The organism is Micromonospora sp. SD12 (assembly GCF_052068495.1).
Taxonomy (GTDB): domain Bacteria; phylum Actinomycetota; class Actinomycetes; order Mycobacteriales; family Micromonosporaceae; genus Micromonospora; species Micromonospora echinofusca.
This window is the reverse complement of the sequence record NZ_JBQHDF010000002.1, coordinates 622151-677800: the sequence shown is the minus strand read 5'-3', so window position 1 is coordinate 677800 and position 55650 is coordinate 622151. Positions and strand designations below refer to the sequence as shown.

The window sequence follows — 55650 nt, the reverse complement described above, 5'->3', positions numbered from 1 at the left end:
GGCGCTGCTGGCTCGCGACGGCGCGGGGGCGGAGGGCCTGCGGTGGGCGGTGCCGGCCGCGCTGGTGGTGCTGCTGGCCGCCGGTCTCGGCGCCGGCGCGGCGCACAACGGGCCGCTGGACTGGCTGGTGCCGGCCGCGCTGCGGGCGGGCGAGTACCTGTTCGCCATCGCGGTCGGGGTGGTCGGCGGCGTGCCACCGTGGTTGATCTTCGGGTACGTCTTCGTGCTGACCCTGCACCACTACGACCTGACCGCGCGGCTGGAGAAGCGGCAGTCGGCCCCGCCGCTGCATGGCGTCACGCTGGGCTGGGAGGGCCGTTCGGTGCTGCTGGCCCTGGCGGCGATCGTCGGTTTTGCGGGTATCGGGATGGCTACACTCGGTACGTACCTTCTCGTGGTTTTTGTGGGGAGTGTCGCCCTCGCCTGGGTGGTCCTGCCCGCCCGCGCCGCGCGGGCGTCGGTGGGCCTGGTCGGCGCGGGAGGTCGCTCGCCGGGCTGACGGAGGGGGCCGGCCGATGACACTGATCAGCTTCGTCGTGCCGGCCTACCGGGTGCAGGGCTACCTGCGCGAGTGCCTGGACTCCATCCTCGACCAGCCGGTCGCCGACATCGAGGTGATCGGCGTCGACGACTGCTCACCGGACGACAGCGGCGAACTCCTCGCCGAGTACGCGGCCCGCGACCCGCGGGTGCACGCCGTCCGGCTGACGGAGAACGTCGGGCTCGGTCCGGCCCGCAACGTCGGGCTGGACCGGGCCACCGGCGAGTACGTCTGGTTCGTCGACGGCGACGACTGGCTCGCGCCGGACTGCCTGACCGAGGTGGCCGGGCGCCTGCGCGCGACCCGCCCGGACGTGCTCCTGGTCGACCACGTCCGGACCCACTGGAACAACGCCACCAGCCGCAGCGCGATGGCGGAGGTCTTCCCGGAGCCGCCCGGCGAGCAGACCTTCCGGCTGCGGGACCGGCCCGAGACGCTGCGGCTGCTGCACACCGCCTGGAACCGGCTGGTCCGCCGGCGGTTCCTGCTGGAGCAGGGCCTGCGCTTCGCCCCCGGCTGGTACGAGGACGTCTCGTTCAGCTACCCGGTGCTGCTGGCCGCCGAGCGGATCGGCGTGCTGGACCGGGTCTGCGTGAACTACCGGCAGCGCCGCACCGGGGCGATCACCCGGACCAGGGGCGAGCGGCACTTCGAGGTCTTCGACCAGTGGCACCGGGTGTTCCGGCTGTTGGACGCCGGCGGAGCGGACGTCGACGACCTGCGCCCCGCGCTGTTCGAGCGGATGATCTGGCACTACCTGACCGTGCTCGGCAACGGGGAGCGGATCGCCCCCGCGCTGCGCCCGGCCTTCTTCGCCCAGATCACCGCCGACCACGCGCGCTGGCTGCCGCCGGGCGGCTACCCGACGCCGGCCGGTGCCGAGGGGCTCAAGCACCGGCTGGTGGCCGCCGGCCGCTGGCGTACGTTCAGCGCGCTGCGCGCCGCCTACCGGGCGCGCGACGCCGCCCGGCGTACCGCGCGGGGCACGAAGCGGCGGGTGGCGCCTCCGGCCCGGCGCGCGGCCCGGGTGGCCCGGGACACCCTGCTGCGCGAGTACTACCGGGCCGAGCTGCGTCGGCCGGTCGACCCGACGCTGGCCGTCTACGCGGCCTACTGGTACCGGGGGTACGCGGACAACCCGGCCGCGATCTTCGAGGCGGCCCGCCGGCTGGCGCCGCAGGTGCGCGGGGTGTGGATCGTCCGGCGCGACCGCGTACACACCGTGCCGGAGGGCGTCGCGTACGTGGTCGCCGGGACGCGCGCGTACTACCGGGCGCTGGCGCGGGCGCGCTGGCTCGTCAACAACGTCAACTTCCCGGACTTCGTCCGCAAGCGGCCGGGCACCGTGCACGTGCAGACCCACCACGGCACGCCGGTGAAGGTGATGGGGCTCGACCAGCAGCGGTACCCCGTCGGCGCGGTCGGGATGGACTTCGCCGGGCTGCTGCGCCGGGTGGACCGCTGGGACTACAGCATCAGCGCGAACAGCTTCTCCAGCCAGATGTGGGAGCGCGCGTACCCGGCCGCGTACACCACGCTGGAGGTCGGCTATCCGCGCAACGACCGGCTGGTCACCGCGACCGCCGAGGAGGTGCTGCGGCTGCGGGCCGGGTTCGGCCTCGGGCCCGGCGAGCAGGTCGTCCTGTACGCCCCGACGCACCGGGAGCACCTGCCCGGCTACCGGCCGCCGTTCGACCCCGAGCGGCTGCTCGACGTGCTCGGCCCGGCCGGCCGGCTGCTGATGCGCAGCCACTACTTCCACGACCGGGACCGCCCCACCCGCCGCCCGGCGGAGCGCGACCGGGTACGCGACGTCAGCGGCCATCCGCACGTGGAGGACCTCTACCTCGTGGCGGACGTGCTGATCACGGACTACTCCTCGGCGATGTTCGACTACGCCGTGCTGGACCGGCCGATCGTGGTCTACGCCCCCGACTGGGAGGCGTACCGGCTGGCCCGGGGCGTCTACTTCGACGTGACCGCGGAGCCACCGGGCGCGGTGGTCGCCAGCTTCGACGACCTGCTCGACCTGTTCCGCGCCGGCGGGGTCGACGCGGAGGCGGCGCGCAAGGCCCGGCAGCGGTTCCGGGCCCGGTTCTGCGCGCTCGACGACGGCCACGCCGCCGAGCGGGTCGTCCGCCGGGTCTTCCTCGGCGAGCGGTGAGCGCGGGGCGTCGTCCCGGCGGGTGGGCGTCACGGGGCCGTCACAAGCCGAACATGGCACGTTTACCCGATGGGCGAAACGGATGATCCTCGTCACAGTCAATCGGGGTTCGCCCGACGAGCTGGGGGGAGGGAACGGTGACAACCGTCGCGCTCAAGGACGTCACGAAGGTGTTCAGGGACGGCACGCTGGCTGTCGACAAGGTCAATCTCGACGTCGAGGACGGCGAGTTCATGGTGCTGCTCGGTCCGTCGGGCTGCGGCAAGTCCACCGTGCTGAGGATGGTGGCCGGGCTGGAGGACCCGACGTCGGGCGCGGTCATGCTCGACGGCGAGCTGGCCAACGACCTGCCGCCGCGCGACCGGAAGATCGCGATGGTCTTCCAGGACTTCGCGCTCTACCCGCACATGACCGTCGGCGACAACATCGCCTTCCCGCTCAAGCTGGCCGGGTTGGAGCCCGAGCCGCGCGACGAGCGGGTCACCGACGTGGCCAGCGCGCTCGGCATCGGCGACGTGCTCGGCCGCAAGCCCAGCCAGCTCTCCGGCGGGCAGCGCCAGCGGGTCGCGATGGGCCGGGCGATCGTGCGCCGCCCGGGCCTGTTCCTGATGGACGAGCCGCTGTCCAACCTCGACAGCGGGCTGCGCGCCGAGCTGCGGGCGGAGATCTCGGGCCTGACCCGGGAGCTGGGCGTCACCACCATCTACGTCACCCACGACCAGGCCGAGGCGCTGACCATGGCCGACCGGGTCGCCATCATGCGCAAGGGCGTCCTGCAGGACGTCGGCACCCCCACCCAGGTGTACGGGCGCCCGGCCACCCTCTACGTGGCCGCGTTCCTGGGCAGCCCGCGGATGAACCTGCTGGAGGCCTCGGTCTACGTCCATCTCGACCGTTACGTCACCCTCACCCTCGGCGAGCAGGCGCTGCACCTGCCGTGGGACGACATCCGCAGCCGGGCCGTCGCGCACTACCACGGGGAACGGATCGTCGTCGGGATGCGGGCCGAGGCGCTCACCCCGGTGGCGCCGGACGCCCAGGGCGCCGTGCTGCACGGCCGGATCCGCTACCTGGAGCACCACGGGCACGAGTCGCTCGCCTTCCTCGACGTCGGGGCCACCGCCATCGTGGTGGACGAGATGGGCGCCAGGGCCGACGCGCCCGCCACCCAGCGCGGCCGGCGCCGCTTCGGGCAGGCCTTGCAGCGGCTGGCCGGGCGCGCGGCGGAGGAGGCGGCCGCGCCGACCGGTGTGACCCGCACCAGCGTGCTCAACGATCCGGGCCGGCACCACCGGCGCCCGGCCGAGCTGGCGGTCCGGCTCGCGCCGTACCCGGGGGTCTCCGCCGGCCACCCGCTGGCCGTCTCCGTACGCATGGACGCGCTGCACTTCTTCGACGAGCGCGGCGACCGGATCGACGTGGGCTGGCGCTGACGGGGGCGGTCCTTGCCGGGAAAAGTTACCGACTAGTAACGTCGGTTCATGACCATCGACTCGCGCCAGGTGGCCGCCGGCTTGCTCGACGCGGTGCCCTTCGCCCGTACGCTCGGTTTCGAATTCGTCGAGGTGGCCCCCGAGGCCGACGGTGGGGTTCGGGCCGTTGTCCGGCTCCCCGATTCGCCGGCCACCCACAACCACGTCGGCGGGCCGCACGCCGGGGCCATGTTCACCCTGGGTGAGACGGCCTCCGGCGCGGTGGTGCTCGTCGCGTTCGGGCACCTGCTCGACCGGGCCACGCCCCTGGCGGTGCGCGCCGACATCGCGTACCGCAAGCTCGCCAAGGGTCCGGTCCGCGCGACCGCCCGGCTGGGGCGCGCGGTGGCCGAGGTGGTTGCGGAGCTGGAGGCCGGGCGGCGGCCGGAATTTCCGGTACGCGTCGAGATCGCCACCGAGGAGGGCAAGCCGACCGGCGAGATGACCGTGGTCTGGACGCTGCGCCCCACCTGAGCCGGGCGGCAAAGGGGAGCGAAAGCGGTTTGCGGGCCCGGAGGTCTGGATAGATTCGTACCGTGTTGGGCCTGCCTGCTCACGTGACCGCCTGTCTCTTCGATCTGGACGGTGTGCTGACGCAGACCGCCCGGGTGCACAACGCCGCCTGGACCGAGACGTTCGACGGCTTCCTGCGCCGCCGCGCCGCCGTCACCGGCGAGGAGTTCCGCCCCTTCGATCCGGGGCCGGACTACAACCGCTACGTCGACGGCCGGCCGCGCGCCGACGGGGTGCGCACCTTCCTCGCCTCCCGGGGCATCGTGCTGCCGGAGGGTTCGCCCGACGACCCGCCGGACGCCGACACCGTCAACGGCGTCGGCAACAGCAAGAACGTGCTGCTGCTGGAGCGGCTGCGTACGCACGGCGTGGACGTCTACCCCGGCTCCGTGACCTACCTGGAGGCGGCGGTCGCCGCCGGCCTGCGCCGGGCGGTCGTCACGGCCAGCGCCAACGGCCGGGAGGTGGTGGCCGCCGCCGGGCTGGAACCGCTGCTGGAGGCCCGGGTCGACGGGCTCGTCGCCCGCGCCGAGGGGCTACGCGGCAAACCGGCCCCGGACACCTTCCTGGCCGGCGCGCGGCTGCTCGGGGTCGACCCGCGTGACGCCGCCGTCTTCGAGGACGCCCTCGCCGGGGTGGCCGCCGGGCGGGCCGGCGGATTCGGGTACGTGGTGGGCGTCGACCGGGTCGGCCAGGCCGCCGAACTGCTGGCCCACGGCGCCGACGTGGTGGTCACCGACCTGGCCGACCTGCTCGACATCGGGCGGCCCGCGTGATCCGGGAACGCGCCTATCCGGTCGAGCCGTGGCACGTCCGGGAGACGCGGCTGGACATGGACGTCCTGGCCCAGTCGGAGTCGGTCTTCGCCCTCTCCAACGGGCACGTCGGGCTGCGCGGCAACCTGGACGAGGGGGAGCCGCACGGCCTGCCCGGCACCTACCTCAACTCCTTCTACGAGCTGCGCCCGCTGCCGTACGCGGAGGCCGGCTTCGGGTTCCCCGAGTCCGGCCAGACGATCGTCAACGTGACCAACGGCAAGCTGATCCGGCTGCTGGTCGACGACGAGCCGCTCGACGTCCGCTACGGCGAACTCCTCGCCCACGAACGGGTCCTCGACCTGCGCGCCGGCACCCTGCACCGGGAACTGCACTGGCGCTCCCCGGCCGGCCGCGAGGTCAAGGTCCGCAGCACCCGGCTGGTCTCGTTCACCCAGCGCGCCGTCGCCGCGATCAACTACGAGGTGGAGGCGGTGGACGGCCCGCTGCGGCTGATCCTCCAGTCGGAACTCGTGGCGAACGAGACGCTGCCCCCGCAGAGCAAGGACCCGCGGGTCGCGGCCGTGCTGGAGTCGCCGTTGCAGGCCGAGGAGGAGCTCACCACCGCCGACGGTGGGCTGCTGATCCACCGGACCAAGGTCTCCGGGCTGCGGGTGGCCGCCGCGATGGAACACGAGGTGTACGCCCCGGCGCGCAAGACCATCCAGTCCGAGGGGTACGAGGACTGGGTGCGTACCACCATCGGGTGCGTGCTCCAGCCCGGCGAGACGCTGCGCGTGGTCAAGTACCTCGCGTACGGCTGGTCGAGCCGGCGGTCGCTGCCGGCGATGCGCGACCAGGTCGAGGCCGCCCTGACCGGGGCGCGGCTCGACGGCTGGGACGGGCTGCGCCGCGAGCAGCGCGAATACCTCGAGGAGTTCTGGGACGCCGCCGACGTGGTGGTGGAGGGCGACCCGGAGATCCAGCAGGCCGTCCGCTTCGGCATGTTCCACGTCCTCCAGGCGGGCTCCCGGGCGGAGCGGCGGCCCATCGCCGCGAAGGGCCTGACCGGCCCGGGGTACGACGGGCACGCGTTCTGGGACACGGAGATGTTCGTCCTGCCGGTGCTCACGTACACCCACCCGGCCGCCGTGCGGGACGCGCTGCACTGGCGGCACGCCACCCTGGCCGCCGCCCACGAGCGGGCCCGGACGCTCAACCTGGAGGGGGCGGCGTTCCCCTGGCGCACCATCGAGGGGCCGGAGTCGTCGGGGTACTGGCCGGCGGGCACCGCCGCCTTCCACATCGCGGCCGGCATCGCCGACGCGCTGCGCCGCTACGTGCAGGTCACCCAGGACACCGAGCTGGAACGCGAGATCGGGCTCGAACTGCTGGTGGAGACCGCCCGGTTGTGGCGCTCCCTGGGCCACCACGACCGGCACGGCCAGTTCCACATCGACGGGGTCACCGGCCCCGACGAGTACACGGCCGTCAAGAACGACAACATCTACACCAACCTGATGGCGCAGCGGAACCTGATCGCCGCCGCCGACGCCGTGACGCGCTACCGGGACGAGGCGTTCCACCTCGGCGTCACCGACGAGGAGGCGGCGGCCTGGCGGGACGCGGCGGCCGCCATGCACATCCCGTACGACGAGGAGATCGACGTCCACGAGCAGGTGGAGGGCTTCACCCGGCTCCAGGAGTGGGACTTCGGGCACACCCCGCCGGAGAAGTACCCGCTGCTGCTGCACTACCCGTACTTCGACCTGTACCGCAAGCAGGTCGTCAAGCAGGCGGACCTGGTCCTGGCCATGCACTGGCGGGGCGACGCGTTCACGCCCGAGCAGAAGCTGCGCAACTTCCTCTACTACGAGCGGCGTACGGTGCGCGACTCCTCGCTGTCGGCGTGCACCCAGGCGGTGCTGGCGGCCGAGGTGGGCCATCCGGAGCTGGCGCACATCTACCTGCGCGAGGCCGCGCTGATGGACCTGCACGACCTCAACGAGAACACCCGCGACGGCGTGCACATGGCCTCGCTCGCCGGCGCCTGGATCGCCCTGGTGGCCGGGTTCGGCGGGCTGCGCGACCACGACGGCAACCTCTCCTTCGCGCCCCGGCTGTCCAGCCGGCTGGAGCGGCTGGAGTTCTCACTCCAGTGGCGCGGGATGCGGCTGCGGGTCGACGTCCGGCCGCACGAGACCACGTACGCGCTGCGGCGCGGCGACCCGGGGGACGTGCTGGAGCTGCGGCACCACGGCGAGCCGGTGCGGGTCACCTGCGGGGAGCCGGTGACGATGCCGATTCCCGCGGCGGAGGTGTCCGGCCCGGTCCCGGAGCAGGCCCCGGGGCGTGCGCCCCTGCTCCGCCTGCCCGAGAACGAGCCGTGACCGGCCGCCGCCGGCCCGCGTACGTCACGGCGGGCCGGCGGCGCCGGTCTGCGTGCCCTCCGACGGCGGCGGGGGTCAGACGGGCCTGCCCTGTGACGGGCGGCCGGCGGCGTCTCGGGGCGCCGTCGCCCGCGGGTCGTCGGCCGTGCGCGCCTGGGCCGCGTCGTCCGCCCAGTCCCGGCCGCGTTCGGTGTCCTGTTCCCGCCGGTCCCGGTCCGTGTCCTGCTGCCGGGTCTCCCGCTGCTGCGCCATGGCGATCCTCGCGATCCGTCGGGGCGCGGTTGCGCCGGTACGGCCTGCGGTCATCCGCCGCCTACCCGGGCCCCCGGGCGACAAACGCGGGCCGCGCCGGGCGGCTTGCCGGCCCGGGGGACGGGTATGCGACCGGAGACCGAGGACGTACGGAGGCGAGATGGACGTGCGCAGCAGTGCGGTGACGATCCCGGCGGGGAACGCCGAACTCCCGGCCGATCTGCTGATCCCGGCGGAGCCGGCCGGCGCGGTGCTCTTCGCGCACGGCAGCGGCAGCTCCCGGCACAGCCCGCGCAACACCGCCGTGGCGCACGTGCTCAACCGCGCCGCCCTCGGCACCGTGCTGGTCGACCTGCTGACCCCGGCCGAGGACCAGGTGGACGCCCGGACCGCCGAGCTGCGCTTCGACATCACCCTGCTCGCGGACCGGCTCGCCGCGATCGTGGACTGGCTGGCGGCCGAGCGACCCCTCGGCGCGGTGCCGATCGGCCTCTTCGGGGCCAGCACCGGGGCGGCCGCCGCCCTGGTTGCGGCGGCCGCCCGACCGGACCTCGTCGGCGCGGTGGTCTCCCGGGGCGGCCGCCCCGACCTGGCCGGCCCGGCCCTCGGCCAGGTACGCGCGCCCACGCTGCTGCTGGTCGGCGGCCTCGACGAGCAGGTGATCACGCTCAACGAGCAGGCGCAGGACGCGCTGCCGGAGACGGCCGAGCTGACGGTGATCCCGGGGGCCACCCACCTCTTCGAGGAGCCCGGCGCCCTGGAGCAGGTCGCCCACTGCGCCGCCGACTGGTTCACCACCCACCTGCCCGCCTCCCGCTGAGCGCCGTCCCGGGTCAGGCGGAGGTCGGGGGTACCGGGTGTCGGCGGTGCTGCTGGACGGTGTCGACGATCCGCCAGACGACGGCGGTGATCGGCACCGAGACGAAGGCCCCGGCGATGCCGGCGATCAGGGTGCCGGCGGTCACCGCCACCAGGATCACCGCCGGGTGCAGGCGTACCTGGCGCTTCATGATCAGCGGTTCGAGCAGGTTGCCCTCGATCTGCTGCACGGCGATCACGGCGGCCAGGACGAGCAGCGCGGTCACCGGCCCCTTCGCCGCGAGGGCGACCAGCACCGCCACCGCGCCGGCCACGGTCGCCCCGATGATCGGGATGAAGCCGCCGAAGAAGGTGATGAGCGCGAGCGGAAAGGCCAGCGGTACCCGGAGCACCACCAGCGCCAGACCGATGCCGATGGCGTCGATCGCGGCGATCATCATCGTGCCCCGGCTGTACGCGCCGAGCGTCCGCCAACCCACCCGGCCCGCCTCGGCGGTCACCGTCCGGTTCGGCCCGGTCGCCCGGGACAGCGTCCAGTGCCACATGGAGCGGCCGTCCTTGAGCAGGAAGAACAGCAGGACGAGCGCGAGCAGCGCCGAGCCGAGCACCTCCGCGGCCGTCCTGGCGCTGGAGACCGGATCGACCGAGTCCTGCCCCAGGCCCTCGCGGGCCTGGCCGAGCAGCCGGTCGATCTGCTGGTCGGTGACCGGCAGCGTCGAGGTCACGAAGTCCCGGGTGCGTTGCAGGCCCTGCCCCAACTCCTGGCTCAACTCGCTGAACTGGCCCGCGGTGAGGCTCCACACCAGCGCGCCGACGCCGAACAGCAGGCTGAGCAGCAGCAGCACGGTGAGCAGGGCGGCGAGGGCGGCGGGCAGCCGGAGCCGGCGCAGGGCGAGCTGCACCGGGTCGAGCAGGGCGGTGAGGAAGATGGTGGCGGCCAGCGCGATGGCCAGCGGCGCGAGCAGCACCGCGATCTTTCCGAGCAGGTACAGCCCGGCGACGACCACCACCAGGCAGGCGCTCCACACCACGGCCGAGCGGACCAGCCAGGGAAGCGCGGCCCAGGTCTGTCGGGGGCCCGCGCCCCGGTCCGTCGTCCCCTCGGGCGTACGCCCGGCATCGTCTGCGACCACGTCGGCCCTCCTCGATCTCCGGCGAGTCGGTACCCGGCCGGCGTCCTTCCGACACCCGCGTCCCCTTTCACGCTAGATGGGCGGCCGGGGCGTCGGGGACGACCGGCCGTTTCCCGATCGCCCTCCGGCCGCTTCTCCGTCGCGTTTGCGCCCCTGGGCCCAGGGAAGGCAGAGATCGGACCCGCATTCGAGGAGGACCCCGATGAGCGACTTCATGGACAAGGCCAAGGACTTCGCCGACAAGCACGACAAGCAGGTCGACCAGGGCCTGGAGAAGGGCGGCGACATGGCCGACAAGCGCACGGGCGGCAAGTACGACGAGCAGATCGACAAGGGCGTCGACCAGGCCCAGGCGCGCACCGGCGAGGGCGACGAGGTCCGCTGAACCCTTCGTGGCGTCCCGGGTCGCCCCGCACGGCTGGCCCGGGACTGTCGCTTCCTGACGGATCGACGCGTACCGCTAGCCAAGGATCGACCACTCTCGCTACTATCCGCAGTCGGAACATGACTCAACGTGGAGTCGTCCCCGACCGGACCGGTGCCCACCCCTTGGGGCGCCGTGACGAGAGGAAGTCATCCGGTGACCGAGGCCCCCGAGACGACCGTCCCCCACCGCTATCCGTTCAGCGATCCCGACCGGCTCGACCTCGACCCGCGCTACGCCCGGCTGCGCCGGTGACGAACCGCTCACCCGCATCCGCATGCCGTACGGCGAGCCGGCCTGGCTCGCCACCCGTCACGCCGACGTCCGCACCGTGCTCGGCGACGCCCGGTTCAGCCGGGCCGCCTCGGTGGGCCGGGACGAGCCCCGCAACTCGCCGGGGCAGCAGGAGGGCGGGATCCTGTCGATGGATCCGCCGGAGCACACCCGGCTGCGCCGACTGGTGGCGAAGGCGTTCACCGCCCGGCGGGTGGAGGAGCTGCGGCCGCGTACCCGGCAGGTGGCCCACGAACTGGTCGACGGCATGCTCACCGCCGGTCCGCCGGCCGATCTCGTGGCGCACCTGGCCACCCCGCTGCCGATCCGGGTCATCTGCGACCTGCTCGGCGTCCCGGTGGCCGACCAGGACCGCTTCCACACCTGGTCGGAGGCGATCGTGTCGACCACCTCGCTGAGCCCGGAGCGGGCCCAGGAGTACATCGACAGCCTCTTCGCGTACATGGGCGAGCTGATCGCCCTGCGGCGCGAGCAGCCCACCGACGACCTGCTCGGCGCGATGGTCCGGGCCCGGGACGCCGACGACCGGCTCGCCGAGGAAGAGGTCGTACGCCTGGCCGCCGGGCTGCTCGCCGCCGGGCACGAGACGACCGTCACCCAGATCCCCAACTTCGTGTACGCGCTGCTCAACCACCCCGACGAGTGGGCCCGGCTGCGGGCCCGGCCGGAGCTGGTGCCGGGTGCCGTCGAGGAGCTGATGCGGTTCGTGCCGCTCGGCGCGTCCTCGGCCTTCGCCCGCTACGCCCTGGAGGACGTCGAGCTGGGCGGCGTGCTGGTGCGCGCCGGCGAGCCCGTGGTGGTGTCGATCTCGTCGGCCAACCGGGACGAGACGGTCTTCGCCGAGGCGGACCGGCTCGACCTGACCCGGGAGGTGAACCCTCATCTCGGCTTCGGCCACGGGGTGCACCACTGCGTCGGCGCCCAGCTGGCCCGGATGGAGCTCCAGGTCGTCCTGGAGACCCTGATCGACCGCACGCCCGACCTGAGGCTGGCCGTGCCGGAATCCGAACTGACCTGGAAGAGCGGCCTGCTGGTGCGGGGCCTCGTCGCCATGCCGGTGAGGTGGTGAACCGGTGAGTGCGCCGAACGAGCAGTGGCGGGTGCATGTGGACTCGACCCGGTGCATCGGGTCGGGGATCTGCGCGGGCACCGCGCCGAAGCACTTCGTGCTGGTGGACGGGCTGGCCCGTCCGCTGACCGAGCGGGTGGCGCCGGACGACGCGCTGGTCGACGCCGCGGACTCCTGCCCGATGGAGGCGGTCATCGTCTCCGAAGCGGACGGTCTGCGCCGGATCGCGCCGGAGCCCTGACCCGACCGGCTCCGCGTGACCTCGCGGGGCGGACCCGGCCGACGCCGCCGGTGCGTACGCCGGTGGCCACGCCCCGGGCCGGGCGTGGCCACCGTGGCGCGGGTCCGTCAGCGCTGCTTCTCGCCCAGCTCCGCCACCGACGTGGCGCGGCCGCTCAACGCGTCGCGCATCCGGTCCACCAGGCCGGCACCCGGGTTGAGCAGCCGGTTCGCCGGCGGCCGGTCGGGCGCGGCCGGGTGCGGCCGGGTCGGGGCGGTCTTCTTGGTCGCCTCCACCTTCTCGGCCAGTTCGACCATCTCCTCGCCGGCCACGGCGGCGCGCAGGCGGGGGAAGAGGTCCGACTCCTCGTCCTTGACGTGGTGCCGGATCGTGCTGGTCAGCTGCGCCAGCAGTTCGTCGAAGCGCGGGTCGGACGGGTCGACCGACTCCAGCTCCTTCATGGTCCGCTCGGCGTCGGCGTGCTCGGAGATCTCGTGCTCGGCGATCTGGTCGCCGTCCGGCAGTGCCTTGCGAGCGGTCGGATAGACGTGCATCTCCTCGGCGACGGCGTGGCGGACCAGCTCGGCGATCATCACGTCGGCCAGCTGCCGGCGGTGCTCGGGGGTGCCCTGCCGGCTCTCCAACTGCACGAAGAGTGCTTCGACCTCACGGTGGTCGGCGGTGAGGACGTCCACCACGTCCTGACCGCTGGTTGCCTGTTGGTTGGTCATGTCTGCCCCTTACCGGTTGCGGAACGGTCGGCTGTGAGCCCTGGTACCCGCGAACCGTCGACCGAACCCACGGCGAGCGATCGACGTCCCTCACCGAGGACGGCCGCCCGGCCGCCCCGGTCGCGAGCGGCCGACGAGGGCCGGCCCCCGCGTGGGGACCGGCCCTCGTGGAGGTACGGGTCAGGACGAGTAGCCGCGCTCGGCGATCCAGTTGGCGACCTTCTCCAGCGTCATCCAGTACTCGCCCTCGGGGGCGGCCGGGTCGGCGATGCGGATCAGGTCCCCGCCGTCGCGGTAGCCCACCAGGGTCAGGTAGTGCCCACCCTCGTACGAGTGCGGGTTGCCGACCGTGTCGACGGCGGTGCCCTTGATGTTGGCCACCACCGGCCGGCCCCCGTCGAGGGCCGCGACCACGTCGGAGCGCAGCCGGTCGACCTGCTCCGGCCTGGCCACCGAGTCCCGGATCTCGGTGGTCCGGTATCCCCGGCCGGTCAGCTCGTTGAGCACGCGGGTGGTGTCCAGGGCGGAGTCGGTGCCGGCCTCGGTGGTGCCGAGCCGCTTGGCGACCTCGTCCTGGGAGAGCGCCTTGCCCAGCGCCGACAGGGCGATCCGGGTCGCGGCCGGGCCGCAGTAGTAGAAGTTGGGCTGGGCCTGGTACTCGATGCCCACCGAGCGCTCGGCACGCCGGTCGGCGCGGCCGTTCCTGTCGGTGTGGCCGTCGGTGCGCACCGAACCGACCGGCGCGGTCGCCGCCGGTGCGGCCTGGGCGGTGGCCGCCGGGCCCGCGAGGCAGCCGCCGGCCACCAGCAGACCGGCGACGGAGAGGCCGCTCCTCTGCACGATCGAATTCATGGTCGGGCTCCAATCGGGGGTCGACGCCTCCGGGGGGAGGCGTGCAGCACCGGGAAAGGCGCTCGGCTCTGTGGGGATTCGACGACCCGCAGCGGTCGGCCCACGGGCGTACTCGGGACGCAACGGTCCTGCTGAGGAGGACATTCCTGGCCCGCGCGGCCGGGCGTACGGCCGCACGTCGGGTTCAACCGGCCGGCGGGCAGCAGGATTCCGGCGTACGGATGCCGCACGTCACACCCCCGGCGCCGGGCGGGCGGCGTCCCCGGATCGCGCGGATCCGACGGGAATGGGGCGGCGATACCGGACAGACCGGTCAGGTGGTCACAGGCTGCCCAGCAGGTTGGTCACCGTGATTTCGATGACCACCCGGTCGGGATTCGGGCGGGGGGTCCGGTAACGCTCGGCGTACCGGCGCTCGGCCTCGGCCACGGCCGGCCGGTCGGCACGCACGACGGCCCGGCCCTCGATGGTCAGCCAACGTCGACCGTCGACGTGGCAGACGGCCACCGGGGCACCCCCGGGGCCGGCGGCGGCCACGTGCCGCGCCTTGCGGGACGCGCCGCCGGTGATCACCCGGGCCAGGCCGGCCGCCGCGTCGAAGGTGACCCCCACCGGTACGACGTGCGGGGTGCCGTCCGGGCGCAGGGTGGTCAACGTGGCCAGGTGCCGTTCCCGGCAGAACGCCACGACCCGCTCGTCGTGGGGCGCCAACCGATGGTCGCCGGGCATGTCGGTCCCCTGTCTCGGTGCGGCAGCGATCATGGCACGTGGCGTCGGCCCCGGGCGGGGTCGGCCGGCACGTCGGGTGCGCCGGTCAGCGGTCGGTCCGCGGCGCGCCGCTGCCGGACCAGCCGGCCGAGGTAGAGCAGCGCGCCGGTCAGCACCGCCATGTCGTCCAGGTAGATGGGGTCGGGAAGCAGGTCGATCGGCAGGACGGTGTAGAGCAGCGCGCCGTAGAAGGCGACCTTGCCGCTCACCCCGAGCGTGCCGAGCAGCCGGCGGGTGCGGATCACGCGGACGGCCAGCACCACCGCGCCGACCAACGTGACGACCGCCACGACGCCGACGACGACCCACGCTTCCCTGGACACACCGTCACGCTAGCCCAGCGGGACCGGTTGCGCCCCGTCGCCGGTCAGTACGCGGGGACCGCCGCCCGGCCCCGGGCGACCGACGGCACGTCGCGGCCGGTCAGCACCGGGAACTCCCGGGTCTGCTCCGCCGTACCGGCGCCCTCGATCAGTGGCAGCAGCGACGGCGACTCCTCGGTGTGGGGGCTGACCGCCGCGAACGCCTCGTCCCGCAGGCTGCGCGCCGCCTCGGCGGCGGTCTCGGCGGCCCGCCACGCGGCCTGCTCCCGCTCCCGGGCCGCCCGCTGCCGGGCGAGCAGGTTGTCCCGTACCGCCCGGCGCAGGACGAGTTCCTGCTCGACCGGGTGCAGCCGCGGGTCCCAGCCGTCGCGGTGCGCGAAGACGTCGCTGAGCTGCTCCACCGACAGTTCCTTGCGCCAGTACGCGTCGAGGGCGGCCCGGTGCAGGAAGCGCTCGCGCTCCGCGTACTCGGCGGGCGTCCGGACGGTACGCGGCAGGGGCATCGCCTCGGCGACCGCCAGCCGACGGACGTCCGCCTCGGCGGCCTCGTACGCCTGCCAGGCCGCCTCGACCTCCTCCTGCGCGGCCAGCCACTCGGCCCGCAACCGGGCGGCGGTGGTGGCGGCCCGTTCCGCGGCGACCGAGACCTCCCCGGCGTACCGGGAGCGCTCGCGCTCCTCCTCGGCCCGTTCCAACTCGCTCGGCATCGCGGCGCGCCGGATCCGGGAACCGGCGTCGAACGTGAGCCGGCCGGGACGCAGCAGCAGGCCGGCCACGGTGACGGCGACGACGCCGAGCAGGCTCAGCCAGATCACGGCGGCCCGGGGCACGTCGAGCAGGACGGAGGAGAACACGTTTTGCATGGTCAGCACCTCGCGGTCGATCGAGGGGAATCGACAGGGTCTGTGCCCGGCGTACGGGCGGGTGGGTATCGGGCGCGCGTGCGGGGCGTACCGCGGCGGTGGCCGATCCGGCGGCGGACCGTGACGGGGCGGCGGGCGACCGGGCCGGTGACGTGGCGACCGGAGCAGGGGAGCGGGTCGGAGGGACCCGTTGTCGCGCGGCGACGGTCCGTCGCGGGCGGCGCCCCTGGCTGTTCAGCCGGTGGCCGACGGTCAGGCGGCGGGCGGACCGCGCCGGGCGGGGTCGCCCCGGCCGGGGTCGCGGGCGGGGCCGTCCGGGCGGGCCACCGGGGCGGCGGAGGTGTCGGACGAGCCGGCGACGCTCCGCGGCGCCGGTGCGGCGGCGGCACCGCTGACCTGCTCCGCCAAAGGCTCCCGGCGCGGCAGCGCGAGCCGGGAGTCGGCGGCCGGAACGGCGGCGGTAACAGCGGCCGGGCCGGTGGCGAACGGTGCCGGGGCCGGTGCGGCGGCGGCACCGAGGCCCACGGCGAGCACGAGCGCGGCGACCGCCAGTCGGGTCAGCTCGCGCAGGGAGCGCAGCGTGACCGACCAGAACGGGTCGACGGACGCTGCGGACGGCACGTGTCCAACCTATCGCCCGCGCCCGGCGCGTGCATCACGGCGACGGCCCGGGAGCGGGTGACCGCCGCCACGATGTCCGAAATGGATCGTCCGGCCGGGACAGCCCCGGACGTGCGACGGCCCACCCGGTGGTACGCCCGCCGGGTGGGCCGTCGTCGTGCGGTGGTGGGTCAGCCGTCGGTGCCGAGCACGGGCGGAGCGGCGGCTGCGCCGTCGCCCCAGACCATGTCGTCCTCCGTCAACCAGGTCAGCCGGCCGTCGGTGTCGTCGTCGTGCGCTCCCTGGCTGCCGCCCAGGACGCCGGGGCGCCCCGCGGTGCCGCGTGCGCGTCCCGCCGCGTTGGCCGCCCGGTCGCCCTGCCGTGAACCGTCCCGCGCGCTGTCGAAGCGCCGGCCCATTCCGGTGGCGGACCGGTTGTCGGCCACCGGGCTGCCGCCGGCGGCGCGGACCGCGGAGGTCGGCGCGTTGCCGCTCGCGGCGAGGGCACCGGTGCCGAGCACCCCTCCGGCCGGGCCGCCCTGCGGGCCGAACTGCATGCCGGGCCCGCCGGCCGAGGCCGTCGAGGTGCCGCCCAGCCCGGCGGGACCCGTGGTGGCGGTCGCGCCGGTCAGCAGCGTGGCACCGGCGAGGGAGGTGCCGACCGCGACGCCGCCCGGAGCGCCGGGGACGGCGCTGCCGGAGCCGCCGCCCGGGTGCCCGCCGCCGACGGTGCCCGGCGTGGCCGTCCCGGCGCCGCCGCCACCCGGCCCCGAACTCGGCCCGGCAGGGGCCGCGACGGTGACGCCGCCCGGCTGCCCGGCGAGGCCGGAGGCGGTCGGCGCGGCCGTCGGCGTGGTGGCGCCCGGGCCGCTGCGCGGGGTCGTCGAGGAGTCGCGGCTGGTCAGGCCGGGGGTGTCCGGGTGCGGCGGCGGCGGCGCGACGAGCCGGCCGTAGGCGGAGAGGTCGTAGCCGGCGGCCAACTCGGCCACCACGTTGACCATCCGCTGGTGCGCCTTCTCCTGCTCGGCCTTGTCCTGCTGGTGACCCAGCAGCCCGCCGACCACGATGCCCGGCACGCCGAACACGGCACCCTTGGCCGCGCCGGAGAGCGCCTGGTCGTGGTCGTCGGTCTCGGCCGGGCTCTCCGCCTGCGCGCGGGCGGTGCGCAGCTCGCCGGCCATCAGGGTCAGGCCCCGGCTCACGTCCGCCATGCCCTCGCCGAGCTTGTCGGCGTAGTCGGTGACGAGCGTCAACCGCCGCTGGAACTCCTGCGAGGCCGAACCCGTCCAGGTGTTGGCGAGCTTGTCGAGGTCGCCGCTGAGCTCGCGGGACAGCCCGTCGAGCATGCCCTTGAGCGCCGTCCACTGCGCGGCGACGCCGTCGATCTGGCCCGGCTGACCGGCCATGACGCCGTCGTAGAGCTGCTGGTGGCTGACGTGCTGGTAGCGCTGGGTGTATTCAGACACGCGGTTCCTCCTTCCGCTTCAACGCGTCGTCCACCCCGTTCAGCGCGGCGGCGATGTCGGCGGAGTTGGCCGCGTTGCGCTCCTCGGCGGTGCGGTAGTTGGCCAGGATCGTCGCGGTGGCGCTCTGCGCCGCCTTCACCGCGGCACGCAACCGGTCGACCTGGTCCACGTAGGACTGGTGGATCTCGGAGTAGCGGCGGGAGTTCTCGGTGGCGTCGGCGAACGAGCCCAGCGCCGGGGGCCGGCACTGCATCTCGGTGCTCAGCTTCCGCAACGCCTTCTCCGCCTCGGTCAGCCGGTTGGCCAACTTCTGGTGGAAGTCTTCCAGGGACAGCAGGTCGACTGTCGTGCGCCCGGTCATGGCAGCATCCCCGTACGTCATTCGTCGATAACCGTTGGCGAGGCTCAGGTTAGTCGACCGGCGCGACGCGGGCGACCCGCTACCGGTGTCGATCCGTCACGTGCGGAACCCGGCCCCCCGGTCGCGGCCGGGGCCGACCTCAGCCGTCCGCTCCCGGGCTGGCGGACGACGCGTCCGGCGAGGCCGGCGCCTCCGACTCCGGATTCCCGGAGGGCGTCACCGGCGCGCCGGACCGCTCCGGCGCGGGGCTGTCCGTCGGCTTCGCCGTGCCGCCCGTCGGCTTCGCCGGGGCCGACGGCGCGGGGCCGGGCGCGAAGTGGGAGAGCGCGGCGTCCCGCGAGAGGGTGGGCCCCGTGGGCACGAGGGCCAGCAGCGACGCGGGTACGGCCAACGGGGTGACCCCCTCGTAGCCCAGCGCCGACATCGCGCCGACGCCGAGCGGGTAGCGGACGCCCTGGGCGCTGATCAGATAAACGGTGGCGCCCGGGGCGGCCGTACCGCTCTCGCCGGCGCCGGGGGTGGCCTGCACGAGCACGCCCTTGCCGCCGGGCAGCAGCACACCCTCGGCGGTCCGTACGCCGTCGCGCGCGCTCTGCCGCACCGGAACGCCGCCGGGCTCGGCCAGTTCCGCCGGCACGCGGTCGAAGACCTCCAGGGTGGTGGTGGGCGGCCCACCGTCGGCGCCCGCCCGGTAGGTCGCGCAGACCGCCGTCCGGCCGGCGGTGACCGGGTGCAGCGCGGGCAGGGCCTGCGGCATCCCGGCCTCCTCCGCCCGCTGGTCGGTCAGCAGCTTGCCGGCCTGCGCCGGGGTGATGTCGGTGACCTGGCCGCCGTCGCGCAGCAGCAGCAGCGCGCTGATCTCGCCGATCGCGGAGAGGCCCTCCCGGGTGAGCACGTAGTGCTGGCCCGCCGCCCGGAAGACCTGACCGACCTTGGCCGGGCGCTCGGTCAGGGTGCTGGCATCGTCCTCGCCCGCGATCGCCGGCTTGCGCAGGACGGGCCCGGCCGGCACGGCGTTGAGCAACTGCTGTCCCACGGGCAGGCGGGGCGCGTTGGCCATCCGTAGCGCGGCCAGCGCGGAGTCGCCGCCGGTCACCTGCAACCGGGTGTCGCCGGTGAGCAGGTGCCGCTGGCCGTCGGCCTCCACCAGCACGGCCCGGTCGCCGAGCGGCGCGCCGCCGGGCAGCGGGCGGTCGATCACCACCCGGGTGCCGGAGCGGCGGGGATCGGCCGGGTCCGGGACGTCGCAGACCGACCAGGGCAGGCCCGTCAGGGACTTGCGGTCCGGCAGCGCGTCGGGGGCGCCGACGATGCCGACCGTACGGCCCCGGGGCCGGTCCCGGATCGACGCCTGGGACATCGTGCGCACCTGCGGGGCCGGCTCGTTGATGATCAGCCGGGCCGAGGCGTAGTTGAGGGTCGGATGCAGCTTGCCGTCGACGAAGACGTACGTCGCCCCGGTCTCCCGCTCGATCACCAGGGTGTTCGGCTCCAGCGGGGCCTTGTTGCCGGTGAACTGCCCGTACGCGCCCACGCCGCCGAGCACCACGGCCGCGGCGATCACGCTGCCGAAGACCGCCATGCCGAGCCGCCGCATCGGCAGGTTGCTGGTCTCGGGGTCGCCCGACAGCAGCGCCGAGACGATCCGGCGGGTGACGAAGCGGTACGCCTGCACCTGGTCGCGGCGGGTCCGCATGACTTACCTCCGGCGGGGGTGGGTCCGCGACGAGCAGGTCCGAGTCGGTGTCGCGGGCTTCCCTACGATAAGGGGCCGTCGACGGGTCACCGGGACCAGCGCCCGACCCGATCCGGCGGACGCTCCGCCGTCCAGAAAGGACTGTCAGCGATGACGCAGGTTCAGGCGCCACCCGGTCGTCCGGCACCGCAGCCGTCCGGCGTCGCCGGGCGGCCGGTCGTTGCGGCCGACCGGCGCGACCGTGGTCGGATCGGCCCCGTCGCCGTGGGGCAGCTCGTCGTGCTGGAGCTCTGCGCCCTGGCCGTCTGGGCGGCGCTGGGCGGCCCCGTCTGGCTCGCCGCCACCGTCGGAGTGCTGTCGCTGGCGGTGGCGGTCGCCGTCTTCGCCCGTCGCGGTGGCCGCTGGTGGTACGAGGACCTGCTGCTGCGCCGCCGGCTGCGGCGGCGTCGGGAGGCGGCCAGGAGCACCGTCGCGGCGGGCGGCGGGGCCGACCCGAGGCTGGCCGCCCTTGCCCCCGAGCTGACCGTGACGGAGCTCACCGACCGCGGCACCCGGCTCGGCATCGGGCAGGACGCGCAGGGCTGGTTCGCGGCGGTGGCGTTGCAGGGCCGCGCCGGGGCGCCCGCCGGATCGGTCGAGGCGGCGGTGCTGGACCGGGCGCTGCGCGTACTCGCCGACTTCACCGGCCCGGTCACCCGCGCCCAGGTGGTGTCGCACACCCTGGTCTGGTATCCGGCGCCGGGCGCGCCCCCGGCGGCCCACCGGACGGTCTGGCTGGCGCTGCGGCTCTCCGTACGCGACGCCCGCGTCGAGACCGTCAGCCGGGGCGGCGGCATGCCCGGCGTGCACCGCACGCTGGCCGCCGGGATCGGCCGGCTGGGCAAGGCGCTGACCGCGGCCGGGCTCGACCACCGGCCGCTCAGCCGTGACGAGCTGCGCGCGGCGGTGGTCTCGGCGGCCGGGCTGGACCTGGCGCCGACGCCCCCGGCGGAGACCTGGACCGGGCTGCGCGGCGGCGGCTGGACCCAGCGCTGCCTGGTGCTGCGGCCCCGGGCCGACGCGCCCTTCGGCCCGCTGGTGGACGCGGTGACGGCGACGTCCGCCCCGTCGCACACCCTGGCCGTCGTGGTGCTGCCCGGTGGGCGCGTCGCCCCGCCGATGCTGCGGGTGGCGGCGCTCGACGACCACGTGGAGGCGCTGGTCAAGGCGGTGCGGGAGGTGGCGCGCCGGTCGGGCGCCCCGGCCCGCCCCGTGGACGGCCAGCACGGCCCCGGCGTCTACGCCACCGCCCCGGCGGCCACCACCGTGACGACCCTGCACCCGACCGGCTGAGCGCGCGGGCGGGTCAGGGGCGGAGGTTGACGATCCAGCCGTAGAGGCCGACGACCCAGACGGCCAGCGGGACCAGCGCGATGATCAGCATGATCTCCACGATGTCGAGCAGCCGGCCCCAGACCGGGGAGATCCGCTTGCCGGCCACGGTGAGCCCGTAGATCAGGCTCACCACGGCCGCGAGCACCAGGCCGCCCAGGATCAGGCCGAGGCGTACGGCCGTCGAGCCGTTGCCGAACGTGGCGGCGGCGGTCAGGCCGAGCCCCGCGGTGCCGGCGAACAGGACCGGGGTGCGCTGGGCGCGGCCCAGGAACGGCCGGGCCCGCAGCAGCGACAGCAGGGCCAGCACGAGGCAGAGCAGCACCGCCGGCAGGCTGCCGTGCAGCGCGAGCACCACCTGGGCGCCGAGTACCAGCAGCGACACCGTCCAGAGCAGGCCGGTCAGGAACTCGTCGGCGCGCTCGCTGAGCTGGAGCACCTGCCGGCCGTCCACCGACTCGGTGTCGGTCTTCAGATCGTCGGGCCCGGTCGGGATGGACGGCACCGGCAGCCGGGCCAGCCGGTACGCCGCCATCGGCAACGCCGGCACCGCGCCGAACGCGATCGCGGCGACCACCGCGGCGGCGGCCGGCGCGTCGGTGTCGAAGGCCAGGCTGACCAGCGCGCCGAGGCCGGTGGCGGCGCCGACCGCGACCGCGCCGAAGAAGAGCGGAAGCCGGTCGCCGACGGCCAGCGCGGCCACCGCCGCGCAGACCACCACCGCCGTGGCGGCGAGGAGCACGTGCGGCGCCGCCAGCTCCGTCAGCGGGCGGTCGCCGGCGAGCAGCAGCAGGCCGCCGACCCCCGCGTACGCCAGGCCGACGACGCCCAGCACCGACCCGGTCGCGCTGTCGGCGGCGGCCCGGGACAACACGGCGGCGGTGACCACCAGGGCGACCGCGACCACCAGCGCGGCCAGCGCGCCCGGCAGGTGCGGCGGACCGGTGAACAGCGCCGCCAGCGCGCCGGCGCCGAGCGCCGCGGCGGCGAAGAGCACCGCGAAGGAGCGGGTGGTGCCGACCTGCCAGGCGCCCGGGCGCTGGTTGGTGGCGGTGGCCACGGCGTCGACCACGTCGTCGAAGACGATCTCCGGCGCGGTGGCCGAGCGGGGGTTGAAGTAGAGCACCTCACCGTCGCGGATGCCGAGCTGCGTGGCGGTACGGCCGCCGTCCAGCGGCTGGCCGCCGAGCCGGGCCAGGCTCCAGCCGCCGTGCCGCACCCCCTCGTCGGCCAGGTCCTCACCCGCGTAACGGAGCAGGGTCGGCAGCAGGTCGGCGAGCGGTACGTCCGACGGCAGCGCGAGGTCCATCCGGGTGCGGGGCGCCACGATGGTGATCCGGCTCAGGCCGCCGGTCGCCGTCTTCGTCGCCACAGTGGCCTCCTCGCGCTCTCTACGATCACCCCTGGCCGGCGGCGCCGACGCACGGGTTCCTGACGCCCACGGGAGATTACCTACGATGGCGGGCACGTACGATGCCCACCCGACGACTCCGGTCGCTCGCCGAACTTCATCAGGGCCGCTTCTGGGAGGAGACAGCCGTGAGCACGGTGGTGTTCCGCCGGCTCCCGCGTCAGCCGGGGCCAGCGCTGCCGCGAGGCGAGGTGCTGCTGGAGTCGCCTCCGGAGCTGCCCGAGCCGACCCCGCGCGGGATGGGGCAGCTGCTGATGATCCTGCCGATGGTCTGCGGCGTGGGCGCCATGGCGTTCCTCTACGCCGGCCGGGGCGGCGGCACGATGACCTACATCGCCGGCGGCCTCTTCGGCGTCTCGATGCTGGGCATGGCGATCGGATCGCTCAGCCACGGCAACAACGACAAGGCCGAGCTGAACGCCGACCGGCGCGACTACATGCGCTACCTGGCCCAGATGCGCAAGCGCACCCGGCGCGCCGCCGAGCAGCAGCGGGCGGCCATGGCCTGGCGGCACCCGGAGCCGGACGCGCTCTGGTCGATCGCCGCCTCCCGGCGGCTGTGGGAGCGGCGGATCACCGAGGACGACTTCGGCGAGACCCGGATCGCCACCGGCCCGCAGCGCCTCGCCGTGGAGATCGTCCCGCCGGAGACCAAGCCGGTCGAGGACCTGGAGCCGATGAGCGCCATCGCGCTGCGTCGCTTCGTACGCGCCCACTCGAGCGTGCCGGACCTGCCGACCGCGCTCTCCGTGCGGGCGTTCAGCCGGGTGGTGCTGCGCGGCGACCGGGAGCCGGTGCTCGACCTGACCCGGGCCGCGCTCGGTCAGCTCGCCACCTTCCACGCCCCGGACGACATGGTCGTCGCGATCGTCGCCGCACCGGACCGGCAGCCGTCCTGGGACTGGGTGAAGTGGCTGCCGCACAACCACCACAGCGCCCGGACCGACGCGGCGGGCGCCCGCCGGATGGTCTTCGCGAGCCTCGCCGAGGCGGAGGAGGCGCTCGCCGGTGAGCTGGCCGGCCGGCCCCGCTTCGCCCCCGAGGCGAAGCCGCTGACCACCGCTCCGCACCTGGTCGTGGTTGTCGACGGCGGCGAGGTCTCGGCGGCGTGCCAGCTCATGGGGCCGGGGCTGCTCGGCGCGACCGTGATCGACCTGTCCGGCACCGTGCCCCGCGACGCCGGCCGTTGGCTGCTCTGCCTCGACGTCGGCGACGGCAGCGCCCTCGAACTCGTCCGGGGCACCTCCTCGTCGCGGCTCGGCCGGCCGGACCGGCTCACCGAGGCCGCCGCCGAGGGACTGGCCCGGCAGATCGCCCCCTTCCGGCTGTCACAGCAGCAGACCACGTCGGAGGAGCCGCTGGCCAAGAGCATGGAGCTGCCGGACCTGCTCGGCGTCGGCGACGCCGCCGCCGTCGACGTGCAGCAGACCTGGCGCCCGCGCAGCCACCGCGACCGGCTGCGAATCCCGCTCGGCGTCGGGCCGGACGGCAACGTGGTCGAGCTGGACTTCAAGGAGTCCGCGCACGAGGGCATGGGCCCGCACGGCCTGATCATCGGCGCGACCGGTTCCGGCAAGAGCGAGCTGCTGCGTACGATCGTCGGCGCGCTGGCCGTGACGCACTCCTCCGAGGAACTCAACTTCGTCTTGGTCGACTTCAAGGGCGGCGCCACCTTCGCCTCGCTGGACGCGCTGCCGCACACCAGCGCGGTGATCACCAACCTGGCGGACGAGCTGCCGCTGGTCGACCGCATGAAGGACGCGCTGGCCGGCGAGATGACCCGCCGCCAGGAGGTGCTGCGGGCCGCCGGCAACTACGTCTCGCGCTACGACTACGAGAAGGCCCGGGCCGCCGGCGAGCCGCTGGACCCGATGCCCAGCCTGCTCATCATCTGCGACGAGTTCAGCGAGCTGCTCGCCGCGAAGCCCGACTTCATCGACCTCTTCGTGATGATCGGCCGGCTGGGGCGGTCGCTCGGCGTGCACCTGCTGCTGGCCAGCCAGCGGCTGGAGGAGGGCAAGCTGCGCGGCCTGGACACCCACCTGTCGTACCGGATCGGTCTGCGCACCTTCTCGGCGGTGGAGAGCCGGATCGTGCTCGGCGTGCCGGACGCGTACGAGCTGCCCAACGCCCCCGGCCACGGCTACCTGAAGACCGACACCAGCACCATGCTGCGGTTCCGGGCCGCGTACGTGTCCGGGCCGTACCGCGCCCCGGGGCAGGCCGCCGCCTCGTCGCGGGCGCTGGTGCAGCGCCGGATCGTGCGGTACGGGGTGGACTTCGTACCCGTGCAGAACCCGACCCTGCCGGTGCCGGACGCGCCCGAGCCGGAGCAGCCCGCCGACGGCAAGGTCGTGGCGATGCTGGACGTGCTCATCGACCGGCTCAAGGGGCGGGGCCGCCCGGCGCACCAGGTCTGGCTGCCGCCGCTGGCGGAGCCGCCGGGCCTCGGCGAGCTGCTGCCGCCGCTGAGCGTCGATGCGAGGTTCGGCCTCTGCACCGCCTCCTGGGGTGGTCGCGGGCGGCTGGCCGCCCCGGTGGGCATCGTGGACCGGCCGTACGAGCAGCGCCGTGACCCGATGCTCGTGGACCTGGCCGGCGCCGGCGGCAACGTGGTGATCGTCGGTGCCTCGCTCAGCGGCAAGAGCACGATGCTGCGCTCCATGCTCGCGTCGCTGGCGCTCACCCACACCCCGCGCGAGGTGCAGTTCTTCTGCCTCGACTTCGGCGGCGGCGCGCTGCGCAGCCTGGACGGGCTGCCGCACACGGCCGGCGTGGCCGGGCGGCGGGACACCGAGGCCGTACGCCGCACGGTGGCCGAGGTGGTGGCCGTCCTGGACGAGCGGGAGAACCGGTTCGCCCAGCACGGCATCGACTCGGTGGCCAGCTACCGCCGGCGCCGGGCGGCCGGGGAGTTCGCCGACGACCCGTTCGGCGACGTCTTCCTCGTCGTCGACGGCTGGAACACCCTGCGCCAGGAGTACGAGGAGCTGGAGCAGACCATCACCACCCTGGCCAACCGTGGCCTGGGCTTCGGCGTGCACGTGGTGCTGACCGCCGTACGGTGGGCGGAGATCCGCATCAACATGCGGGACCTGCTCGGCACGAAGCTGGAGCTGCGTCTCGGCGACCCCAACGAGTCGGAGATCGACCGGCGGGCGGCGGCGAACGTGCCGACCGGCTCGCCCGGGCGCGGCCTGACCCGCGACAAGCTGCACTTCCTGACCGCCATCTCCCGGATCGACGGCCGGCGCGACATCGACGACCTGACCGAGGCGTCGATCGCCCTGTCCCGGCACGTCGCCGAGGCGTGGAAGGGCCAGCCGGCGCCTAAGGTGCGGCTGCTGCCGCGCCGGCTGCCCCTCGGCGAGCTGGCCCGGGTCGTCGACCGGTCGGCGCCGGGCCTGCCGATCGGCGTCAACGAGTCGGCGTTGGCGCCGGTCTACCTCGACCTCGTCAACGAGCCGCACCTGACGGTCTTCGGCGACGCCGAATGCGGCAAGACCAACCTGCTGCGGCTGATCGCGCGGGGCATCACGGAGCGGTACAGCCCCGCGCAGGCCCGGCTGGTCATCGCCGACTACCGGCGTGGCCTGCTCGGCGCGGTCGAGGGGGACCACCTGCTCGACTACGCGCCGTCGAACCAGGTGTTCGCGCAGGGGCTCGCCTCGATCCGCAGCGCCCTGTCCAACCGGCTGCCCGGCCCGGACGTGACCACCGCGCAGCTGCGCGACCGCAGCTGGTGGAAGGGGCCGGACCTCTACATCCTGGTCGACGACTACGACCTGGTCGCCTCGGGCGGCAGCAACCCGCTCAGCGCCCTGCACGAGCTGCTGCCCCAGGCCCGCGACATCGGCCTGCACCTGATCATCACCCGGCGGGTGGGTGGCGTGGCCCGGGCGCTCTACGAGCCGGTCCTGCAACGCCTGCGGGAACTGGACCAGCCCGGCCTGCTGATGTCCGGCAACCGGGAGGAGGGCGCGGTCTTCGGCACGTTGCGGCCGAGCCCGCAGCCGCCGGGCCGGGGCACGCTGGTGCGCCGACGCGACGGCCAGCAGCTCATCCAGACCGCCTGGGCGGAGCCGTCCTGACGCCCGACCGCCGGGACGGCGCCGTCGGTGGGGCGGTCCGGTGTGACGGCATCCGGTAACCTGCGGCACGAGCGTCGCAGCCGACGAGAGGACCGTTTTGAGCACATCGTGGACGCCCGGCGGCATGGGCGGGGCCGGCCTCGAGGGCATCCTGCGTCAGGCGCAGGAGCAGCAGCGCCGGCTCGCGGACTTCCAGCGGCAGCGCGCCGAGCTGCGGGTCGTCGGGGAGAGCCCCGACGGCATGGTCCAGGTGACCGTCGACGGTGACATGAAGGTCGGCGACATCGAGATCAACGCCCGGGCGATGCGCCTGGACAGCTTCAGCCTGGCCGAGTCGCTCCAGGCCGCCATCGACGCCGCCTACGAGGCGCACGCCGAACGGCAGCGCGAGCTGCTGGAGGAGATGCTCGGCGGCGCCGACCTGGTCCGACGGGCCGAGGCGGGCAAGGTCACCCCGGAGGAGTGGTTCCAGCAGTTCGGGGTGGACCTCAACGACCCGCTGCGCCGGCTGCGCGGCTGACGAGAGGAGAGGGCCCAGTGGCCAACACCGTCGACGTCGACGCCATCCGCAAGGCCGGGCAGAAGCTCGCGGCCGCCGACGGCCCGATGGCCTACCTGCGCAACGCGCAGCGGGCGCTGGAGGGCGTCAAGCTGTCGGGCATGTCCATGACGCTGCTCGGCCTGTCCGCCGTCAGCGCGCACAACGATGCCGTCGACGGCCACCTCGACAATCTGCGCACCGGCGTCGAGCACCTGGAGCGGGCCGCCGCCAACCTCGAACAGAGCGCGCTCAACTGGGAGAAGTCGGACCAGCCCTGGGTGGTCAAGTGACCTCGCGGGCGCGGGACGCAGGGAGGGCTCGATGCCGGAGATCCTGATCGCGAATTCCTCGGGCTCGGTGGTGGGGACGCACAGCGTCGCCGCGCAGACCGCGCCCGTGCGCTCGCTGGCCGGCGCGGCCCGGGCCAACTGGGTGTGGCTCGTCGGCGCCGCGTTCCTGACGGCCGCCATCATCCACCTCGAGACGTTCGACAACGACGAGGTCAACCAGTCCATCAAGGAGTGGGGCGACGCCGCCCGCTTCCTCGGCGGCGACCAGTTCGGCGCGGCGCTGGAGAGCGTGATCCCCTCCAGCGAGGAGTGGAACTTCGAGGACCGGGACGCGTTCGACGCCTTCGTGCAGAAGCTGAACGCCGAGATCGGGGCGCTCGCGGAGGCGCTCAACGCCAACAAGGACGCGTTGACCGCCGTACGCGACCACTTCAACGCCTCGATCGACGCACTGGTCGGCGCGTTGGTGCCGATCCTCATCGCGGTCATCGCGGCCGTCGCCCTCCAGGCGTTCCCGGCGACCGCGCCACTGGCGCAGGCGATCGGGGTCGCCGGCCTCACCGCCACCGCGGCGATCCTCGGGCTCATCTTCACGGACATCGGGGCGCTGTTCTCCACGGTGGCGTCGGCGTTCCGCGGTAACAGCCAGTACAACTTCGTCTCGGACTCGCGGCCGGGCTGGGCGACCGGGAACGCGGACCCCGACATCCAGGACATCCAGATCGACTGGGTGCAGGACCCGGCCTTCTACCGGGCCTGAGCTTCCGACCGGGAGGTGGGCGGCACCGTGTGGCAGAGCATGTTGTTCGTGTACGCGCTGGCGACCATCCCGGCCTTCATCGTCCTGGGTCTGGTCGCGCAGCTCTCCCGCTCGCGGCTGGCCCGCCGGGCGATGGAGATCGTCCTGCTCAGTGGGGTGGCGGCGTTCGGGCTGGCCCTCGGCACCCTCGCCGACGACGCGGTGCAGTGGGTGCTCGTATCGATCCTCGCCTTCCTCTTCGTGGTCGGATTGGTGCTGCACGTCCGCTCGTACTCCCGTTCCGCATAGGCGGGACGGGCCGCTCCGGCATCAGTTGGGCAACCGCTCAGGGCAGGGCTGCGGGGTATGGACACCGTCCGCTACGGTCTTGACTGAGTGTCCGTCGGTGGGGTGATTGCCTTGCGGCGGGGGAGGGACGCGGCGACTGCGCCGCCACAAGATGACGGAAGGGTGTGAAGCATGGCGTTCGAGGTCGAAGCAGCGACTCTGCATACCGCCGCGGGTGACGTGCGCTCCACGCGCAGCGATGTCGACGGCGAGCTGAAGAAGCTGTGGAACGTGGTCGACGACCTGGCCATCGCCTGGAAGGGGCAGGCGTCCACCGGCTTCCAGTCGCTGATGCAGCGCTGGAACGAGGACACGGCCAAGCTGCTGACGGCGATGGACAACATCGCCGACCTGCTCGACAAGTCGGGTACGACGCACCAGGTCAACGACGAAGAGCAGCAGCAGATGCTGGACAAGTTCCACTCTGCACTCAACCCGTGATCCGCCGACACGAGCAGGGGAGGAACAGATGAGCATCAAGGTCGACTACGCGGTCCTCGAGAGCAGCAACCAGCAGATGATGGCCATCTCGAAGACCATCGACGAGAAGCTGGACACGCTGCGTTCGATGCTGTCCAAGCTCCAGTGGGACGGTGAGGACCGTGCCGCGTACGAGCAGCACCAGGCGCAGTGGGACGCCGCCGTCCGGGACATCAACAAGATCCTGAACGACATCGGTGGCGCCGTGGGCATCGCTCGCGAGAACTACGTCAGCACCGAGATGAGCAACGCCAAGGCGTGGAACTGACACAATCGCCGACGCGGCTCCGGTCCGGTTCGACCGGGCCGGAGCCGCGTCGCGTTGTGCGTCGATAGGTCCTGGGAGAATCATGCGTGCGGGCAAGCCTTCGCGATCCAAGCTCCGGCTGGCCGTCGCGGCGTTGACGGTGGTCGTCGGCGCCGGCACCGGTCCACTGGCCGCACCGGCCCCGGCGCGCGCCGACACGGTACGCGGCCTCCAGTGGTACCTCGACGAGCTGAAGATCCCGCAGGCCCACAAGCTCACCAAGGGCAAGGGCGTCACCGTCGCGGTCATCGACACCGGGGTCAACCCCGACCTGCCGGACCTGCGCGGCCAGGTCCTGCCGGGCAAGGGCGTCACGTCCGGCACGGCGGCCGACGGTCGCCGCGACGACGACACCAGGAAGGCCCACGGCTCGGCGATGGCCGGGATCATCGCGTCCCGGGGCGGTGGCGTGATGCGGCACCTGGGCATCGCCCCGGAGGCGAAGATCCTGCCCGTCGCGATGGGCAACTCCTTCGACTCGGCAGACCTCTCGGCGGGTATCCGTTGGGCGGCCGACGCCGGTGCCGACGTCATCAACATGTCCGTCGGGACGGGCACGACCGCGACCCCCGACGAGATCGCCGCCGTCCGCTACGCCCTGGACAAGAACGTGGTGCTGATCGCGTCGGCCGGCAACCGGCTGCAGAACGACCGCGTCGTCACCAGCCCCGCGAACATCCCCGGTGTCGTCGCCGTGACCGGGCTGGCGAAGAACGGCGAGTTCTTCGCGCAGAGCGCCACCGGTCGGGAGGCCGTGCTCGCCGCGCCGATGCAGGAGATCATCTCGCCCCGGTCCACGTCGGTCTCGTCCAACGGTTACGGCATCGGCAGCGGCACGAGCGACGCCGCCGCCATCACGTCCGGCGTGGCGGCGCTGGTCCGCGCGAAGTACCCGGACCTCGACGCGGCCAACGTGGTCAACCGGCTCATCCGCACCGCCCGGGACAAGGGCCCGGACGGCCGCGACAGCCAGTACGGCTTCGGCGCGATCGATCCGCTCGCCGCGCTGACCCGCACCGTGCCGGCGGTGGACGCGCACCCGCTGCTCGCCGGCGCCCCGGACGCCGCGGCCCCGTCCGCCGGCGCGGCCACGCCGCAGCAGGACGACGGGCCGGCGGTGTCGATCAGCATGAAGAAGGACACGGGCGCGCTGGTCCAGGGGGCCCTCTGCCTGCTCGTGCCCGTCGCGCTGCTGGTCCTCGTGATCGTGCTGGTACGCCGGTCCCGTCGAAAGGCAGCCGTCGCCCGGCCCGGCGCGCCCGGCTATCCGCCGCCCGGCGGCGTGCCCGGCTACCCGCCTGCCGGCGGCGCGCCCGGCTACCCGCCGCCCGGCGGAGCGCCCGGCTACCCGCCGCCTGCCGGGCCGCCCGGCTATCCGCCGCCCGGGGCACCGCAGGCCGGTCCGCCCGGCTACCCGCCGCCGCCCGGTCACCCGCAGTCCGGCGGCGCGCCGGGGGGCCCGCACGGCAACCCGCAGTTCGGCACGCCCGGTCATCCGCCGCCCGGCGGCGTACCCACGGGCATGCCCGCACCACCCCAGGCGGGGCCCCCGCCCGGGTACGGCCCGACGCCCACCGGCGGACACCCGTACGGTGCGCCGCCGGCATCCCAGGCCGGTGCCTGGCCGCCGCCCGGCACCGCGCCGACGGCACCCCCACCCCCGCCGGCTCCCGGCGGGCAGCAGCAGTAAGCCACATTGTCAGTCGGCGACGGGGAGGAACCGATGACGGACGACCGGACGAGCCCACAGGTGGACAGGACGGAGCAGCCGGACGAGATCCGGGTGGACACTCCGTACATGCCCATCACCCCGCTGGCACCCACCGTGCACATCAGCGGCATCACGATGGACAACGTCAACCGGGCGCAGACGCCCTCCGGCCTGGTGCCGGGGGCGAGCGAGAGCGGCGACAACACCGAGTGGGACGCGTCCAGCCTGGACAAGGCCATCGAGTGGTTGGAGTCGCACGCCTCGTTTCTCAACAAGCAGTCGTACACGATGGTCGAGATCCAGGACCGGATGGGCGGCGCGGCGGCGTCGGGCGGCATGAACGGCGTCGGCGGCGGGGCGACGAGCCCGCTCGGCGCCTTCGACCGGGCGGGCGACCTGGCCCGCAAGCACGGCAGCCTCTTCACCACCACTCAGCAGAGCGTCCGCAAGCTCGCCGAGGACCTCTACCAGGCCGCCAACGCGCTGCGCGAGGTCAAGGAGAACTACGAGACGGCGGAGAAGGCGAACGCCATGTCCGCCGCCGAGATGGAGCGCGCCTTCAGCCAAGCCGCCACCAACGGATCCAACGGCTGAACGGGAGGGTGACAGGATGCCGAGCTGGGAAGAGATGTGCCAGCAGATCGTCGTCGCGGGCAGGCCGGGCGACGTCACCAGCGCCGCGCTGGGCTGGGAGCAGCTGCTGAAGAACCTGAACTCCGTCAAGGAGAGCCTGGAGACGAACGTCGCCGATCTCGGTGAGGTGTGGAAGGGCCCGGCGTACGAGTCCTTCAAGACCCACATCAAGCAGATCGCCACGGACACGGGCCGGGTCGTCGACGACGCCGAGAAGCACAACGGCATCGTCCAGTCGCTGAAGACCGCCGCCGATAAGCTGAGCGCCGCGCAGGCCGAGTTCCCCATCCCCGCGAGCTGCGTCAACGACGTGCTGGAGGCGCGCAACGGCCGGCTCGTGATCGACACGGGCCTCTTCGAGATGAAGGTCAAGCCCGACTTCCTGGGCCTGCTCGACCCGCTCACCTCGCTCGCGGACTGGATCAACGACAAGTCCGAGGAAGCCGCCAAGGTCTACAACCAGGTCAGCGGCGACTACGTGACCATCGACTCGGGCACGCCCGGGCAGACCACGCCGGGCACCACCCAGTCGCCGGACGTGCAGACCCCGGACCTCGGCGCCGGCCCCGGCGCCGGCAGCACCGGCGGCGTACCCGGCATGGGCGGGATGCCCTCGACCGGTGGCGTGCCGGGCGGCGGCATGCCGTCACTCAGCGGTGCCGGTGTGCCCGAAACCGGGACCACCGGGATCGGCTCCACCGCCCACCCCGGCCTGACCGGCGGCGGCTACACGCCGGGCACCGGCTACACCCCGAGCACCGGGGGCTACCCGCCGAACACCGGCAGCCTCGGCGAGAACTACGGCAGTGGGCTGGCCGGCGCGGGCACCCCGGCCGTCTCGGGCCTCGGCGGGGCCGGTGGCGGCGGCCTGCCCGGCACCTCCGGGCTCGGCGCCGGTGGCGGGCTTGGTTCCGGTGGCGGCGGCCTGGGCGGCGGGGGCGTGATCCCGGGCGGCGGCTCGCTCGGCCGGCCGGTGAGCCCCAACATGGGTCCGATGATGGGCGGCGGCGCGGCCGGCGCCGGACGCAACGGCGGTCGGGGCGGCGGCAAGCTCGGTGCCGGCGGCAAGCTGGGCGCGGGCGGCATGGCGCCGATGATGGGCGGCGGTGCGGCCGGTGGGGCCGGCCGTGGCGGCGGGCGCGCGGGTGCCGCCGGTGCCGGCGTCAAGGGCGCCGGCGCGGGGGCCCGGGGCGTCGGTGGCATGGCCGGTATGGGCGGCGCCGGCTACGGCGACGAGGAGACCGCACGCAACACCTGGCTGGAGGAGGACGAGGACGTCTGGGGCGCCGACGGCGGCGGTACGCCGGGCATCCTGCGCTGACGCTGACGCTGACGCTGACGCTGACGCTGACGCTGACGCTGACGCTGACGCTGACGCGCGGAGCGCCGTCCACCGCACGGTGGGCGGCGCTCCGCTCTGTCCGGGTGCCCGTGCGGCGCCCGCCGACAACCGAGGTGCGCCGGAACCTGGGGCGTGGCAGGCGTACGAGTCACGGTATTCATGCGAGGGGACTACACCGCCGGCCGTCGAGGTCCGGCGCGGCCAGTCACGGTTCATGGAACAGACCCGTAGTCCGGGCCCACCCTCGCAGCGGGGTGGGGAAGGGACGTCAGCCGGTCGTGGCGTCCACTCCGGAGGGGCGACGGCCCGGGCGCCAGCCCCGGCGCCGCCCGCGGATCAGGATCGGCTTGACGGACAGCAGCAACCCGGCGACGAGCGCGCCCACGGCGGCGACCCAGACCGCGACGGTGCCCTGCCAGGCGAGCGGATCCTCGGTGGAGGGCGGCGGCGGCATCGCGCCGGCGGGCGGGTCGGTGCGGCTGCCGAGCAGGCTCGCCACCGCCCGGTACGGATTCACCACCCCGTGGCCGACCTCGGCGTTCTTCCCCTCGGGCGGGCTGTCGGCCGTCCGGACCAGCCGGTCGGCGACCTGCTCCGGGCCGAGGTCGGGATGGGCGGCCCGGACCAGCGCGGCCACCCCGGAGACGTACGCGGCGGCGAAGCTGGTGCCGCCCTGCGGCTCGGCCAGGTAGCCCTCGCCCCCGGGGGCCGGACCGAGGATGTTCAGCCCGGGCGCCGCGAGGTCGACGTAGTCCCCGCTCACCGAGCTGCCGACGTGGCCACCCTCCTCGTCCACGCCGGCGACCGCGATCACGCCCGGGTAGGCGGCCGGGTACGCGGGCATGTCCTGCTGGTTCTCCTGGCGGTTGCCAGCGGCGGCGACCACGACCACCCCCTCGTCGAGGGCGTAGCGGACGGCGTCGGCGAGTTCCTTCCGGTCCAGGGTCACCAGCGACAGGTTGATGACGTCGGCGCCGTTCTGCACGGACCACCGGATCGCCGTGGCGATCTGCCCCGGCAGACCTTCGTCGACGGTGGTCCGGGTGTCGGGTAGGACGCGTACCGGAAGGATCCTGGCCTGCGGCGCGATGCCGCTGAACGACGTGCCGGCGGCCTCCTTCCCGGCGATGATGCCGGCGACGATGGTGCCGTGCCCGGCCAGGTCGCAGCGGCCCTGCTGCTGCGGCAGCCCGTTGAAGTCCCGGCCCACCCTGACCTGGCCCTTGAGCGCGGGATGGGTGGCGGAGACGCCGGAGTCGATGACCGCCACCGTGACGCCGGCGCCCCGGGAGATCCGCCAGGCCGACGAGGGTTCGAGTCGCTTCAGCGGCCACGGCGTCTCGGCGGGGGCGGCGACGCCGGGGGGCCCGCAGCGGGGGAGGGCCGCGGAGGCGGGCGACGGAACGACCACGGCGGTGCCGAGCAGGACCGCGGCCGCTCCACGCAGGACCGCGCGGGCACCGCGCCCGGGTCGGCGGGCCCGCTCGGTCCCGCCCGGTCGGAAACTCTCGCGCACGCGGTGAGATTACCGCCGGGGGCCGCAGGCGCGCGCTGCCGCCTCCGGGCACGGCACTGACGTCGGCCTTGCCGGACCGGAGCGTCCCGCATGGGCGGGGGCGGCGCGGGTCGGGAGGGTGGGCGGTCGGGACGGTCGGTGGCGGTCGGGGTGGGCGCCGCCGTCAGGGGCCCTCGGCGGGCTCGACCGGCTCCTGCTCGTCGGTGAAGAGGGCGAGCAGGGCGCCGACCTGCCGGTCCGCTTCGGCGGGGTGCCGGAACCGGCCGGCGGGGTTGAGCGTGTACTCGTTGCGCCGGCCGACCCGGGTGCGGTTGAGGTAACCGCCGGCCTCCAGGTCGGCGACGATCGCCTGGGCGGCCCGTTCGGTGACGCCCACCTCGTCGGCGACATCGCGGAGCCGGGCGGTGGGGTTGCGGGCGATGGCGAGCAGCACGTGCCCGTGGTTGGTGAGGAACGTCCAGTTACGGGTGCTCCCGTTCTCCCCAGTCGTCGCCATGCCCGCCATCGTATGGCCCCTCCCGCGTGCCCGCCGCGCGCCCTCGCGCGCTGGCCGACGCGCGAGCGCGTGAACCGCCGGCCGGCTGGCGTAATGAGCGCGCCGACGAACATATGAAATGGATATCACGCATACCTTGACGTACCTTGCAGTGCGTGTGACCGTGGTGGCAGCCCGCGTCCAGCGTCGGCCCGGGTGACCAGGCCGTTCACGTCAGGGAGCGAGGTGTGGGATGAGTCGTCCCGGATCGCCAGGCAGTCAACCGGGCCCGGAGCGGACGCTTTCGGTGTCGACCACGGGCACCGCCCCGGCCGACGCCGGCACCGCCCCGGTCGTCCCCGGGAGTCCCGAGCAGGCGCTCGCCGAGCTGCACGCGGGCAACCGGCGGTTCGTGACCGGCGCGCCGCGCCACCCCAACCAGGACGCCGGGCACCGCGCCGCGGTCGCCGACGGGCAGCACCCCTTCGCGGTGATCGTCGGCTGCTCCGACTCCCGCCTCGCGGCCGAGATCATCTTCGACCGTGGCCTGGGTGACCTCTTCGTGGTCCGCACCGCCGGGCACACCATCGGCCCCGAGGTGCTGGGCAGCGTCGAGTACGCCGTCACCGTCCTGGGCACGCCCCTGGTGGTGGTGCTCGGGCACGACTCCTGCGGGGCCGTCCAGGCGGCGCGCGCGGCGGACGCCACCGGCACCTCGCCGGTCGGACATCTCTGCGCCGTGGTGGACGCCGTGGTGCCCAGTCTGCGGCGGGCCGCCGCCGAGGGCGTGGAGGACATCGACGGGATCGTCGACATCCACATCGCGCACACCGTCGAGGCGATGCTGGACCGTTCCGCCGTCCTTGCCGCGGAGGTGGCCGCCGGCCGCTGCGGGGTGGTCGGCATGTCGTACCGGCTGACCGCCGGCGAGGTGCGGACGGTGGCCGCCGTGCCCGCCCGTACGGTCGACGCGCCGGAGCCGGCCGCCAGCGCCGCCTGATCCTCCCGCCGACCCGTCCCGACCGGTCGTCGTCGGGCCGCACGACGACACAGGGCCGCTCCCGCGTCCGGCGGGGGCGGCCCTGTGTCGGTCCCGGCTTCGCCGGCCCGTGGGCGGGCGGCTAGAGCAGTGACACGTGCACGTGGTCGGTGTGGTTCGACGGGCCGCTGTAGGAACTCCAGCCCGTCGCCGGGAACCAGATCTGCCGGTTCCAGATCACGTAGTAGATGCCGAGCCGGTCGGCGTTGCGGACCAGGAACGCGGTCAGGTTGTTGCCGTACATGTAGGTGTCGTCGTTGTGCCAGGGAGAGAAGCCGCTCCTCTGCAACGACCAGTCGCAGGCCCGGCCCTTCGGATGCTCGTACGGCCCGCCGGAGCGGTAACAGCCGACGAACCGGTTGAAGCCGACCCGCTTGACCTCCTTGTACATGTGCAGCGTGCGCGCGGTGATGCAGCCGGAGGTGGTGGGGTCGTCCTCGGTGCACCCCAGGGGCTTCCAGTCGCCGTCGGCCGTACGTCCCGGCGCGATCTTCGCCACCGGCGAGGTGGCGACCACCTTGCCACTGGTCAGACCCCTGCCGCCGACCAGCGCGAGTGCCTTCTCCGCCTCCCGCTTGCCGCGCGCCATCTCGTTCGTCAGCTTCTGCTGCTCGCGGACCTCGGCGTCGAGCGCCAGCTTCGCCTGCTCGGCGCGGTTCTTGACCGCGTTCACCTCGGCGAGCTTCTTGGAGTTGACCAGGTTCAGCTCGTCGAGGGCGGCGGCACGCTTGACGAACGAGTCGGGGCTGGCGGTGTCCAGCAGCATCGACACCGCGCCGATCCGTCCCGTCCGGTAGGACTGGGCGGCGATCTGACTGACCTGCGGCGCCAGCGCGTTCAGCTCGGCCTGTGCCCGGTTGACCTCCAGAGCCAGTTCGAGCTGGCGCTTCTTCGACTTCTCCAGCTTCGCCTTGGCCTGCACATAGGACCGGTTGCGGGCCTCGATCAGGTCGTCGAGCAGCTTGGGCTCGTCGTCGCCGTGGCCGGAGGGCTTGGGTGGGGTGGGCGCGGCCACCGCCGGGAGAGGCCCGGCGAAGACCGCCAGGGCGGCGAGTACGGCCACCACGGGCGTCAACCAGCGGCGTAGGGGTGCCGTCACAGTTTTCCCTTCCGTCGACCGCCGACCGGGTTAGCTGACGGGTTCGGGGCGGAAGTGGCCCCTACCGCTGTCGCGGATTCACCCCACGTGCCTGGGTCCCCGGCTCGCCTGGCGGCGATTGGGCGGCGGCACCGCAGGCGCCGCTGCGCGCCTTCGGCGGTGACCGGCAGCGAGGTTACCCGAGAGCACTCCCGGGGATCTACGTCCCTAAGCCGACTAAATGCGTTATTTCGTAATGGCTGACGGTGACCAGTGACGCGTCTATCAGGGCGGGAACCATGATCCGTCACGCAGAGGAGTGTCACCATGCGGTGTCCGTTCTCCTGTTCTGGTCGGGCCATCCGGCGGGGGCGGCGGACGGCGTGTCTCCGCGCGGTCCGCTGAGCGCCTCCAGCGCCTCGGACCGGTCGGCCGCCGGCCGGGGCGTCGGCGCGGGCGCGGCGGCCTCGCGGTCGGTGGGCTCCCCGGCCCGCCGGCCCGCCGTGGTCACCAGGGCCGCCAGGCCGGTGGTCAGCGGCACGGCGGCGATCAGCCCCAGGGTGGCGACCGCGCTGCGGACGATCTCCTGGGCGAGGAACTCGCTGGTGAGAAGCTGGGTCACCGCCCGCGAGTCGGCGGTGAGCAGGAGCAGCACCGGCAGCGAGGCGCCGGCGTACGCCAGCACGATCGTGTTCACCGTCGAGGCGATGTGCGCCCGCCCGACCCGGGTCGCCGCCCGGTAGAGCTGCCTGCGGGACAGTCCCGGGTTGGCGTGCGCCAGTTCGGTGACGGTGGCGGCCTGGGTGACCGTGACGTCGTCGAGCACCCCGAGGGAGCCGATGATGATGCCGGCCAGCAGCAGCCCGTGCAGGTCGACGTCGGCCTGGTACATCGACAGCGTGGTGGCGTCCTCGGAGCCGAAGCCGGTCAGGTGGGCCGCGGCGGTGGCGATGGTGCCGAGGACGCCGGTCAGCACCAGGCTGCCCAACGTGCCGAGTACGGCGACCGAGGTCTGCGCGGTCACGCCGTGGGTCAGGTAGAGCACCACGAACATGATCAGGGCGGCGCCGACGACCGCGACCAGGAGCGGTGGGCTCCCGGCGCTGATGCCGGGCAGCACGAAGGTCAGCAGGATGGCGAAGCTCGCCGCCAGGCCGGCCAGCGCGGCCAGCCCCCGCCACCGCCCGAAGGCGACGATCGCGGCCGCGAAGAGCGCCACCAGCCAGACCAGCGGCTTGCCGCGCTGGTGCTCCGCGATGTTGTAGGAGCTGGCCGTGGGATCGGCGGGGTCGATGAGCTCGACCAGGATGATCTCGTCGTCCACGGCGACGGTCGGCGCACCGGGGCCGGCCGGGACCGGCGTCTGGACCTGCTGGCCGGCGTCGGGGCCGTCCTCGACCCGTACGGTGACGGTGCCGCAGGGGCCCCGCGGGGCGTCGGGGCTGCCCTCCGGCACCTCCGGGGCCGGCGGGCACGGCTCCGTCACCACCCGGGTCACGGTGCCGTGGTAGCGGGGCGGCTCGGTGCCGGCCGCGGGGTCGGGCGCGTCCCACGGCCACAGCACCAGGGCGGCGATCAGCGTGGCGACGAAGAGGGGCACCACCGTCGCGACGAGGATCCGCCGCACCCTGGGCGGGGCGGACGGAGCGGGACGGGTGTGATCGGCGCCCAACGTGTGTCTCCCAACGAGTCCAGGGCGGGGTACGGGCCGGCGGGCCGGTCGGTTCAGCGTCGCCACGGGGGTGGGGCGGGGAACCGCCTCCACGTGGCGGTGTGGTCACGTGCCGTGGTCGTCGGCTCCCGTCCGGCGACGGGTGGTCGGCGCCGTCGCCCGGTGGGGGGCGCGGGGCGGGTGGTGCGGAGTCCGGAGGGCCACCGGCCGAATGGTAGCCACCCCGGCATCGGGGGCGCAGGTCGTGTGGGTGGTGTCGCGACGCGACCTTCGCCGCACAGGTCCGGCCCGCCCACACGCGTGACCTACGCGCGCCCGGCCCGCACACGTGCGGAGGCCCGCCGCGGGTGCTACCCGTGCGGAACGGGTCGACGCGCTAGCGTGACGGATGTGTGGACGACGGTGACGGCGGCGCGGGGCGCGCGGCTCCTGCTGCTCGTCGGCACGCTGCTCGGGTTGGCCGCGATGCACACGATCGGCCACGACTCGCACCAGACCGGTCATTCCGCGAACCCGTCGGCGCACATCGCCGTCGCGCCCGTCCCGCACGCCGTCCTCGCGCCGGTCCGGCACGCAGCCGTCCCGCCCGTCCCGCATGCCGCTGTCGCGCTCGTCGCGTACGTGCCGCACGCCGCCCTCGCGTCCATCGCCTCCGCCGCGCCCGCCGCGCCCGCGCTCGTGCCGCCTTCGCGGGACGTCGCCGCTCCGCACGCCGTCGGGGCGGCCCTCCAGGCCGTGGTGGGCTGTCCCGGGGGCTGCGCCTCCGAGGAACTGCTGCCTGCGGGCGGCGGCACGGGGGGAGGGCTGCCCGGGTGGGGCGTGTGCCTGGCCGTGCTGGGCGCGTTCGCGGCCACGCTGCTGCTGGCGGCGCTGCTGTCGGTCCGCGTACGCGCCGTCGGCCCGACCGGGGGCGGTTCGGTCGGCGCCTTCCCGCCGCCCCGGGCCCCGCCGCCCCGGCCGGTCGGTCTGCGGCTCGCCACGGTCTCGGTGCTGCGCAGGTAGGACGCGTTCGACGCGGGTGCGGCTGCACGCCGTTCCGCGTCCTCGTCGTGCCGCGTACGTTCCGACACCGAAAGGGTCCACCATGACCACTCGTACCCTCGCGCGCCGTGCCGCCCTGGCCGGCGTCGCCGTCACCACCGCCCTCGCCCTCGCCGCCTGCGGCGGCGACGACCACTCGTCGCCGGGCGCGGGGCACGGCACCCCCGGCACCGGCGGGCCGGCGGCCACCGCCACCGGTGCGGCCGCGTTCGGCGACGCCGACGCGATGTTCGCCCAGATGATGATTCCGCACCACCGGCAGGCGGTGGAGATGGCCGACCTGGCGCCGACGCGGGCGGCGGACCCGGAGGTCAAGCGGCTCGCCGTGGAGATCAAGGCCGCCCAGGCACCCGAGATCGCCACCATGAGCGGTTGGTTGGCGGCCTGGGGGCGGCCGGTGCCGTCGCCGGGCGGGATGCCGCACATGGACCACGGCATGCCCGGCATGATGTCCGACGCCGACATGACGAAGCTGGCGGCCGCCACCGGCCGGGAGTTCGACCGGCAGTTCCTGACCATGATGATCGCCCACCACGAGGGCGCGATCACCATGGCCCGCGACGAGCTGGCCCGGGGCGTGAACGCGGAGGCCAAGGCCCTGGCCCAGCAGATCGTCAGCACCCAGCAGGCGGAGATCGACACGATGCGCAAGATCCTCGGCCGGTTCTGACCCCGCACGTCCCGGCGTCCCCGACCCGGGGGCGCCGGGGCACCGCGACCGTCGCCGCGCCGGGGCACCCCCGGCCGGACCTTGCCGGGAGGAGCCCCGGCGCACGGACCCGGTGCGCCGCCGGATGAAGGACCTGCCGGCGGTCAGCCGCGCTTCATCAGGCGGCCGACGGCGGCCATCATCTCGGTGGCCATCTCGTCGGCCCGGCCCTCGGCCGCGCCCTCGTGCATGCAGTGCCGCGCGTGGCCGTCGAGCAGGCCGAGCGCGACCTTGTCCAGGGCGGCCTGGATCGCGGAGATCTGGGTGAGCACGTCGATGCAGTAGCGGTCGTCGTCGACCATCTTCTCGATGCCACGGACCTGCCCCTCGACGCGGCGCAGCCGCGCGAGCAGCTGGTCCTTGGTGGCGGTGTAGCCCCTGGTCGGGGTGGGCGTCGGTGTGGTCATGAGGTCGAGAATAACGTACCCCTCGGGGGTATGGTACGGTCCTCCGTGTCCGGGATACCCCCACCGGGTACCGGTACGCCGCACGGGCAGCCGAATGCCTCCGGATTACCCCTGGGGGGTATAGGCTGGGGGCGTCGAGAGGAGAGAGTTCCATGATCACCACCACGTACCAGGTGCAGGGCATGACCTGTGGGCACTGCGCCACCGCGGTCAGCAACGAGGTCGGCGCGATCCAGGGCGTCAGCGACGTCCAGGTCGACGTCGCCGCAGGTCGGGTCACCGTCACCAGCGAGGGCCCGTTGGACACCGACACCGTGCGCTCCGCCGTCGACGAGGCCGGCTACGACCTCGTCGGCGCCTGAGAGCGGGCACGGGGAAGACGAGGCACACCATGAACACGGCGACGAAGCTGAGCGGTTTCGCCCTCGGCCTCGCGGTGGTGTTCGGCGCGACGTACGGGGTCGGTCGGGTGGCCGACCCCGTGTCGCCGCCCGCCGAGGCCGCGCACGACGCCGGCGGGGGGCACGGCGACGACGGTGGAGCCGGACATGAGGGCGACAACGGCGCGGCGGCCCACCTGCCCGGCGGGCTGCTGGTCTCCGACCGCGGGTACACCCTGCGTCCGGTGGACGCCCCTGCGGGGCAGTTCGCCTTCCAGGTCACCGGCCCCGACGGCCGGGCGGTGACCGCGTACGACGTGGCGCACGACAAGCGCATGCACCTGATCGTGGCCCGCCGCGACCTCTCCGGCTTCCGGCACGTGCACCCCGAGATGGCGCCGGACGGCACCTGGCGGGTCGACTCGCCGCTCGCCGGGCCGGGCGTCTGGCGGGCGTTCGCCGACTTCACCCCGACCGGGGGCGAGGCGCTGACCCTGGGCGTCGACGTGACCGTTCCCGGCGCGCTGACCGGGCGGCCCCTGCCCGCGCCGGCGACCAGCACCACGGTCGACGGCTACACCGTCACCCTCGCCGGCGCCCCGCAGCCCGGGCGCACCGCCGAGCTGACCCTGAGCGTGAGCCGAGGCGGCGCGCCGGTCACCGACCTGGAGCCCTACCTGGGCGCGTACGGCCACCTGGTGGCGCTGCGCCAGGGCGACCTGGCGTACCTGCACGTGCACCCGCACGGCGAACCGGGCGACGGGCGGACGCGGCCCGGCCCCGAGGTGAGCTTCTCGGCGGAGATGCCGTCGGCCGGGGCCTACCGCCTCTACCTGGACTTCAAGCACGGCGGCGTGGTGCGTACCGCCGAGTTCACCGTCGTCGCCGGCAGTCCGACCGCGCCGGGTGTCCCGGCTGCGACGGGCACCCCGACGGCGGGCACCCCCGCCGCCACGAGCTCCCCGACCGCCGACGCCGGCCACGGCGTCCCCGGTCACGGGCACGACTGACGGGACCGTGATGACCACCAAGCCCTTGCTGACCGCGCCGAACCAGATCGAGCTGGCGATCGGCGGGATGACCTGCGCCTCCTGCGCCGCCCGGATCGAGAAGAAGCTCAACCGGATGGACGGGGTGACCGCCACCGTCAACTACGCCACGGAGAAGGCCACCGTCCGGTACGCCGACGAGGTCACCCCGGACGACCTGATCGCCACGGTGGAGAAGACCGGCTACACCGCGGCCCTGCCGCCCCCGCCCCGGCCCGCCGGAGACGCACCGGCCGCCGAGCCGGTGGACGAGTTGCGCGTCCTGCGTACCCGGCTGTGGGTCTCGGCCGCGCTCACCGTGCCGGTGATCGCGCTGGCGATGGTGCCCGCCTGGCAGTTCGACTTCTGGCAGTGGTTGTCGCTGACCCTGGCCGCCCCGGTCGTGGTCTACGGCGGGCTGCCCTTCCACCGGGCGGCCTGGATCAACCTGCGGCACGGCGCGGCGACCATGGACACCCTGGTCTCGCTCGGCACCCTGGCCGCGTTCGGCTGGTCGGTCTGGGCGCTCTTCCTCGGCACCGCCGGGACGCCGGGGATGACCCACCCGTTCAGCTTCGCCATCAACCGCTCCGACGGCGCCGGCAACATCTACCTGGAGGCGGCGGCCGGGGTGACCGTGTTCATCCTCGCCGGCCGCTACTTCGAGGCGCGGGCGAAGCGGACCGCCGGCGCGGCCCTGCGCGCCCTGCTCGAACTGGGCGCCAAGGACGTCGCGGTGCTGCGCGGCGGCACGGAGACCCGGATCCCGGTGGACCAGCTCGTGGTGGGGGACCGGTTCGTGGTCCGGCCCGGCGAGAAGATCGCCACGGACGGCGTGGTCGACGAGGGCACCTCGGCGGTCGACGCCAGCATGCTCACCGGCGAGTCGGTCCCGGTCGAGGTCGGTCCGGGCGACTCGGTGGTCGGCGCCACCGTCAACGCGGGCGGCCGGCTGGTGGTCACCGCCACCCGGATCGGCGGCGACACCCAACTGGCCCAGATGGCCCGGCTCGTCGAGCAGGCGCAGACCGGCAAGGCGGCGGTGCAGCGGCTGGCCGACCGGATCTCCGGCGTCTTCGTGCCGATCGTGATCGCCCTCGCGGTGGGCACCCTCGGCTGGTGGCTCGGCAGCGGGTCGGGCGCCACCGCCGCGTTCACCGCCGCCGTGGCGGTGCTGATCATCGCCTGCCCGTGCGCCCTCGGGCTGGCCACGCCGACCGCCCTGCTGGTCGGCACCGGCCGGGGCGCGCAGCTCGGCGTCCTGATCAAGGGACCGGAGGTGCTGGAGTCCACGAAGCAGGTGGACACGGTCGTGCTGGACAAGACCGGCACCGTCACCACCGGTCGGATGACCCTGGTGGACGTGGTCCCGGCGACCGGCGAGGACCGCGCGGAGCTGCTGCGGCTCGCCGGGGCGCTGGAGTCCGCCTCCGAGCACCCCATCGCCCGGGCCATCGCCGCCGGCGCGGCCGAGGCGGGCACGCTGCCGCCGGTGGCCGGTTTCGTCAACGCCGAGGGGCTCGGGGTGAGCGGGACCGTCGAGGACCGGGAGGTGCTGATCGGCCGACCCCGGCTGCTGCGCGAGCACGGTCTTGACGTACCGGAGGAGGTCGCGCGGGCGGCGGCCACGGCGGAGGCCGAGGGACGTACGGCGGTGCTGGCCGGCTGGGACGGTCGGGCCCGGGGCGTCCTCGCGGTGGCCGACGTGGTCCGCCCGACGAGCCGGGCGGCGATCGCACAGCTGCGCGCGCTCGGCCTGACGCCGGTGCTGCTGACCGGCGACAACACGACGGTCGCCCGGGCGGTGGCCGCCGAGCTGGGCATCGACGAGGTGGTCGCCGAGGTGCTGCCCGCCGACAAGGTCGACGTCGTACGGCGGCTCCAGGACGAGGGGCGGACGGTGGCGATGGTCGGTGACGGGGTCAACGACGCCGCGGCGCTGGCCCAGGCCGACCTCGGCCTGGCCATGGGCTCCGGCACGGACGTGGCGATCGAGGCGTCCGACCTGACCCTGGTCCGGGGCGACCTGATGGCCGCCGTGGACGCCATCCGGCTCGCCCGCCGCACCCTCGGCATCATCAAGGGCAACCTGTTCTGGGCGTTCGCCTACAACGTGGCCGCCCTGCCGCTGGCCGCCGCCGGCCTGCTGAACCCGATGATCGCCGGCGCCGCGATGGCCTTCTCCTCGGTCTTCGTGGTCGCCAACAGCCTCCGGCTGCGGGGCTTCCGCCCGGTCGCCTGACCCTCCGTCCCGTGCCGCCGGCCCTCGTCGCAGGGCCGGCGGCACGGCGCGTGACGGGAGCCGCCGGCGTGCCGGCACGTGCCCCGGGACGACGGTGGGTGACCGGGACGGTTGGAGGGCGGTGGGACGGGGTACATCAGGGGCGTACCGGCACCGCCATATCGGGAGGTTGACATGGGTTTCGACGATAAGATCAACAACACGACCGAGGATGCGGCCGGCAAGCTGAAGGAAGGCGCCGGCCGGGCCACCGACAACGAGCGGCTCGAGGCCGAGGGGCGCAACGAGCAGGCCGGCGCCAAGCTCAAGCAGGCTGGCGAGAAGATCAAGGACGCCTTCAAGAGCTGACACGCGTACGCGCCCTCCGCCGGATCGGCCTTCGGGCCGACCCGGCGGAGGGCGTACTGGCGCGTCCGGCGGTCGTGTCCCGCGGGCCGTGCCCCTCGTTGCCAGATTGACGCCCCGCCGCCCGACGTCTGCCGAACCCGTGCCGTCACCCGCAGGACGGCCCGAGAGCCCGAACGGGAGGTCCCGTGTCCCGATCCGTCGTCTACGCGCGCCGGGCCGCCGCCACGGTGGCGCTCGGGGTGCTGGCCATGGGATGCCAGGACAGCGCCCGGGAGGAGGCCGCCCGGAGCGGCGCCACCCCGCCGAGCCCGACGGCCACGGCGAGCGCCACCGCTCCCAGCCCGTCCCCGGTCGCCATGACCGCAGCCAACACCGCCGAGGTCTGCCGCGAGGTCGACCGGGTCATCGTCGCCGGCAGCCGGAGGATCGCCACCGACTCGGCGGCCTCCGTCAGCCGTGACCTGACCGGGGCGCAGGTCGCCGACCAGCTCCGGCGCAACCTGGCGGAGCTGGCCGACGACGTACGCGCGCAGGCCCGCCGGGCCGCCGATCCGCAGATCCGCGCCCTGATCGAGGACACCGCCGAGCGCATCGACGCCGGTTCCCGGGCGTCCCGGCCGGCCGCCTGGATGGACGCCACCTTCACCGGCATCCCGCCGAAGCTGACCCGCGAGTGCCGCGCCTGAGCCGGTGCGCACCGGCGTCGCCGACCCCGACGGCGGACGCCGACCAGCCTGCACCCCGTGCCGCACGCCGGCCGGCGTCCGTCGATGTGACTCCCCGCTGACGCCGGGACCCGTCGGCCCCACGCCGGGGCCCGCCCACGGCGGCGCGCCTCCAGACAGGGGTCGGAACGGACCCGCCGGTTTCGACATCCGGCGGTGAGGAATCTCAGCGCCGCCCGCGTACCTGCCGTTTCGGGGCGGGGCCGGAACCGAGCGAGGCCCGGTCGGCGGCGGAGGTGCCCGACGACCAGCCCTCGGCGTCACGGACGGTGAGCCGCCCCCGTACGACGCCGGGGAAGAGCGTGTCGAGGCGTTCGCGTACCGCCTCCGCGCGGGTGGCGAGCACCGGCAGCAGCCGCTCCGGCCCGGCCTGCGCCGTCGCCTCCCGGTCGGCCGCGTCGGTGGCGGCCCGCAGCCGCTCGCCGATCCGCAGCGCGAACGCGTTGAGGAAGGACTCGTCGTAGTCCCGGGTGCGCCGGCCGGCACCCCGCGCCCGCCGTTCACCCCGGCCGCGCAGCATCGCGGTGGTGGCCTGCACCAGCAGCGAGGTGTAGAGCAGCTCGACCGCCTCCAGGTCGGCGGGCCAGCCCAGCACAGTGGTGAACCCGAGGTCGTCGGACCAGACCGCCTCGCAGCGGTTCGCCGCCGCCACCTCCTGCGCCAGCAGCGCCTTCGCGCCCGCGTACGGGGGCTCGGTGCCGAGGCGCACCCCGCCGGGACGGTCGGCGGGCTCGGCGACGCCGGCCAGCAGCGCCTGGTCGATGCTGTGCCGGGCGATCAACTCCTGGGCCTTGCCGGTCAGCGCCTCCGCCTCGGCCGGGTAGGTGGTCGACTCCGCCTTCGCCAGCAGCGCCCGTACCCGGTCGAGCATCCGGGATCCGCCGCCCGATCCGCCGTTCGTGACGCCCGTCGACGGCGCCCCGGGCGGCGGGCGCAGCACGGCGACCGGCGGGAGCCCCTCGACCATGGCCAGCGCGTCGACCGCCGCCCGCAGCGCGGTGAACCGGTCGCACCCGACACGGGTCGCCCAGGCGGTCAGGTGGCCCTCGTCGGCGTCCCACCACACCCCGGCGCCGAGGTCGCGCAGCTGGTCGTCCCACCACGACGGCACCGGCCCGGCCAGGTCGCGGCGGTGCGCGGCGAGCGCGTCGGTGACCAGTCCCGCTGCCCGGGGGTCGAGGCGGCGGGCGGCGAGCCGGCCGAGATCCACCGGTTGCCAGCCGTGCCGCGCCAGTCGCCCCACGCCGAGGGCGAGGCGGCGCAGCAGGGCGGCGTCCACCGCGCCCGCGCCGTCCGCGGCGCCCGTGCCGATCATCAGCCGGTCCAGCTGCCGCTCCGCGAGGCGTACGTCGGTGCCGCGTACCGCCGCGAGCGCGTCGCTGACCAGTTCCTCGGCGTCCGGCACGGCCGTGTCCTCCCGGAGTCTGCTGTTCCCGCCCCGGGAGACGATCGTCGCCCGCCCGCCGAAGGTACCCGCGGGCCCGCCCGCCGTCCGCCGGTCGTGACCGGAGCCACCGGAACCGTACGGCACGACCGTCCCGTCGCGGGGACTTCCGCATGCTTCGGCCGCCCCCGGGTAGTTCGACACCGACCCGAGCGATGCGAGGTGATGAGATGGCGGGAGTGCCGGTAAGCGGCGCCGCCGCGCCCGATCTCCGCCGATCGGTCCTCGCCGCCGCGGTCATCGGCGCGGCCGTGATGGCGGCCGTCGACGAGATCGTCTTCCACCAGATCCTCGGCTGGCACCACTTCTACGACCGGTCCACCCTCTCCGTCGGGCTGCTCTCCGACGGGCTGCTGCACTCGGCCGAGCTGATCGCCCTGGTCGGCGGCTTCTTCTGGTACGCCGACCTGCGCCGCCGGGGCGCCCTGCTGCCCCGGGCCGCCTGGGGCGGGTTCCTGCTCGGCGCGGGGGCGTTCCAGCTCTTCGACGGCATCGTCGACCACAAGGTGCTGCGGCTGCACCAGATCCGTTACGGGGTGCACCTGCTCCCGTACGACGTGGTGTGGAACGTGGCGGCGGTGGTGCTGTTGCTGCTCGGCGCGTGGGTGACCTGGCGGGTGCGCTCCCGCCACGGCCGCGACGTGCCGTGACGGCGCTCGCGCACACCGGTGCCGCCGCCGGGCCGGACCCGCTGCCGCTCGCGGCCGTCGCGGTGCTCGCCGCCGGCTACCTGCTCGCCGTGTCCCGCGACCGGCGCGGCTGGCGTCGCCGGCGTACGGTCGCCTGGCTGGCCGGCTGCGCGGTGCTCGCGGTCGCCCTCGGCCCGCTGGCGGCCGGCCCCGGCGACCCACGCGTGCACATGGCGCAGCACCTGCTGCTCGGCATGGTCGCGCCGCTCGCGCTGGCCCTCGGCGCGCCGGTGACCCTGCTGCTGCGGGTCGTGCCGCCGCCGGTCGGCCGCCGGGTGGGCCGGCTCCTGCGCGCCAGGCCGGTGCACGTGCTCGCCCATCCGGTGACGGCGGCGCTGCTCAGCACCGGTGGGCTCGCGCTGGTGCTGCTCACGCCGCTCTACGCGGCGGCCGAGCGGAACCCCGTGCTGCACCACGCCCTGCACGTGCACTACGTCGCCGCCGGCTACCTCCTCGCCTGGTCGGTGGCCGGCCCGGACCCGGCGCCGCGCCGGCCGCGCCCGGCGGTGCGGGCCGGCGCGCTGCTCGCCGCGGGGGCAGGGCACGCCGTGCTGGCCAAGTACCTCTACGCGCACGCCGCGACCCTGCCGCCCGGGCTGCCCGACCGGGACGTCGGGGCGCTGCGCGAAGCGGCCCGGTTGATGTACTACGGCGGCGACGTCGCCGAACTGCTGCTCGCCACCGCCCTGTTCGCCGCCTGGTACCACCGGCGCCGGCCGCGCCGGCCGTCGCGCTCCGCCGCAACCCCACCGTCCGGTCCGGCACCGGGTCGCGAGCCCGCCGCGCTCAGCCGGTGTACGCGTTCCCGGCCGTCAACCGCAGCGTGAACCCGTCGTCGTCGCGCTGCCAGGTCACGTGGTTGCAGGACTGGTAGGTGATCCAGAGCCCGAGCCCGCCCGGTGCGCCGTTGGACGCGGGGAGCAGCCCGCAGAACGGGTCGCCCGGCCCGTCGCCGGCATCGCTGACCGTCGCCACGATGCGGTCGTCGCCGGCCCAGACGCGCAGCCGGACCGGCGGCCTGCCGTGGCGCAGCGCGTTGGTGACGATCTCGCTGATTGCGACGACCAGATCCTCCACGTCGTCGACCGGCACCTGACCCTGGTCGACCTTGTGCACGGCGGCCCGCGCCTCGGCCGCCGTCGGGTCGGTCAGCTCGACGGCCGGCGGCCGCGCCTGGAGGGGGTCGGGCACGACCGGGAGGTCCTGCCGTAGGTAGTCCTGCGGCGGCATCCAGGTCGGGCTCGGCACGTGCCGCCCGTCGGCGGTGGCGAAGCGGGGGTGCGTCCGGGCCACGTCGGCCAGCACCGCCGGCGGCGTGGTCCGGGTGTCGTACGCGCACATGCTCCACAGTGGGAAGTCGTCGTACGCGTGGTTGATCGCCGACTCGTAGCGGGCCCACCAGTCCCAGGTCGCGCCGAACGAGTCGGGCGGCATCTCGCCGATTATCCGGATCTGCCCGGCGCCGGCGGCCACCTGCTCGGCGAGGAGCTCGCGGTAGGAGCGGATGGCGGCGGCGGGCCGGGAGTAGAGGTCGCCACCGGGCAGGAACTCGACCTTGCACCCGGCCGGCAGCGCCGAGCGGACCAGCCCGCCGGTGCGCTCGCCCAGCGCGACGAAGGTCGGCTCGCCCGCGTCGGCGCCGCCGAGCAGGAACGGCACCACCACCGCGAGCAACTCGTCGTCGGAGCCGTAGCGGACGGCCTCGTGGTAGTAGCCGTGGTGCTGGGCGGCCGCGCCTGTCCTCACGGCGTGACCTCCACCCGGATCGCGGGCAGTTGCAGCAGGCCGACCAGGCGGGCGGTGGCCGGGCGGGGCGTACGCAGCACGGCGGTCGCGCCGCGGCGGTGCGCGTACTCGGCCAGGAGGCTCAGGGCGCGGTGGTCCAGGAAGCGCAGGTTGGTCGCCGACAGCACCAGCTCACCGCCGACGGGGCGCAGGTCGGCGCGGTCCAGGGCGGTGCGGAACAGCTCGTGGTTCGACATGTCCAGCTCGCCGGCCAGCGCTGCCTGCCCGTCCTCGGGCGCCACCGCGTACAACCGGAACAACAGGTCGTCGACGTTGCTCTGCGGATGCATGCAGGCCAGCTCGGTGACCGTCCGGTCGCCCAGCTTCGGCCGGTGGTAGGCGCACACGGCCTTGAACGGCCCGGTGCGCATGTAGCGGTCGATGAGGTGCTCGTAGCGGGTGAAGACGTCGAGCTGGGCCGGGGTGCGGACCAGCTCGGTGGCCTCCGCGACGACCCGCAGCCCGGTGTGCCCGGCGGCCAGCGCCTCGTCCGTCGCGGTCGCGTAGGCCGCGACCTGCGCCACCGGGTCGACGACGTGGTCGGGCGAGTAGGTCGACATCAGGGGGACCACCGCGGCGGCGCCCCGGCGCTCGGCGTCGGTGAAGCCCGGCAGGGCGCGCAGCCGCTCGGCCGCCAGGTCCGAGGGGCGCGGTGTCACATACCAGAAGCGCTCGCCGGCGGCGAGGCTCGCGGCGAAATGCCGCTCCGTCTGGTCGGCGAGGGCCTCCGGATCGTCGTACGACCAGCAGAGATGGCCGCCCGGCGCCCCGCGCGGCGCCCTACTGCTCATGCCCGTTCCCTCACGCACCCAGTGTAGGCCGCCCGGTGACCCACCCCGTCCCCGCGAACGCCCTGACCGCCGATCACGCAGTCGTGGTGGGGTGCAGAACACCCGGAAGGGCCCCGAACGGGCACCACGACTGCGTGCTCGCCCGGGGGTGGGTGGGGGTCAGGTGGGGGCCAGGTGTTCGGAGCGGGGGAAGGACGCCCAGATGTTCTTGGTGGTGCTGGTGGCGTACCAGCCGACGTCCAGGGAGAGGGCGCGGGCCAGCTCCAGGCCGCGCCCGCCGTCGCCGGTGGGTCGCGCCTCGGCGAGCTGCGGCAGGGAACCCAGGTCGTGGTCGGCGACGTCGAGGATGAGGTAGTCGTCGGTGGCGAGCAGCCGGACGATGGTCGGCGGGATCCCGTGGCGCAGGGCGTTCGTGGCGAGCTCCGTCGCGATCAACGCCACCAGTTCGGGGACCTCCGCCAGGGCTTCGCCCTCACCGAGCACGTCGCCGGTCAGTTCCTCGTGCAGGGACGCCCGGAGGGCACGCAGGTCCGCCGCCTCCGACAGGGTCCACCGGCGCAGCTCAACGGCCTGCGGTGGGGGTGGGGAACTGCTCAGCTGGCCCATGGTCTGGTTCTACCCGATCTCCGGCCGGCTCACGCCAGGGCGCGTCGGCATGCCGCGCGACGGGGCGCGTCGGCATGCCGCGCGACGGTCGCGGGTAGTGCACAGGCAACGACCGAGAGGAGAACGCCGTGCCCAGCACCACGATGCCGATGCTCGAGACGTACCCGAAGTCGATCAACCTGGACCGGGCGAAGCTGGCCGCCGTCATCGACGCGCTGAACACCTGCGCCCAGGCCTGCACGGCCTGCGCCGACGCCTGTCTCAGCGAGGACATGGTCGCCGAGCTGACGAAGTGCGTACGGACGAACCTGGACTGTGCGGACATCTGCACGACGACCGCCCGGGTGCTGTCCCGGCACACCGGTTACGACGCCAACATCAGCCGCAGCCTGCTGGAGGCCTGCGCCACGGCCTGCAAGTCCTGCGGCGACGAGTGTGCCGGCCACGCGGGCATGCACGAGCACTGCCGGGTCTGCGCCGACGCCTGCCGGGCGTGCGAGCGGGCCTGCCGCGAGCTGCTGGCCACCATGAGCTGACCCGCCCCGGGTCGGCCGACGTGGGCCGGCCGCGCATCGGTGCCGGCGTCCCGCCTGGGACGCCGGCACCGCCGCGCCGCCGCCCCACCGGCGGGGGTACGCGCACGATCATGAAGTCGTTGCACTGGAAAACGCTTACCCAGGGCGACAGCTTCATGATCACAGTGCTGCGATGGAGTCGGTGGGCCGAGGTGGGGCGTCCTCGGAGGACGTGGCCCGGCTTTTCTTGGGTCTCCGGGATTGGCGATCGGATACCCGAGGGGGGTATATGGTGGTCGGGAGGAGGCGACCATGTCCCACGACCCGCGCCACGCGCACCATGACCCTCGGCCGCTTGATCCGGCACCGGGCGGGCCACCCGTCGCGAGGCACACGGACGGGCCCCCCGGCCATGGGGAGCGCGCCGCCGACGCGGACGGGTCCGCCGGGCGCGCCCAGGGCTCCGTCGGGCGCGACGAGCAGGTCGGGCGTGGCCAGGGCTCCGTCGGGCACGGCGAGCACGGTTCCGGCGGGCACGACAAGCACGCCGGGCACGACCCGGAGATGTTCCGCCGCAAGTTCTGGTTGAGCCTGGCGCTCACCGTGCCGATCGTGCTGACCAGCGAGATGGTGATGGACTGGTTCGGCTACCGGCTGGAGTTCCCGGGCGTGGCCTGGGTCGGCCCGGTTCTCGGCACGGTCGTCTTCCTCTACGGCGGCTGGCCGTTCCTCCTCGGCGCGGTACGGGAGGTGCGCGACCGGGCGCCCGGCATGATGCTGCTCATCGCGATGGCCATCACGGTGGCGTACGTGGCTTCGGCGGCGACCGCGCTGGGCGTCTTCGACCTGGACTTCTGGTGGGAGCTCGCGGCCCTGGTCACGATCATGCTCCTGGGGCACTGGCAGGAGATGAAGGCGATCGGGCAGGCGCAGGGCGCGCTGTCCGCCCTGGCGGCGCTGCTGCCGGACGACGCGGAGCGGGTGACGGCGGACGGCGGCGTCGATCGGGTGTCCGTCGCGGACCTGCGGGTCGACGACCTGGTGCTGGTCCGCCCCGGCGCGCGGGTGCCGGCCGACGGGCGGATCACCGAGGGCGGCGCCGAGCTGGACGAGTCCATGGTCACCGGCGAGTCGCGGCCGGTCTCGCGGGACGTCGGGGACCGGGTCGTCGCCGGCACGGTGGCCACCGACGCGGCGATCCGGGTCCGCGTCGAGGCGGTCGGCGAGGACACCGCGCTGGCCGGCATCCAGCGCCTGGTCTCCCAGGCCCAGCAGTCCAGCGGTCGCGCGCAGGTGCTCGCCGACCGCTTCGCCGCCTGGCTGTTCTACGTGGCGACCGTGGTGGCCCTGGCGACCCTGGTGACCTGGGCCGTGCTCGGCGACCCCGGCGACGCCGTGGTGCGTACCGTCACCGTGCTCGTGATCGCCTGCCCGCACGCGCTCGGCCTGGCCATCCCGCTGGTGATCGCGCTGTCGACCGCCGTGGCGGCCAAGGGCGGGATCCTGGTCAAGGACCGGCTGGCGTTGGAGCGGATGCGCACGGTCGACGCGGTGCTGTTCGACAAGACGGGCACCCTGACCCGGGGCGAGCACGTGGTGTCGGGAGTGGCGGCCACGGGGGGCGGCGACGAGGACGAGGTGCTCGCCCTGGCCGCGGCCGTGGAGGCGGACAGCGAGCATCCGCTGGCCCGGGCCATCGTGGCCGCCGGGGCCGAGCGCGGCGGGGCGCGGCGGGCGACGGGGTTCCGCTCGCTCACCGGGCGCGGCGTCCGCGCCGAGGTCGATGGCGTGGCGTACGCGGTGGGCGGGCCCGCCCTGCTCCGCGAGCTGCGCGCGCAGGTGCCCGACGACCTGGCCGGGCGGCAGGCCGACTGGTCGCGGCGGGGCGCGGCGGTGCTGCACCTGCTGCGCCTCGACGGCGACGCGGCCAGCGTGCTCGGCGCCCTCGCGCTGGAGGACCAGGTCCGCCCCGAGGCCCGGGCGGCGATCGCCGAGCTGCGGCAGCAGGGCGTCGGCAAGATCGTGATGATCACGGGGGACGCCCGGCCGGTCGCCGAGGCGGTGGCCGCCGACCTCGGCTTCCGACCCGGCGTGGACGAGGTCTTCGCCGAGGTGCTGCCCGCCGACAAGGACGACGCCGTCGCCGACCTGCAACGGCGGGGGCTGCGGGTGGCGATGGTCGGCGACGGGGTGAACGACGCCCCCGCCCTGGCCAGGGCCGACGTGGGCATCGCCATCGGCGCCGGCACCGACGTGGCGATCGAGTCCGCCGGGGTGGTGCTCGCCTCCTCCGACCCGCGCGGCGTCACCGGCGTGATCCGGCTGTCCCGGGCCTCGTACCGGAAGATGATCCAGAACCTGGCCTGGGCGGCCGGCTACAACGTCGTCGCCCTCCCGCTGGCGGCTGGCGTGCTGGCGTGGGCCGGGGTGACGCTCAGCCCGGCGGTCGGGGCGATCCTGATGTCCGCCTCGACGATCGTGGTGGCGCTCAACGCCCAGCTCCTGCGCGGCGTACGCCTGCGTCCCGTGGACGAGTGAGGGAGCGCGCCGAACAACTGGATTGTCTTGACAAGAAAACCTGTCGGTGCGACGCTGTGGTCATGTTCGACATCGCAGTGATCGAGGACCCGGCGGCGGCCGAGGCGTCGCTGGACCCGATGCGGGCCCGACTGCTGGCCGCGCTCGCCGAGCCGGCCTCGGCGACGATGCTCGCCGCCCGCGTCGGCCTGCCCCGGCAGAAGGTCAACTACCACCTCCGGGCGCTGGAGCAGCACGGCCTGGTCGAGCTGGTGGAGGAGCGCCGGAAGGGCAACGTGACCGAGCGGGTCATGCGGGCGACGGCGGCGTCGTACGTGATCTCCCCCGCGGCCCTCGCGGCCGTGCGGCCCGACCCGGCGCAGTCGCCGGACCGGCTGTCGGCGCGGTGGCTGCTCGCGCTGGCCGCCCGCCTGGTGCAGGACGTCGGCGCGCTCATCACCGGCGCCGAGCGGGCGAAGCAGCGGGTGGCCACGTTCGCCGTCGACGGCACCGTCCGGTTCGCCTCCGCGCGCGACCGGGCAGCGTTCGCCGAGGAACTGGCGGCCACCGTCACCGCCCTGGTCAGCAGGTACCACGACGAGAACGCCCCCGGCGGCCGCGAGCACCGGGTGGTGGTCGCCCTGCACCCCAGCGCCGACTCCGAAGACACGACCGCGAACGAGGAGCACTGACATGGGACACCACTTCGAGCTGCGCAAGGACGTCGAGTTGGCCGCCACGCCCGAGCAGGTGTGGGAGGCCATCGCCACCGGGCCGGGCATCGACTCCTGGTTCATGGGCCGCAGCGAGGTCGAGCCGGGCGAGGGTGGCCGTACCCGCCTGACGCTGGCCGGGCACACCGAGGAGGCGACGATCACCGCGTGGGAGCCCGGCAAGCGGCTCGCCGACCGCACCGAGCCGGCCCCGGACGGCACGTTCATGGCCTCGGAATACCTCATCGAGGGCCGCGAGCGGGGCAGTACGACCCTGCGGCTCGTGCAGAGCGGCGTCCTCGGGGACAACTGGGAGACCGAGTACGAGGCGATGGCGGTCGGCTGGGACATGTACCTCGGGACGCTGGCCGCGTACCTCGCCCACTTCTCCGGCCGGACCGCGACCCCGGTCTCGGCGTTCCGTCCGGGCGTCGGCGGCGCGGACCGGGCGTGGGCGGCCGTGGCCGACGCCTTCGGCGTCGCCGGTCCGCCGGCCGAGGGCGACCGCGTCCGGTTCACCGTCGCGGGCCTGCCGCCGATCGAGGGCGTCGTCGACCTGGCCGGCCTCCCCACCTACGTCGGTGTCCGCACCCCCGACGCGCTCTACCGCTTCCTCCACTCCGGTGCCGAGCGGGGCGACGCCCTGGTCCTCGGCCACCACGTCTTCGCCGTCGGGCAGGACCCGGTTCAGGCCGAGCGGGCCTGGCAGGACTGGCTGAACGCCCTGCCCCTCGGCTGACCCGCCGACGGGCGGTCCGGCGACCCGTCGCGCCACCGGAAGCGGCCCCGCATGCCGAAGACGTGCGGGGCCGCTTCCGGCGTGGGGCCCGCCCGGGGCGTCCCGCGGCGTCGGGGCCGGGCCGGACCGCGTCGCCGCGCGGCCGGTACGGTCGGCCGCGCGGCGTCGGCGTACCCTGCTTCCGGTCGCCCGCGGCGCCTGGTGCCCGGCGCGGAGCCGTC

The 55650-nt window shown here is 74.5% G+C and carries 56 protein-coding genes and 1 riboswitch (1 of these 57 running past the window's edge); of the genes, 35 read left to right on the top strand and 21 right to left on the bottom strand.

Translation table 11 applies throughout. The features are described 5' to 3' along the window. From ACTMS2_RS06940 to ACTMS2_RS06915, 6 genes are all read left to right on the top strand, one after another. Positions 1-499, top strand: the end of a protein-coding gene (locus ACTMS2_RS06940) for a DUF5941 domain-containing protein (protein ID WP_441174638.1). 1508 nt of this gene lie to the left of the window's left edge; 499 of the gene's 2007 nt are visible here — the last part of the coding sequence; its start codon lies off the left edge, out of view; the stop codon is at positions 497-499. Between the two features lie 16 nt (positions 500-515). Further along, complete coding sequence (locus tag ACTMS2_RS06935) at positions 516-2705, top strand: bifunctional glycosyltransferase/CDP-glycerol:glycerophosphate glycerophosphotransferase (RefSeq protein WP_441174636.1); 2190 nt, start codon at positions 516-518, stop codon at positions 2703-2705. 137 nt (positions 2706-2842) lie between these two features. After that, on the top strand, positions 2843-4138 hold the full coding sequence (locus tag ACTMS2_RS06930; protein ID WP_441174635.1) for an ABC transporter ATP-binding protein: 1296 nt from the start codon (positions 2843-2845) through the stop codon (positions 4136-4138). A 48-nt stretch (positions 4139-4186) separates the two neighbouring features. Further along, entirely contained in the window at positions 4187-4651 is a 465-nt protein-coding gene (locus ACTMS2_RS06925; RefSeq protein WP_441174633.1) for a DUF4442 domain-containing protein, read from the top strand. Between the two features lie 62 nt (positions 4652-4713). After that, entirely contained in the window at positions 4714-5466 is a 753-nt protein-coding gene (locus tag ACTMS2_RS06920; protein WP_441174632.1) for an HAD-IA family hydrolase, read from the top strand. Then, positions 5463-7835, top strand: coding sequence for a glycoside hydrolase family 65 protein (locus tag ACTMS2_RS06915; RefSeq protein ID WP_441174631.1), 2373 nt, complete (start codon positions 5463-5465; stop codon positions 7833-7835). The genes ACTMS2_RS06920 and ACTMS2_RS06915 overlap by 4 nt, the downstream gene beginning before the upstream one ends. A gap of 75 nt (positions 7836-7910) precedes the next feature. Here ACTMS2_RS06915 and ACTMS2_RS06910 read toward each other — a convergent pair whose 3' ends face one another. Then, a complete protein-coding gene (locus tag ACTMS2_RS06910; RefSeq protein ID WP_172896590.1) occupies positions 7911-8087 on the bottom strand; it encodes a hypothetical protein in 177 nt (58 codons plus the stop codon). A 160-nt stretch (positions 8088-8247) separates the two neighbouring features. Here ACTMS2_RS06910 and ACTMS2_RS06905 point away from each other — a divergent pair, with 160 nt between their 5' ends. Then, complete coding sequence (locus ACTMS2_RS06905) at positions 8248-8907, top strand: dienelactone hydrolase family protein (protein ID WP_441174629.1); 660 nt, start codon at positions 8248-8250, stop codon at positions 8905-8907. 13 nt (positions 8908-8920) lie between these two features. Here ACTMS2_RS06905 and ACTMS2_RS06900 read toward each other — a convergent pair whose 3' ends face one another. Then, on the bottom strand, positions 8921-10039 hold the full coding sequence (locus ACTMS2_RS06900; protein ID WP_441174627.1) for an AI-2E family transporter: 1119 nt from the start codon (positions 10037-10039) through the stop codon (positions 8921-8923). A 202-nt stretch (positions 10040-10241) separates the two neighbouring features. On the opposite strand from ACTMS2_RS06900, the gene ACTMS2_RS06895 reads away from it, so the two are divergent. From ACTMS2_RS06895 to ACTMS2_RS06885, 3 genes are all read left to right on the top strand, one after another. Beyond that, positions 10242-10424 (top strand): antitoxin, encoded by a 183-nt coding sequence (locus ACTMS2_RS06895; protein WP_425690490.1) that lies wholly within the window; start codon positions 10242-10244, stop codon positions 10422-10424. A gap of 316 nt (positions 10425-10740) precedes the next feature. Then, complete coding sequence (locus ACTMS2_RS06890) at positions 10741-11826, top strand: cytochrome P450 (protein WP_441174625.1); 1086 nt, start codon at positions 10741-10743, stop codon at positions 11824-11826. Positions 11827-11830: 4 nt separating this feature from the next. Then, on the top strand, positions 11831-12067 hold the full coding sequence (locus tag ACTMS2_RS06885) for a ferredoxin (RefSeq protein WP_441174624.1): 237 nt from the start codon (positions 11831-11833) through the stop codon (positions 12065-12067). A 107-nt stretch (positions 12068-12174) separates the two neighbouring features. Here ACTMS2_RS06885 and ACTMS2_RS06880 read toward each other — a convergent pair whose 3' ends face one another. The 9 genes from ACTMS2_RS06880 to eccB all read right to left on the bottom strand — a co-directional run bounded on the left by ACTMS2_RS06880 (position 12175) and on the right by eccB (position 19706). Then, complete coding sequence (locus ACTMS2_RS06880) at positions 12175-12777, bottom strand: hemerythrin domain-containing protein (protein ID WP_441174622.1); 603 nt, start codon at positions 12775-12777, stop codon at positions 12175-12177. Between the two features lie 180 nt (positions 12778-12957). Further along, on the bottom strand, positions 12958-13629 hold the full coding sequence (locus ACTMS2_RS06875; protein WP_441174621.1) for a C39 family peptidase: 672 nt from the start codon (positions 13627-13629) through the stop codon (positions 12958-12960). A 321-nt stretch (positions 13630-13950) separates the two neighbouring features. Beyond that, entirely contained in the window at positions 13951-14358 is a 408-nt protein-coding gene (locus ACTMS2_RS06870; protein WP_441174620.1) for a pyridoxamine 5'-phosphate oxidase family protein, read from the bottom strand. A gap of 29 nt (positions 14359-14387) precedes the next feature. After that, complete coding sequence (locus tag ACTMS2_RS06865) at positions 14388-14720, bottom strand: DUF1232 domain-containing protein (RefSeq protein WP_441174619.1); 333 nt, start codon at positions 14718-14720, stop codon at positions 14388-14390. A gap of 44 nt (positions 14721-14764) precedes the next feature. Further along, complete coding sequence (locus ACTMS2_RS06860; protein WP_441174618.1) at positions 14765-15583, bottom strand: hypothetical protein; 819 nt, start codon at positions 15581-15583, stop codon at positions 14765-14767. A 252-nt stretch (positions 15584-15835) separates the two neighbouring features. Continuing rightward, the gene (locus ACTMS2_RS06855) at positions 15836-16204 is read right to left on the bottom strand and encodes a hypothetical protein (protein ID WP_441174616.1); all 369 of its coding nucleotides are present in this window, start codon (positions 16202-16204) and stop codon (positions 15836-15838) included. Between the two features lie 170 nt (positions 16205-16374). Then, positions 16375-17649, bottom strand: a complete 1275-nt coding sequence (locus tag ACTMS2_RS06850) for a WXG100 family type VII secretion target (RefSeq protein ID WP_441174614.1) — start codon at positions 17647-17649, stop codon at positions 16375-16377. Further along, positions 17642-18010, bottom strand: a complete 369-nt coding sequence (locus ACTMS2_RS06845; RefSeq protein ID WP_357716313.1) for a hypothetical protein — start codon at positions 18008-18010, stop codon at positions 17642-17644. Before ACTMS2_RS06845 ends, ACTMS2_RS06850 begins: the two co-directional genes overlap by 8 nt. Positions 18011-18149: 139 nt before the next feature. Then, on the bottom strand, positions 18150-19706 hold the full coding sequence (gene eccB / locus ACTMS2_RS06840; protein ID WP_441174612.1) for a type VII secretion protein EccB: 1557 nt from the start codon (positions 19704-19706) through the stop codon (positions 18150-18152). A 150-nt stretch (positions 19707-19856) separates the two neighbouring features. Between eccB and ACTMS2_RS06835 the strand changes: the two genes are divergently transcribed. Further along, the gene (locus tag ACTMS2_RS06835) at positions 19857-21038 is read left to right on the top strand and encodes a type VII secretion protein EccE (RefSeq protein ID WP_441174611.1); all 1182 of its coding nucleotides are present in this window, start codon (positions 19857-19859) and stop codon (positions 21036-21038) included. 13 nt (positions 21039-21051) lie between these two features. On the opposite strand, the gene eccD is transcribed toward ACTMS2_RS06835, so the two are convergent. Beyond that, a complete protein-coding gene (gene eccD, locus ACTMS2_RS06830; RefSeq protein WP_363620787.1) occupies positions 21052-22449 on the bottom strand; it encodes a type VII secretion integral membrane protein EccD in 1398 nt (465 codons plus the stop codon). Positions 22450-22616: 167 nt separating this feature from the next. On the opposite strand from eccD, the gene eccCa reads away from it, so the two are divergent. The 10 genes from eccCa to ACTMS2_RS06780 all read left to right on the top strand — a co-directional run bounded on the left by eccCa (position 22617) and on the right by ACTMS2_RS06780 (position 32949). After that, a complete protein-coding gene (eccCa, locus tag ACTMS2_RS06825; RefSeq protein WP_441174610.1) occupies positions 22617-26579 on the top strand; it encodes a type VII secretion protein EccCa in 3963 nt (1320 codons plus the stop codon). 97 nt (positions 26580-26676) lie between these two features. Further along, a complete protein-coding gene (locus ACTMS2_RS06820; protein ID WP_250100741.1) occupies positions 26677-27099 on the top strand; it encodes a YbaB/EbfC family nucleoid-associated protein in 423 nt (140 codons plus the stop codon). Positions 27100-27116: 17 nt separating this feature from the next. Further along, positions 27117-27410 (top strand): hypothetical protein, encoded by a 294-nt coding sequence (locus ACTMS2_RS06815; RefSeq protein WP_101413901.1) that lies wholly within the window; start codon positions 27117-27119, stop codon positions 27408-27410. A gap of 31 nt (positions 27411-27441) precedes the next feature. Then, entirely contained in the window at positions 27442-28170 is a 729-nt protein-coding gene (locus ACTMS2_RS06810; protein ID WP_101413902.1) for a hypothetical protein, read from the top strand. 39 nt (positions 28171-28209) lie between these two features. Continuing rightward, a complete protein-coding gene (locus ACTMS2_RS06805) occupies positions 28210-28458 on the top strand; it encodes a hypothetical protein (RefSeq protein WP_441174608.1) in 249 nt (82 codons plus the stop codon). A 171-nt stretch (positions 28459-28629) separates the two neighbouring features. After that, positions 28630-28938 carry a WXG100 family type VII secretion target gene (locus ACTMS2_RS06800; RefSeq protein WP_101413904.1) on the top strand — a complete coding sequence of 103 codons (309 nt, stop codon included), beginning with the start codon at positions 28630-28632 and terminating at the stop codon, positions 28936-28938. Between the two features lie 28 nt (positions 28939-28966). After that, on the top strand, positions 28967-29245 hold the full coding sequence (locus ACTMS2_RS06795) for a WXG100 family type VII secretion target (protein WP_101413905.1): 279 nt from the start codon (positions 28967-28969) through the stop codon (positions 29243-29245). An 82-nt stretch (positions 29246-29327) separates the two neighbouring features. Next, positions 29328-30974, top strand: coding sequence for a S8 family serine peptidase (locus tag ACTMS2_RS06790; RefSeq protein ID WP_441174606.1), 1647 nt, complete (start codon positions 29328-29330; stop codon positions 30972-30974). Positions 30975-31007: 33 nt separating this feature from the next. After that, on the top strand, positions 31008-31589 hold the full coding sequence (locus ACTMS2_RS06785) for a hypothetical protein (RefSeq protein WP_441174605.1): 582 nt from the start codon (positions 31008-31010) through the stop codon (positions 31587-31589). Between the two features lie 16 nt (positions 31590-31605). Further along, positions 31606-32949 (top strand): WXG100 family type VII secretion target, encoded by a 1344-nt coding sequence (locus ACTMS2_RS06780; protein ID WP_441174604.1) that lies wholly within the window; start codon positions 31606-31608, stop codon positions 32947-32949. 289 nt (positions 32950-33238) lie between these two features. Here ACTMS2_RS06780 and mycP read toward each other — a convergent pair whose 3' ends face one another. Beyond that, positions 33239-34486, bottom strand: coding sequence for a type VII secretion-associated serine protease mycosin (gene mycP, locus ACTMS2_RS06775; RefSeq protein WP_441174603.1), 1248 nt, complete (start codon positions 34484-34486; stop codon positions 33239-33241). A gap of 163 nt (positions 34487-34649) precedes the next feature. Then, positions 34650-34991, bottom strand: a complete 342-nt coding sequence (locus ACTMS2_RS06770) for a helix-turn-helix transcriptional regulator (protein ID WP_089002277.1) — start codon at positions 34989-34991, stop codon at positions 34650-34652. A gap of 223 nt (positions 34992-35214) precedes the next feature. Between ACTMS2_RS06770 and ACTMS2_RS06765 the strand changes: the two genes are divergently transcribed. Next, positions 35215-35961 carry a carbonic anhydrase gene (locus ACTMS2_RS06765; protein ID WP_441174602.1) on the top strand — a complete coding sequence of 249 codons (747 nt, stop codon included), beginning with the start codon at positions 35215-35217 and terminating at the stop codon, positions 35959-35961. 121 nt (positions 35962-36082) lie between these two features. Here ACTMS2_RS06765 and ACTMS2_RS06760 read toward each other — a convergent pair whose 3' ends face one another. Together ACTMS2_RS06760 and ACTMS2_RS06755 are read right to left on the bottom strand one after the other, a co-directional pair. Continuing rightward, a complete protein-coding gene (locus ACTMS2_RS06760; protein ID WP_441174601.1) occupies positions 36083-37099 on the bottom strand; it encodes a coiled-coil domain-containing protein in 1017 nt (338 codons plus the stop codon). A 3-nt stretch (positions 37100-37102) separates the two neighbouring features. Further along, positions 37103-37234, bottom strand: a riboswitch (cyclic di-AMP (ydaO/yuaA leader). 166 nt (positions 37235-37400) lie between these two features. After that, the gene (locus tag ACTMS2_RS06755) at positions 37401-38750 is read right to left on the bottom strand and encodes a YibE/F family protein (protein WP_441174600.1); all 1350 of its coding nucleotides are present in this window, start codon (positions 38748-38750) and stop codon (positions 37401-37403) included. A gap of 390 nt (positions 38751-39140) precedes the next feature. Here ACTMS2_RS06755 and ACTMS2_RS06750 point away from each other — a divergent pair, with 390 nt between their 5' ends. Next, the gene (locus tag ACTMS2_RS06750) at positions 39141-39752 is read left to right on the top strand and encodes a hypothetical protein (RefSeq protein ID WP_441174599.1); all 612 of its coding nucleotides are present in this window, start codon (positions 39141-39143) and stop codon (positions 39750-39752) included. Positions 39753-39834: 82 nt separating this feature from the next. Continuing rightward, the gene (locus ACTMS2_RS06745) at positions 39835-40461 is read left to right on the top strand and encodes a DUF305 domain-containing protein (RefSeq protein ID WP_441174598.1); all 627 of its coding nucleotides are present in this window, start codon (positions 39835-39837) and stop codon (positions 40459-40461) included. A gap of 143 nt (positions 40462-40604) precedes the next feature. Here the strand turns inward: ACTMS2_RS06745 and ACTMS2_RS06740 are convergent, their stop codons facing one another. Beyond that, complete coding sequence (locus ACTMS2_RS06740) at positions 40605-40907, bottom strand: metal-sensitive transcriptional regulator (protein WP_089002271.1); 303 nt, start codon at positions 40905-40907, stop codon at positions 40605-40607. A 152-nt stretch (positions 40908-41059) separates the two neighbouring features. Between ACTMS2_RS06740 and ACTMS2_RS06735 the strand changes: the two genes are divergently transcribed. From ACTMS2_RS06735 to ACTMS2_RS06715, 5 genes are all read left to right on the top strand, one after another. Then, positions 41060-41269 carry a heavy-metal-associated domain-containing protein gene (locus ACTMS2_RS06735; RefSeq protein ID WP_089002270.1) on the top strand — a complete coding sequence of 70 codons (210 nt, stop codon included), beginning with the start codon at positions 41060-41062 and terminating at the stop codon, positions 41267-41269. Positions 41270-41298: 29 nt separating this feature from the next. Further along, complete coding sequence (locus tag ACTMS2_RS06730) at positions 41299-42297, top strand: hypothetical protein (protein ID WP_441174597.1); 999 nt, start codon at positions 41299-41301, stop codon at positions 42295-42297. A 10-nt stretch (positions 42298-42307) separates the two neighbouring features. Beyond that, positions 42308-44557, top strand: coding sequence for a heavy metal translocating P-type ATPase (locus tag ACTMS2_RS06725; RefSeq protein ID WP_441174596.1), 2250 nt, complete (start codon positions 42308-42310; stop codon positions 44555-44557). Positions 44558-44731: 174 nt separating this feature from the next. After that, the gene (locus ACTMS2_RS06720; RefSeq protein WP_101413916.1) at positions 44732-44905 is read left to right on the top strand and encodes a CsbD family protein; all 174 of its coding nucleotides are present in this window, start codon (positions 44732-44734) and stop codon (positions 44903-44905) included. Positions 44906-45090: 185 nt separating this feature from the next. Next, positions 45091-45591: a hypothetical protein gene (locus ACTMS2_RS06715; protein ID WP_441174595.1), complete on the top strand. Its 501-nt coding sequence runs from the start codon at positions 45091-45093 to the stop codon at positions 45589-45591. A 205-nt stretch (positions 45592-45796) separates the two neighbouring features. Here the strand turns inward: ACTMS2_RS06715 and ACTMS2_RS06710 are convergent, their stop codons facing one another. Beyond that, the gene (locus ACTMS2_RS06710; protein WP_441174594.1) at positions 45797-47035 is read right to left on the bottom strand and encodes a DUF2786 domain-containing protein; all 1239 of its coding nucleotides are present in this window, start codon (positions 47033-47035) and stop codon (positions 45797-45799) included. Between the two features lie 209 nt (positions 47036-47244). Here ACTMS2_RS06710 and ACTMS2_RS06705 point away from each other — a divergent pair, with 209 nt between their 5' ends. Together ACTMS2_RS06705 and ACTMS2_RS06700 are read left to right on the top strand one after the other, a co-directional pair. Next, positions 47245-47724 (top strand): DUF2243 domain-containing protein, encoded by a 480-nt coding sequence (locus tag ACTMS2_RS06705; RefSeq protein ID WP_441174593.1) that lies wholly within the window; start codon positions 47245-47247, stop codon positions 47722-47724. Next, complete coding sequence (locus tag ACTMS2_RS06700; RefSeq protein WP_441174592.1) at positions 47721-48590, top strand: cytochrome c oxidase assembly protein; 870 nt, start codon at positions 47721-47723, stop codon at positions 48588-48590. The genes ACTMS2_RS06705 and ACTMS2_RS06700 overlap by 4 nt, the downstream gene beginning before the upstream one ends. Here the strand turns inward: ACTMS2_RS06700 and ACTMS2_RS06695 are convergent. From ACTMS2_RS06695 to ACTMS2_RS06685, 3 genes are all read right to left on the bottom strand, one after another. Next, positions 48550-49509 carry an anti-sigma factor RsbA family regulatory protein gene (locus ACTMS2_RS06695; RefSeq protein WP_441174590.1) on the bottom strand — a complete coding sequence of 320 codons (960 nt, stop codon included), beginning with the start codon at positions 49507-49509 and terminating at the stop codon, positions 48550-48552. The two genes, ACTMS2_RS06700 and ACTMS2_RS06695, sit on opposite strands and share 41 nt — an antisense overlap. Continuing rightward, positions 49506-50339, bottom strand: coding sequence for an MEDS domain-containing protein (locus tag ACTMS2_RS06690; RefSeq protein WP_441174589.1), 834 nt, complete (start codon positions 50337-50339; stop codon positions 49506-49508). The genes ACTMS2_RS06695 and ACTMS2_RS06690 overlap by 4 nt, the downstream gene beginning before the upstream one ends. 159 nt (positions 50340-50498) lie before the next feature. Continuing rightward, complete coding sequence (locus ACTMS2_RS06685; RefSeq protein ID WP_441174588.1) at positions 50499-50945, bottom strand: ATP-binding protein; 447 nt, start codon at positions 50943-50945, stop codon at positions 50499-50501. Positions 50946-51073: 128 nt separating this feature from the next. On the opposite strand from ACTMS2_RS06685, the gene ACTMS2_RS06680 reads away from it, so the two are divergent. The 4 genes from ACTMS2_RS06680 to ACTMS2_RS06665 all read left to right on the top strand — a co-directional run bounded on the left by ACTMS2_RS06680 (position 51074) and on the right by ACTMS2_RS06665 (position 55429). Beyond that, positions 51074-51481 carry a four-helix bundle copper-binding protein gene (locus ACTMS2_RS06680; RefSeq protein WP_231925801.1) on the top strand — a complete coding sequence of 136 codons (408 nt, stop codon included), beginning with the start codon at positions 51074-51076 and terminating at the stop codon, positions 51479-51481. 291 nt (positions 51482-51772) lie between these two features. Then, positions 51773-53998, top strand: coding sequence for a copper-translocating P-type ATPase (locus ACTMS2_RS06675; RefSeq protein WP_441174587.1), 2226 nt, complete (start codon positions 51773-51775; stop codon positions 53996-53998). A 62-nt stretch (positions 53999-54060) separates the two neighbouring features. Further along, entirely contained in the window at positions 54061-54669 is a 609-nt protein-coding gene (locus tag ACTMS2_RS06670; protein ID WP_441174586.1) for an ArsR/SmtB family transcription factor, read from the top strand. A gap of 1 nt (position 54670) precedes the next feature. Then, positions 54671-55429: an SRPBCC family protein gene (locus ACTMS2_RS06665; protein ID WP_441174584.1), complete on the top strand. Its 759-nt coding sequence runs from the start codon at positions 54671-54673 to the stop codon at positions 55427-55429. Positions 55430-55650: the final 221 nt, after the last annotated feature.

What these genes read in the sequence shown, in the direction of transcription:
- ACTMS2_RS06935 (WP_441174636.1), top strand. Translation starts at nt 516, where the DNA reads ATGACACTGATCAGCTTCGTCGTGCCGGCCTACCGGGTGCAGGGCTAC.
- ACTMS2_RS06925 (WP_441174633.1), top strand. Translation starts at nt 4,187, where the DNA reads ATGACCATCGACTCGCGCCAGGTGGCCGCCGGCTTGCTCGACGCGGTG.
- ACTMS2_RS06910 (WP_172896590.1), bottom strand. Translation starts at nt 8,087, where the DNA reads ATGGCGCAGCAGCGGGAGACCCGGCAGCAGGACACGGACCGGGACCGG.
- ACTMS2_RS06905 (WP_441174629.1), top strand. Translation starts at nt 8,248, where the DNA reads ATGGACGTGCGCAGCAGTGCGGTGACGATCCCGGCGGGGAACGCCGAA.
- ACTMS2_RS06895 (WP_425690490.1), top strand. Translation starts at nt 10,242, where the DNA reads ATGAGCGACTTCATGGACAAGGCCAAGGACTTCGCCGACAAGCACGAC.
- ACTMS2_RS06890 (WP_441174625.1), top strand. Translation starts at nt 10,741, where the DNA reads ATGCCGTACGGCGAGCCGGCCTGGCTCGCCACCCGTCACGCCGACGTC.
- ACTMS2_RS06880 (WP_441174622.1), bottom strand. Translation starts at nt 12,777, where the DNA reads ATGACCAACCAACAGGCAACCAGCGGTCAGGACGTGGTGGACGTCCTC.
- ACTMS2_RS06875 (WP_441174621.1), bottom strand. Translation starts at nt 13,629, where the DNA reads ATGAATTCGATCGTGCAGAGGAGCGGCCTCTCCGTCGCCGGTCTGCTG.
- ACTMS2_RS06870 (WP_441174620.1), bottom strand. Translation starts at nt 14,358, where the DNA reads ATGCCCGGCGACCATCGGTTGGCGCCCCACGACGAGCGGGTCGTGGCG.
- ACTMS2_RS06860 (WP_441174618.1), bottom strand. Translation starts at nt 15,583, where the DNA reads ATGCAAAACGTGTTCTCCTCCGTCCTGCTCGACGTGCCCCGGGCCGCC.
- ACTMS2_RS06845 (WP_357716313.1), bottom strand. Translation starts at nt 18,010, where the DNA reads ATGACCGGGCGCACGACAGTCGACCTGCTGTCCCTGGAAGACTTCCAC.
- eccB (WP_441174612.1), bottom strand. Translation starts at nt 19,706, where the DNA reads ATGCGGACCCGCCGCGACCAGGTGCAGGCGTACCGCTTCGTCACCCGC.
- ACTMS2_RS06835 (WP_441174611.1), top strand. Translation starts at nt 19,857, where the DNA reads ATGACGCAGGTTCAGGCGCCACCCGGTCGTCCGGCACCGCAGCCGTCC.
- ACTMS2_RS06810 (WP_101413902.1), top strand. Translation starts at nt 27,442, where the DNA reads ATGCCGGAGATCCTGATCGCGAATTCCTCGGGCTCGGTGGTGGGGACG.
- ACTMS2_RS06805 (WP_441174608.1), top strand. Translation starts at nt 28,210, where the DNA reads ATGTTGTTCGTGTACGCGCTGGCGACCATCCCGGCCTTCATCGTCCTG.
- ACTMS2_RS06800 (WP_101413904.1), top strand. Translation starts at nt 28,630, where the DNA reads ATGGCGTTCGAGGTCGAAGCAGCGACTCTGCATACCGCCGCGGGTGAC.
- ACTMS2_RS06795 (WP_101413905.1), top strand. Translation starts at nt 28,967, where the DNA reads ATGAGCATCAAGGTCGACTACGCGGTCCTCGAGAGCAGCAACCAGCAG.
- ACTMS2_RS06790 (WP_441174606.1), top strand. Translation starts at nt 29,328, where the DNA reads ATGCGTGCGGGCAAGCCTTCGCGATCCAAGCTCCGGCTGGCCGTCGCG.
- ACTMS2_RS06785 (WP_441174605.1), top strand. Translation starts at nt 31,008, where the DNA reads ATGACGGACGACCGGACGAGCCCACAGGTGGACAGGACGGAGCAGCCG.
- ACTMS2_RS06780 (WP_441174604.1), top strand. Translation starts at nt 31,606, where the DNA reads ATGCCGAGCTGGGAAGAGATGTGCCAGCAGATCGTCGTCGCGGGCAGG.
- ACTMS2_RS06770 (WP_089002277.1), bottom strand. Translation starts at nt 34,991, where the DNA reads ATGGCGGGCATGGCGACGACTGGGGAGAACGGGAGCACCCGTAACTGG.
- ACTMS2_RS06765 (WP_441174602.1), top strand. Translation starts at nt 35,215, where the DNA reads ATGAGTCGTCCCGGATCGCCAGGCAGTCAACCGGGCCCGGAGCGGACG.
- ACTMS2_RS06745 (WP_441174598.1), top strand. Translation starts at nt 39,835, where the DNA reads ATGACCACTCGTACCCTCGCGCGCCGTGCCGCCCTGGCCGGCGTCGCC.
- ACTMS2_RS06740 (WP_089002271.1), bottom strand. Translation starts at nt 40,907, where the DNA reads ATGACCACACCGACGCCCACCCCGACCAGGGGCTACACCGCCACCAAG.
- ACTMS2_RS06735 (WP_089002270.1), top strand. Translation starts at nt 41,060, where the DNA reads ATGATCACCACCACGTACCAGGTGCAGGGCATGACCTGTGGGCACTGC.
- ACTMS2_RS06730 (WP_441174597.1), top strand. Translation starts at nt 41,299, where the DNA reads ATGAACACGGCGACGAAGCTGAGCGGTTTCGCCCTCGGCCTCGCGGTG.
- ACTMS2_RS06725 (WP_441174596.1), top strand. Translation starts at nt 42,308, where the DNA reads ATGACCACCAAGCCCTTGCTGACCGCGCCGAACCAGATCGAGCTGGCG.
- ACTMS2_RS06720 (WP_101413916.1), top strand. Translation starts at nt 44,732, where the DNA reads ATGGGTTTCGACGATAAGATCAACAACACGACCGAGGATGCGGCCGGC.
- ACTMS2_RS06705 (WP_441174593.1), top strand. Translation starts at nt 47,245, where the DNA reads ATGGCGGGAGTGCCGGTAAGCGGCGCCGCCGCGCCCGATCTCCGCCGA.
- ACTMS2_RS06690 (WP_441174589.1), bottom strand. Translation starts at nt 50,339, where the DNA reads ATGAGCAGTAGGGCGCCGCGCGGGGCGCCGGGCGGCCATCTCTGCTGG.
- ACTMS2_RS06685 (WP_441174588.1), bottom strand. Translation starts at nt 50,945, where the DNA reads ATGGGCCAGCTGAGCAGTTCCCCACCCCCACCGCAGGCCGTTGAGCTG.
- ACTMS2_RS06675 (WP_441174587.1), top strand. Translation starts at nt 51,773, where the DNA reads ATGTCCCACGACCCGCGCCACGCGCACCATGACCCTCGGCCGCTTGAT.
- ACTMS2_RS06670 (WP_441174586.1), top strand. Translation starts at nt 54,061, where the DNA reads ATGTTCGACATCGCAGTGATCGAGGACCCGGCGGCGGCCGAGGCGTCG.
- ACTMS2_RS06665 (WP_441174584.1), top strand. Translation starts at nt 54,671, where the DNA reads ATGGGACACCACTTCGAGCTGCGCAAGGACGTCGAGTTGGCCGCCACG.